We start from the raw sequence: 57087 nt of genomic DNA on the forward strand, positions 1-57087 counted from the left end.
CCGCAGCCCCGACGCTGGTGGAGCCGCTGCTCACCACAATCCCGTCCGCCTGCGCCCACAGCGGTTGCCAGAACATCGCATTGGCCAGGATCAGCGCAATACCGCGCTTGGGCATCCCCCAGAAACGCTCACGCAGTTGCACACGGGCCGACGGTTGACGGGCCAGGAAGGCGAGATGCTTGGCGTCCATGCGGAGGTTTCCTGCGGGGGGTCAGAACGGTTTGGAAAGACTTGGGAAAACAGCTCGAGGCGAAGCTGATCGGCAGATCAGACCCTGCTCACCGGAGGCGGGAGTGGGAACGGCCGGGGAAACCAGAGGAGTGGCAGCGAGAAGGACAGACAGAGCCGTCCTGGGGCGGGTGAATACACGGCTCGTCCTTGCAATATCATATTGATATCAAATTCGGCGCGATTCTAGATTGACATCATCCTGACGTCAATTTTTTGTAACGACCGTGTATCGGGATTGGTACGGGTGCCTGTGGCACCAGCTGCAAGCTGCAAGCTGCAAGCTGCAAGCTGCAAGCTGCAAGCTGCAAGCTGCAAGCTGCAAGCTGCAAGCTGCAAAAAGTATGGGGGTGTGATTCGGTTTGAAAGCGAAGAAATGACTGAATATGTATCTTTGGATGATCAATGGTGCAATTGAAAGTATGCCCTCGATAAGAGGGCATACTTTCATTCAGTTGTATTTACTATTCGCACTCTTTATCAGGCAACCCGGATAAAGCGCTGCTGTTTTTTCGCGGCTTGCCATTCATCTTTAAGGTTCTGTAACAGGCTCGCCATGAACTCCGTATCGGCGGCTGCCTTCTTGCCGACGTAGCCCTGGCCTCTGCGGAACATTTTCAGGCTGCTCAGCATTTCCGGGTGGTTTGCCTGGAATTCGCTCTCTGCCGTGCAGGGCGACATGGGGTCGATATGCACTTCGCCTGAGTTCGCAATCCAGAGAATATGGCTGTCCAGAGTATCTTTGCGTACTGCAAACAGACGAGCCAGCTCATCAATAGTTGGATGATTGTTGATATTCATGTTGATGCTCCTTCGCTCGTTAACCTGTTTAATACCAGTGATATATAAACTTGCCTGTCGGGTGACTCATGAACGAGACAATGCATCCTGTTCACGTCATACATCCCGACCCAGAGGAAATGCAGGTAGCCTTGACATAAAGCCACTACAACAGGGAGGCGTCACGGAAGGAGAGCGTAGCGAAAGCCAAAGACATGGCTGGCGACCGTTACAAGGTCTGCCACAAGTATCATGAGGACGTTTCGCCAGCCGCTCGTCCTGTCGGACGTGCCATGCCGGTTCAGCTTCATCAATCTGCCTTGTGGGCAGCCTGCATCCGGGGAACATCTCGACGGCTTGCCGAGCCTGTTCAGTACATCTTTTCCAGCGCTCCCGATCAGGGAGACAGCTGCATAATGCAAAAGGAAAAGGCAGGCGTCAACAAATATGTAGTGATTATTTTTTATCACTACATAATCTTTTGAAACCAGCGGAAGAAGCGTCAGCAGTGACTATCCGGTCACTGCTGACGTAGAGGGGCTGCCGGTTTTAGCGGGCAGTGAATGCGGTGTAGCTGTTGATCAGGTTGCGATAGTTGGGGATGCGCTGGGAAAGCAGGTTGGCCAGGCCTTCCATGTCGTTGCGCCAGTCGATCTGCAGTTCGCAGGCCACCGAGAACCAGTTGACCAGTTGCGCACCGGCAGCGGTCATGCGCGCCCATGCCGCTTGCTGGACCGTTTCATTGAAGGTACCGGAAGCATCGGTTACCACGAACACCTCGAAGCCTTCGGCCAGAGCGCACAGGGTCGGGAATGCCACGCAAACGTCAGTCACCACACCTGCGATGATCAGTTGCTTGCGACCGGTGGCCTTGACGGCCTTGACGAAATCTTCGTTGTCCCAGGCATTGATCTGCCCTGGACGCGGAATGTACGGGGCATCCGGGAACATTTCCTTGAGCTCCGGCACCAGCGGGCCATTGGGGCCTTGCTCGAAGCTGGTGGTCAGGATGGTCGGCAGGTTGAAGAACTTGGCCACATCGCCCAGGGCCAGCACATTGTTCTTGAATTCGTTGGGCGAAAAGTCCTGGACCAGAGAAATCAGGCCCGTCTGGTGATCGACCAACAGAACCGCTGCATCATCTTTGTTCAAGCGTTTGTACGGGGTGCTCATGGTTGACTCCTTGGTTTTTTATCGATATCCGGCGTTTGCATGCAAGGGTGAAACAATCAGAACGCAAAACACGAACAGCCAAACGCGCCCCAGAACCCCTGGAAGTCGCTGACCGGCACGCTGGAAAGCCTGGCGCGTTCATGGCTGTGGGAGTGCACGGCGCAAGGGCCGCTGCATTGGTGAACCTGGGCGAGTACCGGTGAAGAGGGTCGCCAGTGACCGGCGACCTTGGCCACAGGCGACCAGTCCGGCAGGACGGGCAGGCCCGGCGGTGCCAGCTTCTCGAAATCACCGGAACCGAATACGACCTTGCCATCGACCACGGTCAGCACCGACTCGATCCACTTGATGGACTCTTCCTCGACGCTGAAATAATCCGCCGACAAGGCAACAAGATCCGCCAACTGGCCGACCTTGATCTGGCCCTTCTTGCCCTGCTCGGACGAGAACCAGGCGCTGCCGTGGGTGAACAGCTCAAGGGCGGTTTCACGAGGCAGGCCTTCGGGATACAGTTCAAGCCCGCCGACGGTGCGACCGCTGACCATCCAGTACAGCGAAGTCCAGGGGTTGTAGCTGGACACCCGCGTGGCGTCAGTACCGGCACCCACCGGCACGCCTTCGGAGAGCATGCGTTTGATCGGCGGGGTCATTTCGGCGGCCTTGGCACCGTAACGGTCGACGAAGTATTCGCCCTGGAACGCCATGCGGTCCTGAATTGCAATACCGCCGCCCAGCGCCCGGACCCGCTCGATGTTCTTGGGAGTAATGGTTTCGCAGTGATCGAAGAACCACGGCAGGCCATTGAACGGAATATCGCGGTTGACCTTCTCGAAGACATCCAGCATCCGGGAAATGGATTCGTCATAGGTCGCATGCAGACGGAACGGCCAGCGATGCTCGACCAAGTGCCGAACCACGGGTTCAAGATCCTGCTCCATGCCAGGCGGCAGATCAGGACGCGGCTCAAGAAAGTCCTCGAAGTCGGCAGCCGAGAAGGTCAGCATCTCCCCTGCCCCGTTATGCCGCAGGAAGTCGTCGCCCTGATGCAGAGTGACCGTATTGGTCCAGTTCTTGAAATCGGCCAGCTCTTCCTTCGGCTTCTGGGTAAACAGGTTGTAGGAAATACGCACCGTCAGTTGTTTTTCACGTGCCAGTTGTTCGATCACCGCATAGTCGTCGGGATAGTTCTGGAAACCGCCGCCAGCATCGATGGCGCTGGTGACGCCCAGCCGGTTGAGCTCGCGCATGAACTGCCGGGTCGAGTTGACCTGATATTCCAGCGGCAGTTTCGGCCCTTTGGCCAGGGTCGAATACAGGATCATGGCATTGGGTTTGGCCACCAACATGCCGGTGGGATTGCCCTGTGAATCGCGAACGATCTCGCCACCGGGCGGGTTCGGGGTATCGCGGGTGTAGCCCGCCACACGCAACGCAGCGCGGTTGAGCAAGGCACGGTCGTAGAGGTGCAGGACGAACACCGGGGTATCGGGCGCTGCCTGATTGAGTTCTTCAAGGGTTGGCATGCGCTTTTCGGCAAACTGGAATTCATTCCAGCCACCCACTACACGCACCCATTGTGGCGTCGGCGTGCGGTCAGCCTGCTCCTTGAGCATGCGCAAGGCATCGGCCAGAGACGGCACACCCTCCCAGCGCAGTTCCAGGTTGTAATTGAGACCACCGCGAATCAGGTGCAGGTGCGAGTCATTGAGGCCGGGAATAACGGTGCGCTTTTGCAAGTCGATGACCTGAGTGGCGCTGCCGCGCAACGCCATGACTTCAGCCTCGGTGCCCACAGCGACGAAACGTCCGCCACTGATCGCCACGGCACTGGCCTTGGGCTTTTCACGATCGACTGTATGAAATTGACCGTTGAAGAGAATCAGTTCGACATTCATTGCAGCACCTTTGGCAAAAGTTTGAGAAGCACCGGCATAACCGGAGAATGGCAAGGCAGGCAGGATCGCCGCAGCGGCGCTCAGCAATGAGCCTTTGGCAATGAAACGCCTGCGCTGCAAATCGGTTTTGTCATCACTCATGGGGTCACTTTCCTTGTGAAGCCTTGGTGGAAGCTTTCAGCCAGGGAGCAAACAAGCGTGTGGCCGCAGGCATCAACAGATAAACCACCAGCAGAACGATGGTTACCGTCACCAGCGCGTTGCTGACGAGATAACCCGATAGCCATGGATTGAGTGCAAAGACCGGCTTCCATAGCAGAGGAATCAATAGACTCAGCGGCAAGATGACCAGAAAGGTCACGCACGCCTGCTTCCAGCGTGGTGGAGGCCCGACGTCATCACCCACCGGGGTGAACCAGAACTCGTTATGCGGGTTGACCTGCGTCTGGTCACCATCGGCAAGCATAGGCGCGGCCTCTTGCACCAGTTGCCGCCGCTCATCGGAGTCCAGCCAGCTCTGCATGGCTTCGGTGGAATGAAAACGCAGGACACAGGTAAACAACTGCAAGCCACCGGACTTGCTGCGGATCACATCCACGCCCAGGTGACCAGGATAGCCACCGGCAATCGTGACGATGCGCCGCAGCCAGGCTTCATAAGCCGCCTCTTGTCCGACCTTGATCCGGTGTTTGATGACCAGCGTGACAACTTCATTGAAGACCGAACTGCTCAAGACACGCGCTTGTGTGTCGAGACGAATGGGATCAGACATGGCCTGCAACTCCGTAAACACCGAATGAAAATCTTCAGGTCAGACGACATGCTTGACCGAATAGAGATAGTGCCGTTGATTACAGGCCAAAAATTGAACGTATGTGCTGTCTTGTATCTGGATTGATATCTTCGCTCTTCGCGAATGAATTCGCTCCTACGCGGGCGGCGTAGGAGCGAATTCATTCGCGAAGGCAGGCCTTAAATGATCGGCATGGCCATGTACTGGGCAATGCGCGAGCGCAGCCAGCGTTCGGCGGGATCATTGTCGTGAACGCCGCTCCAGACCATCGACAACTCGGCAGGCACGATGGGAAATGGCGGATCTTCGGCGCGCAATGTGCTGCCTTCCACCAGCGCACAGGCCGCGTAATCCGGCACAGTGGCAATCAACTCGGTGCCCGCCAGCAAGGCCCGCAAGCCATTGAACTGCGGCACCGCCAGCACCACCTTGCGGGCACGGCCGACTCTGGCCAGATCCAGATCGATATTGCCGCTCAGGTCACCGGAAAACGACACCATTGCATGCTGACGTTCGCAGTACTCGTCCAGGCTCAGGGCACCGGGACGGGCGTCGCCACGGATCACCTTACAGCCGATCTCGCGCAGCTTCTTGCGTTTGGCATTGGCGGGAAGGTCCACGGTGTAGCTGACGCCCACCGAGATTTCTCCGGAAGCCAGCAAGGCTGGAAGGAGCAGGTAATTGGCCCGACGAATGACCACGATAATGCCGGGCGCTTCCTCGCGCAGTTGCGTCAGCAGCGGCGGTAACAGGCCGAACTCGGCGTCGTCGGAAAGCCCGATACGGAAGATATCGCAACTGGTGGACGGGTCGAACTCCTTGGCACGGCTGACCGCGCCGGAAATGGTATCCAGCGCAGGCCGTATTTCCTTGAGGATATCCAGGGCCCTGGCAGTAGGTTCCATTCCCCGGCCATTGCGCAGCAGCAATTGATCGTCGAACAGATCACGCAGGCGGCCCAGCGCGGCACTCACCGCTGGCTGGCCGATAAACAGCTTTTCGGCGACGCGGGTGAGGTTTCGTTCAAACATCAATGCCTCGAAAATCACCAACAGGTTCAGGTCGACGCGGCGCAAGTCGTTGCGGTTCATGCAAGGGCTCCAGAGGCTGGATACAGTCTGGTTCAAGTAGGCATGACAGGCCTGCTCAAACCTTGTACGCCTGTGCCTTTAAATATTGAACCCCGAGTGCCCGTGCTGTTTCGACCGCTCTGCAACAGGTGTTCCAACGTTTTTTATTGACCTGCCGCAGGCCTGTGGTCGCCAAAGCGGACTATGGTATGGAATCTCCATTTGTTGCAAGCGAGCCAGATACCATGCCACCAGCCTCCTCCGGAACCCTGTCCATGCGCGCCGAGCGGCTGCATCCGGGCTTCGTCATTGCCTGGCTGTTCTGCGCCCTGTTCTACTTCATCCAGTATTCATTACGCTCCGCGCCTGGCGTGATGATGCCGGAGCTGACCCATGCGTTCGATCGGGACGTCGTGGCCATCGGCGCCCTGATCGGGCTTTATTACTACACCTACTCGATATTCTCGATTATCGCGGGGGCCGCACTGGATCGTCTGGGCGCCAAGTATGTGATTCCTCTCGGCATCCTGATGGTTGCTCTCGGGGCCGCGCTGTTCGGCCTGGGTGAATTGCAGGCCGCGCAGATCGGACGCCTGCTGCAAGGTGCCGGCTCGGCCTGTTCCTTTATCGGAGCGGTCTATCTGGCCACTCACGGTTTTCCATCGCGCTATCTGGCAACGGCTGTGGGCTTTACCCAATGCTTCGGCATGCTGGGCGGCTTTGCCGGGCAATTCGGAGTCGGGCCGTTGATCCATGGCACGATTCTCTGGGAGCAGTTCTGGTTCATCTCCGCAGCCTGCCTGTTTGTCGTTGCGATCATGGTGCTGATCGCAACGCCCAAAGGTCATGACCCAAGGCCGGTCAACAGCAGTGGCTCGGCAGGTTCGATACTCACGCCATACAGACAAGTGCTGAGCAATCCACAGTCCTACCTGTGCGGCTTCAGCGCGGGCCTGTTGTTTCTGCCAACCACCATCGGCGATATGATCTGGGGCGTCCCTTTCCTGCGAGAAGGCTTGTCCATCGACTATGCCGAGGCCGTGAATCGCAGCAGCATGGTGCCACTGGGCTGGGTGATTGGCTGCCCGTTGCTGGGCTATATCTCTGACCGTATCGGACGACGCAAACCTGTGATGATCGGCGGCGCCTTGCTGATCCTGGCGTCCTGCACTGCCATTCTGTATCTGCCCGCCGGCATCGCCCCGCCTTATCTGTTCGGCCTGCTGATGGGCATTGGCTCCGGAGCCGCGATGATTCCCTACACCGTCATCAAGGAGGTCAACCCGGACAACGTGAAAGGCAGCGCAACCGGTGCCATCAACTTTCTGGTGTTTACCTTCAGTGCCTTGCTGACACCGGTGTTCGGCCATCTGCTGAACCGGCTCGCTGCCGGTGGAAGCCTGAACCTTTCGGTCTTCCAGCAGGCAGGCGACTACCTGCTGGCGGGTATCGTGATTGCTATTGTGCTGGCCTTTTTGCTGAAGGAAACCGGCCCGCGAGGCAAGGGCAATAATCCACTGCAATAAACGCCATCACGCATGCGGAGCGCCATCAGCCTTGCTGGGCGCTGCGTATTGCGGCTTGAGCTTACCTGCGTCGTCCAGCAGCCAGGCATCGAGAACTTCCCGGACCACTGGCCCGGCCACCCGGCCTCCCGCCTCACCGTTCTCGATCATCACCGCGACAACGATTTTCGGATGTTCAGCCGGGGCAAAGCCGACGAACAAGGCGTTATCCCGGTTGCGCTCCAGAGTCTTGAGACGGTCGTAACGCTCGCCCTGCTTGATCGCAACCACCTGTGCGGTGCCGCTCTTGCCAGCGATGTGATACTGCACTCCCTTGGCAGCATCCCGAGCGATGCCACGCGGATCATGCATAACCATTTGCATGCCTTGATTGACCTGAATCCATTCATTTGGATCTTTAAGCACAATATTGGGCATCGGATGCTCATCTACAGGTGCCGTGTCGCCGACTTCAACCGCCAGATGCGGACGATGCCACACGCCTTTGCTGGCAATCAGTGAAGTCGCCTGGGCCAGTTGCAGCGGCGTGACCTGCATGTAACCCTGGCCGATGCCGAGAATCACCGTCTCACCGGGGAACCACGCCTGACGGCGCGTGGCGCGCTTCCATTCGCGCGAAGGCATCAGGCCAGCGGACTCCTCGAACATGTCCAGCGAGACTTTCTGACCCAGGCCAAACATGGCCATGTAGTCATGCAGGCGGTCGATACCCAGCTTATGTGCCAAGGTATAGAAATAGGTGTCGTTGGAACGCATGATCGCAGTGTCCATGTCTACCCAGCCATCGCCGCTGTGGTTCCAGTTGCGGTACTTGTGATCAAAATCCGGCAACTGGAAATAACCGGGGTCGAACACCTTTGTAGAAGCACTGACCACACCCGTATCAAGCCCCGCAATGGCCACCTCCGGCTTGACCGTCGAGCCGGGCGCATACAGCCCGCGCAGCACCCGATTGAACAGCGGCCGGTCGATGGAATCCCGCAATGCGGCGTACTGCTTGAAGCTGATGCCGGTCACGAACAGATTGGGATCGAAACTGGGTTTGCTGACCATCGCCAGCACTTCACCGGTAGCCGGGTCCAGCGCCACAACCGAGCCACGACGATCACCCAGAGCATTCTCGGCCGCTTCCTGCAAATGCACATCCAGGCTCAGGGTGATGTTCTTGCCCGGGGTCGGGTCGGTATGTTTAAGCACACGCAACACACGACCCTGAGCGTTGGTCTCGACTTCCTCATAACCCACATGCCCATGCAACTCTGACTCGTAGAAACGCTCGATGCCGGTCTTGCCTATCGACTGAGTGCCACGGTAATCGGTGTCCAGCTGTTTGGACTCTTTCTCGTTGATACGCCCGACATAACCGATGGAATGAGCAAAATGCGCGCCCAGCGGATAATGACGAATGAACTGTGGCGCAACATCCACGCCCGGCAGACGGAACTGATTGACTGCCAGCAAGGCGATCTGCTCTTCGGTCAACTCGTAGAGCAAGGTCGCAGGTTCAAACGGATGGCGTACCTGTTTGAGTTCCTTCTCGAAAAGGATGCGGTCCTCGTCGGGCAACGACAGGATGCTCATCAACTCGTCGATTACCTTATGCCAGTCGTTGGCACGCTCACGGGTCAAGGTCAGGTTGAAACTGGGACGGTTATCGGCGAGCACCACACCATTGCGGTCATAGATCAAACCGCGCTCAGGCGGGATCGGCAGCACATGTACGCGGTTGTTTTCGGAAATGGTCGAGTGATAGTCGAACTCGATGACTTGCAGGAAATACATGCGAGCGACAAGACAAACGCTCAGTACCGTGACCAGCAGCGCGCAGGCGACGACACGCAGATTGACCAGGCGACTCTCTTTTTCATGATCCTTCAGAGGAATGGGATTGGGCATTTCTACAGCTTCTCGGTAATGACGAACGACGCGGACGATATATGTAAGTAAATATTTCGGCGCGCACGATACCAAGAAGTGAAGGGTTGCAGGGGATTGTCTGCCGAGAGGAAGAGAGACAACCCGCGAAAGAAGCTACTCCAGCAGCGGCTCTGCCACGGCTTCACGAGCATGCATGATGCGTGGCATGTTGCCTTCTATCCAACGGGCCAGCGTCTCGACCTGCAAGGCTATCTCTTCGCCCATGGGAGTGAGGCTGTATTCGACATGAGGTGGCACCACCGGCAGCGATTTGCGATCGACAAAGCCGTCGTATTCCAGATTTTGCAGGGTCTGTGCCAGCATTTTTTCGCTTACACCGCCGATCTTGCGGCGAATCTCGCTGAAGCGATGCGTGCCGTCACGCAATACCACCAGCACCAGAACCCCCCAACGGCTGCATACATGGCTGAGCACACTGCGCGAAGGGCATTCGGCAGCCATCAGTTCACCCTGACGCCCGCAAGCGTTCAATGACCCGGAGTTTGAACCAGAATTGCCAAGGAGGTGGCTCATATACTTACCTTTTTGTTAGTACTTACGAAAGGTTAGCTTAATGTCTATGCTGATCTTTCACTTCTAATTCAATGAGCTTAAAGGACCCACTCATGATCGTCGTCACAGGTGCTACCGGCCAGCTTGGCCGTCTCGTCATTGAACAACTGCTCAAGCGCGTCCCTTCCTCACAGATCATCGCAGCCGTACGCAGCCCGGAAAAAGCTGCCGACCTCGCCGCACTGGGCATTCAGATCCGCCAAGCGGACTACTCGCAACCCTCTACGCTCGATGGCGCCCTGACAGGTGCGCAAAAGGTGTTGCTGATTTCCTCCAGTGAAATAGGTCAGCGCCTGCCACAGCATAAAGCCGTGATCGACGCTGCCAAACGCGCTGGTATCAAACTGCTAGCCTACACCAGCGTTCTCCACGCCGATACATCGGTATTGGGTCTGGCTCAGGAGCACGTCGAAACCGAAGCTGCCTTGCGCGACAGCGGTGTGCCAACCGTCATTCTGCGCAATGGCTGGTACCACGAAAACTACACCGCGGGCATTCCAGCAGCTCTGGGCCTTGGCTCGGTCTACGGCTGTGCCGGCGATGGCCGCATCAGTTCGGCAGCCCGCAACGATTACGCAGAAGCCGCCGCTGTGGTACTGACCTCAAACGAGAGTCAGGCAGGTCGAGTCTACGAACTGGCTGGCGATGAGTCCTACACCTTGGCCGACTTTGCCGCCCAGGTGTCTCAGCAGAGCGGAAAAACCCTGCCTTACGTGAACCTTCCACAAGCCGATTATCAAGGCGCACTGGAGCAAGCCGGCTTGCCACAAGCGATCGCGCATCTGCTGGCCGACTCGGACACCGGCGCATCCAAAGGCGCACTCCACGATGACAGCCACCAGCTAAGCGCACTCATCGGCCGAGCCACCACGCCGGTATCGGTGAGCATTGCTGCTGCCCTGGCTGGATAATCAAGGGCGTCATATCCAATCGAATGTTTTACGGTGACCAGGGTCCCAGTCCATGTAACCGGCATAAAGCCATGAATCAATAGACTGGGAGTCTCTGACATGAACAGCAAATCGTTGATCGCCTGCCTGACCCTGCTGGGCTGCTTCTCTGTCGTCACCCTGCCTGCTCAGGCGGAACAGAAGGTCGAAGAGTCCGCAGACAACATGCACGAACTGGAACTGGGCTCACGGGCACCGCAGCAATTCCAGCGTACTGAAGCTGCCATCACGGACTGGAAAAGCAAAGGCCTCCCCGAGCCCGCCAAAGAGAGCCAGTGGGTGCGCATCCATGACAAGTATGTCCGCGTGCAAATTACCAACGGGCAGATCGTCGATATCGTTCCGGCGTCAAAATAGCCCACCGAATGATTGCAATGCAGGAGTTCCCGGTGCATAAAACCACCATTCAATGGACCGGGAACCTGACATGAAAAGCAAATCCTTGATCGCCTGCCTGGCGCTGCTGGGCTGTGCATCAATCGCCACCCTGCCCGCTCAGGCGGCACAAACCGTAGAAGCGGCTGGCAGTACCTACCGGGAAATCGACGTCGGCTCATTCTTGCCAGAGAGATTCCTGAGCACCAAGGCAGCCATGACCGACTGGAAAACCAAAGGCCTCACTGCGCCGGGTGTCAGCAGCCAGTGGGTACGCATCCAGGACAAATACGCCCGCGTACAGGTCAGCAACGGAAAAGTCGTCGAGGTTGTTCAAGCGCCAAACTGAGAGCGTTGAAACAGGCCTTCAGATTTGAGGGCCTTTGACCGGGAAAGACACGAAAGGCTTGATTTCCTTGAGCACGAACATGCTCTGCATTTCCTTGATGCCGGGCAAGCGCCGAATGGTAGTCATGGCAAAATCAGCGAACGAATCCAGATCCCGAGCTACAACCTGCAACAGAAAATCCGCATCGCCACCAATGCTATAGCACGCCACCACATCTTCCAGTTGCATGACCTCCTGCTCGAACTTCTTCGCTTCGGCCTCGCTATGGCTGTCGATGCTGACACGTATGAACACCATGACTCCCAGCCCGATCTTGCGTCGGTCCAACACCGCCTTGTAACTCAATATATAGCGATGCTCCTCCAGTTGCCTTACCCGACGCCAACAAGGCGAAGCGGACATGCCGATATGGTCTGCAAGAGTCTGGTTGGTGATCCTGCCATCCTGCTGCAGAGCGGTAAGAATTCTGGCGTCTGCCAGACTCAGCACCTGTTCGGTCATAAATTCCACACCACAAGATAAAAAAGGTAGTTTTTACCCTTTTAAGTGCCACAAGCAATAAAAACAGACAATTTCACCCTGAGTAAGAGGTGTAGCATTTTTCAACCTCAGAACGACACGACTTCCGAGGTCTGGATACCAGGCACTATTCCTCAGGAGAGCAACATGCTGGACATGACCCAGATAGTTACCTATTCAGCCGCATTGGGCATTGCCGCTGCCGTTCCCGGCCCCGGTATGACAGTGCTGGTAGCGCGTAGCGTCAGTGGCGGCACGGTTTCGGGCTTTTGCGTGCTGTCTGGCTTGATCCTGGGGGATCTGGCCTACCTGTCTTTTGCGGTCTTTGGGCTGGCAATCATTGCCGAACACTTCAACGCGCTGTTTCAAGTCGTACGCTGGGGCGCAGCGTTGTATCTCTGCTATCTGGCGTGGCAGTTCTGGTTCGCCGATCACCAGCCCATAGAACCGGGAAAGACAGCCCAGAAGAAGGAGTTGTTTTCAGCAGCCGCTTGCGGACTGACCATTACCCTGAGCAACCCGAAAACCATCGCGTTCTACCTGGCACTTCTGCCGCTGGCGATCAATCTGGAAGCCGTCTCTCTACAGACCTGGGCGCTGGTGCTGGTACCGCTAACTGTCCTGGTGTTACTGGCTGTAGGGGCACTGTTCATTCTCGCCGCTGTACGTATTCGTCACCTGCTGTCGGGCCAGAAGGCTCAACAAAAACTGTTCCGGGGGGCAGCAACAATCATGGTAATAGCAGCAGCGTCGATGCTGATTCGCTGAAGCACCTGGCACTTTCATACTCATGCCATACAGCCATCAACGACAAGCCTCGGCATATCGCTTGGGTGTCACACCAAAATTGTCCCTGAAACGATTGGTGAAGTGACTCTGATCGAAAAAGCCGACATTGATTGCGGTCTGTGCCGGCGTCACGCCCTGTACCAGAAGGTCTTTCGCTGCACGCAGGCGTGTCTGGGTGATGTAGGCATGCACTGTCATGCCGGTCTTTTTCCGGAAGGAGCGCATGAAGTGGTATTCACTGAGCCCGACCGCTTGAGCTACCTGGGAAATCGTCAGGCGCTCGCCGAAACAGGACTGGATCAGATCCTGTGCGCGACGCACATCGGCGGGAGATTGCTCGCGCACGACCGTGCCGTTCACCGACTGGCCATAGCGCCTGATCAGTAGTGCCAGCATGTCGAGGAATGCAGCCTGACGCTCCAGCGGGTCGGGCGATGTCTCGATGATGCTGTGCGCCTTCGTCAACTGCCTCGCCAGGCCCAGGTTTTCCCTGAGAGCATCGCGGCCGAAATCGAGTTCGATCACAGGAGAGCCAAACACATCTTCTGCGACCTGCCCCATGATGTCAGCACGTGGGTAGAACGCACGGTAGGCCCACAACCCTGCTTCCTCTGCCGCTTCGCCTGTATGCACCTCACCCGGATGGATGATCATCACTGTTCCAGGCACAGCAACGCCCTTGTGCCGGGCGATGCAGTGGCGCTGTGCGCCGCGCTCGAATGCAGCAATCACGAACTCATCATGGGAGTGCGCCGAGTAGCGGTGAGAACAGCAGACTGCCCGAAGCAATTCCATGCCGCCCCCCACGTCGCTGTCGCGCCACAGCACGATTTCCTCGGACACAGGGAGAGGTTTTCCAGAATCGTGCGATGGAGTCAGTGGTGTACACATGCGCAGGATTATCCAATACGAGAGTTATTCGCCTGAGTAGCTTACCTAAAACTCATCGGGTAAGCGGAGGACAAGGCGATTGAATATCATGGAACCAGATAAGCGCCTTACATTATTCCACAACGAAAACTCCAGCTACAGGCAGCAACTCTCCAGACTGGCGTCCATTGCCCTGCAGTTGTCCGAACTTGAACTGTCCGATACGGACAGCCACGCGATTACTTCGTCCGTTATCGAAAGGGCAAACCAGGACCTGATCGCGCAATGTACACGAGACCCGGCTTCACGGTTCAAACCGCTGGAGTGCCATCTGTCCATGCACTCGGCATTTTTCGCGGTCCTGTGTTATCGCGTCGCTCACTCTCTCATCTCAGCAGTGAATGCCCCCATGGCCCATGTGGTCGCGGCCATGAAACTCGGCTTTGTGGCGCGCAGCATGACCGGCATAGACATCCACCCCGAGGCCCGGTTGGGCGAGAGATTCGTGATTGACCATGGTTATGGCACGGTCATCGGTCAGACCGTGGAGATCGGCGACGATGCCTATCTGCTCAACGGCATCATCCTCGGCGGAAGAAGCATTGGCGATGCACCGGACGGCAAGCGCCATCCGACCATAGGCCATCGGGTCCAGATCGCGGCCAACGCCAAGATACTTGGCCCGGTCCACATCGGTGACGATGTGATCATTGGCTCGGACGTAACCATTACCGAAGACGTACCAGCCCAACAACATGTCTATATCCGGCGTGAGCGCCTGAATATAAAGAGCCGGACCGAAGCCGTGCTCGGTGTCGGCAGAGCCTGACGCATGCTCCACAGACAGAAAGACAGGAGCACAGCGCACCCTGTTGCCCTTCGCAAGACAGCCCTGAAGAAATCCGGACACCGGGAATACTGAATGAACTCCAAAATGAAAGGTAATGAAACAAGAACGGCCTTCGAGCAGTTCGAATATGATGGCTGGGAGAAAGTGGCCGACGCCTATCATCAGGCATGGGGCCATACAACAAGCCCGTTCGCGGCGCCTCTTCTGGATATGGCCTGCCTGTTTCCGGGAGCCAGGGCGCTGGATGTAGCAACCGGGCCGGGTTATGCAGCCTCCATTGCGGCAAGCATCGGCGCATCCGTTGTGGGTGTGGACTTTTCAGAAGCCATGCTTGAACACGCTCGCCAGTTGCACCCCGACATTCATTTCGAGTTTGGCGATGTGCATGCCCTGCCCTTTGAACAAGGCTACTTCGACAGTGTCTTTTCAAACTTCGGCGTCCAGCATTTTTCCAACCCGGCACGGGCTTTCTCGGAAGTCGCGCGCGTCCTGCGCAAGAACGGCACCTGGGCTTTCACGCTTTGGGCACCCGATCATTTCAACAAGGCGGGAGAAGTACTGAACCGGGCTCTGGACCTGCATGCCAGCGGCGTATCTCCAGTTCCCGCCGGGCCGGCCTATCACGAACTCGACGATTTCGATTCGCTGGTAAAGCTGCTTGAAAATGCCGGTTTCGAAGCGGCATCCGTTTCTCGCGAACTGACGCAATACACCTGGCTGATGAAAAGTCCTGCCGAGTTGTTCCAGTCGGAACTCATTGGTTCGGTACGCTCCGGTGCGCGTCTGCGAGAGCAACCGGAAGCGGTATTGCATGAAATCAACCGGACCATGACGTATACCATCCGCGAAAACTGGTCGACACCCGAGGGCTTCGCACTGCCCATGGCTGCCTATGTCATATCAGCCCTGAAAAGCTAGAGGCCCGCCCATGTCCATGTCAGAGACTCTCGCATTCAAACGCTCGGCTTTTCTTGAAGGCGCCATTGCTTGTGGCCCGACGATTCTGGGCTACTGGAGCATAGGTTTCGCGGCCGGTGCCATAGGCGCCATTTCAGGGTTTTCACTGGTTGATGTAGCCCTGCTCTCGATGCTGCTTTACGCAGGGTCCGCGCAGTTTCTTTTCTATTCACTGTGGATCAGTGGTGCCGGGCCGATTGCAATCGTACTGGCGGTTCTGTTGGTGAATATCCGCTATCTACTGATGAGTTCGTACCTGGCCCGTTACTTTGCAACGCTGACCGGTTCGCAGAAGTTCATCAGTGGCATGTTGTTGACGGATGAGACATTCGGCATAGCGGCTCAACAGGCTTCCAGACACGGCAGGATTGCTTACTGGTGGATGCTCGGGCTGAACAGTGTCGCCTACGTGAACTGGATCATTGCAAATCTTGTGGGCGCCATTTTTGCCAAATCGATTCCAGCCGACATCTCGCACAGGCTGGTTTTCAGCCTGACCGCAATGTTTATCGGCCTGGTCGTGCTCAATTACTTCGGCAGCAAACAGAAGCGCCTCGAAATCGTCGCCATCGTGGCCTCGACAGCCGTGGTACTTGCATCACTGGGAACCTTCGATGTCAACGTTTCACTGCTCGTGGCAACGGCCGTCGCGGCGACATTGTGTACGGTCCTGATGCGTCTTTACCCGATGCAAGGAGGCCAGTGATGGGCTCGTCGATTCTACTGACGGTCATTGCCTGCGCGATCATCACCGTCGCCGTCCGGGCGCTCCCGATCGTTTTTCTCGCCGGCGTGAACCTCCCGCGATTCGTACTGGACTGGCTCGGTTTTGTGCCCTCCGCAATCATGGTTGCAATCATCACCCTGGAGCTTGCCAACCACTCCACCCAGGACGGCGGGCTCATGGCCCCGCTTGCCTCAGCGCTGGCGGCAACGGTTATTGCCGTTGTAACCAGAAGCCTCTTTGCCACAGTGCTCGGGGGTGTGGGTTTCTACCTCATGTGGTTCGCCATCAACTAGCCATGGATCGACAGGCTCAACCTCAGGAAGTGAATAGCATGACCACGGTCGACGAAGTGCTGCGCAACACCGAAAAGCTGTATTACAAAGACCAGTACCTGATGTCCGCGAACGCAAAAGTGATTCGCGTTCATCCAGAAGCAATCGAGCTGGACAGTACGGTGGCGTATCCGGAAGGCGGCGGTCAGGAGGCTGACCAGGGCACGATAGACCTGCCCATCGGTACTGTGCGGTTCGCATGGACCAAAAAGCTCTATGGCACGCCCATCCAGCTGGAAGGTTTCAAGGGTGGCAAGTTGGGCGGCATCATCCTGCACATGATCCACCCTGACGATTTCTTCATGCTGGAACATATCCGGGCGGGAATGGAAGCCAGGGTCACGATAGATATCCAGCGTCGTGAACGACTGACCCTGTCGCACAGCGCCAGCCACTTTCTGTATGCCGCCGCGACAGGTCTGCGTGAGGAGCTGAAACAGTGGACCATCGGCTGCCACATCAAAGAAGAATCCGCCCGTTTCGACTTTCTGGTCGAAGAGGCATTCAGTACCGATGAGGTCATTGAAATAGAACGTCGGGCAAATGAGTTGATTGTTCTGGATGAAGTCATCGAGCATCACGCGGTCCAGGGGCTGGAGGACGCCCGCATGTGGCGCTATCAAGGCATAGAAATCCCCTGTGGCGGCACGCACCTGCACACGCCGGATCGCATAGGACGCCTGAATGTGCGCCGAAAGCGCCTCGGCAAAGGCAAGGAAAGACTGGTGTGTGAGTTCCCCCAGGCACAGATCGACCTCTCCCGTTATCACCAACGCACCTCATGACAACCTCATGAGCCCGGAAAACGAATGCGCAACTTACCCGGCTGACCACAGCAGTAATGTTTCGCAACGCGAAGGACCTTTTGTCCTGCCTGTTCGAGTGAAATCAAGAGCAACTGCTGTGGCTTTCAATAGTTAGAGATAACTGCCGGTTTACTGAGCGGACAACCGATTCAGAAGTACCCCATGGAGGAAGCCAGACGTGAGCAAACTCATTAAAAGCGGTGAACGTTTCTTCACCAAAATGGAAATGAACAACCCTGGTGGCAGCCATAAATACCGGGCTGCCAGCGTCATCATCGATGCCGCCTTGCGCAGCGGTGAAATCATTCCTGGCGTGACCACTGTCATTGAGAAGACTGGCGGCAACTTCGGTTTCGGCCTGGTCGCGGCCTGCCACAAGCACGGTATTCCGATAGAGCTGGCAATCGGTCTGGGCTTCAGCCAGACCAAAAGGAACCTGCTGGAATGCTTCGGCGCCAAACTGATCGGCAAGGAGATGCTCAGAGACGGCCTGTCCCCCAAGGAAGTTGTCAACTTTCATCTGCAGAATCAGCAAGCCATGGGCAAGTCTTACTACTACACAGACCAGTTCAATAATCTGGTGGGCGTCGAAGCACACCGCTACCAGACTGCGCCCGAACTGGCCCGCCAGCTGGAAGAAGCCAAGTCAGGCAAGAAGCTGCTGTTCATTGGCTGCGCAGGTACCGGCGCCAGCTTTACCGGCATCACTCTCGGCCTGAAAGACCATGGGTTTGACGTCTCGACAATCATGGTCGACCCACAGGGTTGCGACTCCAGGGAAGGCGTATTCTCGGACCACCGGCTCGAAGGCATGGCCGTAGGGGTTTGCCCGCCGTTTCTGGACTGGTCGCTGGTCAACAGACGCTTCAATGTGGACCATGCCGAGATGCTGGCCGCCCAGCGCTGGTTCTTCATGCAGAATGGCGCATTCGTCGGTAATACCGCTGCCGCCTGCATTGCCGTGGCACGGCAAATGATGAACCAAAAGGATTATGCCGACTCGACGATTGTCACGATCGCTTACGACGCCGGCCTCTGGTATCAGGACCTGGAGAACTCGCTGGTGAGTAAAGTCGCTTAGGCGCTTGCGAAGGCAAACCTCCAGACCCGGCCCGATCAGCCACAGGAATTATCGGGCCGGGTCGATTTCACGGCTCGACAGCCACCGCGCCACCGCTTTTCAGCAGCCAGACCCATTGCTTTTTCCCGCGCTTGGCCTCCAAATGCGTGTCATCAACGTTACATCTTCACCGACCACCCATTTGCCGAGTTTCGTTCCATGTCCAGACCCCTTGCGATCATTCTTGCCTGCCTGTTCTCAACTGCCGCACAAGCCGCCTGCCCTGCCGGTACACCGGTTGACACGGCACGCTGGATCTACACCAACCACCATGATTTCTATGTCAGTGGCAAAGGTGGGCCCGAGTATCTGTCCAAGAACTTGCTGGGTTTGCTGAAGAAGGACTGGAGTTGCCAGCAGCCTGGCGACCAGTGCGCCATCAGTGCGGATCCATGGACCGGTACTCAGGATAATGAGGTGATCAAGGCTGTTGAATGGAAGCAGGTATCCAGCTCCGACAAACAGGCAGTGGTCGAGATGGTTTCTCCGCTGGGCGCAAGCACCCAGAGCACTATCCTGCTGCTGATCAAGAATCCGGGCAGCCAATGCTGGGTGCTGGACAATATCCAGAGTCCGGACGATGTGTCTCTGGTTCAAACCCTGCAAGACTTCCCCTACGAGGGTGACTGAGCAACGCCTGAGACTTGAAATAACGACCCGCTATCGGTATCACAGACATCTGCCCCCAAAGAGCGACAACCATGAATACCTTTGAGCAATCGATTATTGAAGCAGCGCAGGACGCCACGCCCAATAACACCGATGCCGAACGCGCCGAAGCAAAGGCACAAGCGATTGAAGCAGTGGCCCGAATCATGTCCACCACCAGCGGCCTTGAACGTACCCGTGCGCTGGCTGAATTGCTGGATTCTTATTCGGAATCCGACGAGCAGTGATTTTTCGACGAAATACTCTAAAGCATAATGCCATCACTGCCGACACAGCAGGTGTATGTTGATCCGCAGACAAACACAATCACACCCATGATGCGCAATTGCCGGAGTAAAGGCTGGTGCAAATAGAACCACTGAAAGACATTCAGGAGTATTTGCAGCAGACAGCGGATGATCTGGAACGTGTGTCAATGAACCTGGCAGGCCACGTCATGTACCTGCAACATACCTTTCGCCCGACCGAAATGCAGGAAGTCAGCGACAAGATCGAAGGCTTGCAGGCTTCGGTCCAGGACCTGCGCGGCGTTGTCAGGCTGATCGATCAGACGCCTCCTGCTCTCTGACCTGTGACAGGGGCCGGGCAACCTCCTCCAGCGACTTGCGCTCGGCTGCCGCGCCCCAGATGGCCTGCACCAAAGCGGCGATCATCATCAGCCCAGCCCCGATCAGATAGCCGATGAGCACATTGTCGCGATCCTGGGTTTCTATCAGTTGGCCGAACAGCGTCGGGCCGATGATGCCTCCCAGGCCAGTGCCAAAGGCATAGAACACGGCAATGGCCAAGGCACGAATCTCCAGCGGGAAAGTTTCCGACACGGTCAGGTAAGCAGAACTGGCAGCAGCCGAGGCAAAAAAGAAGATCACCATCCAGGCAATGGCCTGCTGCCTGACATCCAGCAGCCCTTGAGCAAACAGATAACCACTGATGGTCAGCAGCACACCGGCAATCGCGTAAGTGGAGCTGATCATGATGCGCCGCCCGATGACATCGAACAGTCTCCCCAGCAGCAGCGGCCCGCAGAAATTACCCAGCGCCAAAGGCAGCACATACCAGCCGACCTGTGCTGATGGGACACCATAGAACTCGGTGAGCACCAGGGCGTAGGTAAAGAAAATCGCGTTGTAGAAAAAGGCCTGGGCCGTCAACAGGGTCAGCCCGACCAGTGAGCGCTGACGGAAAGTCACCAGCAGGGTTCGGGCTATTTCCCCCAGCGGCGTGTGATCTCGTGCCTGCAAACGCAACGGTCGACCTTGTGGCTCGGGCAGTACATGCCCCTGACGACGCATATCGGCTTCGATCTGCTCCACGATACGCCTGGCTTCTTCAGGTCGATCATGGATCAGCAGCCAGCGCGGGCTTTCCGGCAGCCAGAGACGCATCAGCAGGATAAACAGGCCGAGAATGGCGCCAATGCCGAAACACAGCCGCCAACCCAATTCGCTTCCCAGCCACTGCGGGTCCAGCAGCAGGATCGAACCACCGGCGCCAAGGGCTGCGCCCAGCCAGAACGTCCCATTGATACTCAGGTCCACCCAGCCACGGTAGCGGGCGGGCGTGAACTCCTGAATGGTCGAATTGATTGCGGTGTATTCACCGCCAATGCCCATGCCGGTCAAAAAGCGAAACAGCAGGAAGCTCCACAGGTTGAATGAAAACGCTGTGGCGGCTGTGGCTCCCACATACAGCAGCAAGGTGATGAAAAACAGCTTGCGACGCCCGAGGCGGTCGGTCAGCCAACCGAAGAACAGCGCACCCAGCACCGCACCGGCGATGTACACCGCACCGGCCAGGCCGATATCACTGTTGGAGAGCTTGAGAACCGGACTGTCTTTCAGAGCGCCCGCCACAGAGCCGGCCAGGGTCACCTCCAGGCCGTCAAGCAGCCAGGTGATCCCCAGGGCTATTACCAGCAAGGTATGAAACCGGCCCCACGGCAACCGATCCAGCCGCGCAGGCAGATCCGTCTCGAAGACACGCCCCTGCCGGGATTGCGGAATGGTGGTCATGGCCGACTTCACTCAAGGAAATTCATGCATCAGGATAAGCGCATCAGGCAGGATCAAAACCCGCCCGATGCAGCAATAACGACAACTAAGCGGGCTATCAGGTTTTTACCCACTCAACATTGGTGATGCCAAAATGTTCAGCATGTGGCTTCGTTACACGGGGTACTTTCTCCAGTCGGTATTTGGGAATACGAGCCAGACCGGCGTCTACACTTGCGTGGTGCCATGCCTCGGCGTTATCCATATTATCGGCACGAATATAAAAACTTTTGAACGTCCCGTTTAATAAGTAATCAATGCGGTAGTGCTTGGGCAGTGCCATTATTAGGCTATACCTCTTGTGTTGTGTCCATGGACTATAGAGGACACAACACCGCGCAAAAAAATTCAGTCTTTTTTAATAACAGGCGACCAATGAGCAAATAGCGCCTGCAATCAAGGCTGCCTTCAGCGAACTCCCAAACGCTTTGCCAGACGACTCAAGTTGGCCCGATCCACCGATAATTCCCGCGCCACATCGACCCATTTCCCTTGATGCCGCTCCAGGGCTTCGACGATCAATGCACGTTGATAGGCGTCCACCGACTCCTTGAGCCCCTGTCCCGGCCTGATCGCCAGGTTCGCACCCGATATGGCAACTGCCGGTGTAGCTTGCGGCTGGTCATCGAGCCCCAGTGCATGAGCTTCGATTGTCAGAATGCGTGGCCTTTCCGGGTGTGCGGACAAGGCCTTGAGCACTGCACGACTGATCAGATGCTCCAGCTCACGAACATTGCCGGGCCAAGCATGAGCCAGCAGAAGTTTCTGGGCCTCGGCATTGAGCCGCAGGCTGCGCAAGCCCATACGCATGCGGTTCTCTTCCAGAAAGTAACCCGCCAGCAACAGCACATCACGCCCTCGCTCGCGCAAGGGCGGCACATTCAGCGGATAAACGCTCAGCCGATGGTAGAGATCGGCGCGAAAACGGCCTGAACGGACTTCTTCGGCCAGATCCCGGTTGGTGGCTGCGATGATGCGCACATCCACATGATGTTCCTGATCCGAGCCGACCCGCTGCAACTGGCCGCTCTGCAACACGCGCAGCAGCTTTGACTGCACCGGCAGCGGCAACTCGCCGACCTCATCCAGAAACAGCGTGCCGCCATCCGCCAGCTCGAACTTGCCGCTACGACCATTGACCGCACCAGAGAACGCACCTTTGACGTGCCCGAACAGCTCGCTCTCCACCAGCGTTTCAGGCAAGGCCGCGCAATTGAGGCTGATCAACGGCTTGTGCGCCCTGGGGGAATGCAGATGGATCGACTCGGAAACCAGCTCCTTGCCAACCCCGGTTTCGCCGGTGACCAGAACAGTCAGGGGGCTGTTGCCCACCAACTGGATTTCCTGCTGCATGCGCTTGTGTACGGCACTCTGGCCGATCAGCTCACGCGGAGCACGACCACCCGCCACACGTTTGTAGACCTCGGCCAGCTGCCGCTGCTCTTCATAGTTACGGCCTAACTGGCTGATCCGGTCACTGGCCATGACCGTCGCCGCCGCCAGGCTGGCAAAAGCCTGGAGGTTCTCCAGATCGACACTGCCAAAACTGGATGGGTCCAGGGAATCAAGGGTGATAAGCCCCCAAGGCTTGTCCTGAAAATACAGCGCGCATCCCAGGCAGTCATGCACCTCAAGCTGGCCGTGACCTTCCACCAGACCGTCATAGGGGTCGGGCAGATCGCAATCCATGGAGAAACGTACAGGCCCTTCGCTTTCCAGCAGAATCCTGAGCCGGGGATGTTCCTGCACCCGGAATCGACGCCCAAGCGTGTCAGGGCTCAGGCCATCGACAGCCAGCGGGATCAGCACATCGTCTTCAAGCCTGAGCAAGGCCACCGCATCACAAGGCAACCATTGCCGCAGGGCATGCAGTAAACGCCGATAGCGCTCCTCTTGCGGCAGCTCGCGGGTAAGGTCGGCCACCAGAGGGACCAGCGCCGACAGCAAGAGATTGGGCATTGCGACTCCTGAACGCTCGAGAAAAACGAGTCATTATGACTTCGTTCAGCGTCAATGCGACATTTATATTCTTCAAAAGGACAGGTTATATAGCTGCAATTAGAGGCCACTGATTCCGATAACTGTTAAACCAATGAAACACATAAACAGTGTTTCACGGCACCGTAACCGCTCCTGACTTTTCTGACGCCAGCACGATGACGATATAACCCCTGCCCTTTAACTTTATTGAAGTGGCAATTGTCCACTTTCGTTCCATAGTGCCCCCGACACTGGCCGGAGCGCTATCAACGCCCGCACATCAGGGTCGGTTTCAGATCGCTTCTCCCTTAGTTGCGGGCCTTAATGGCAATTCATTAAATCCGGAGTTGCTTCATTATTCCTGCGGCATTGCGCCCCTGGAAAAAATGCCCCAATGAAACGAATGCAGACGTCTCCCCAGAGAGCTCTACATGAATCAAGACAAAGACCCACGCGCTTCATCGTTACTCCCTCTCATTCCCCTTTTGATGTTGTGTGGCGCTATCGTCGCAAGCTTTATCGCCTCCAGCGGCCCGGTCCAGTGGCGGGATAACGGCATGTTTCTGGTCGATGCCAGCCAGGGTCAGTACTTCAGCCAGTCTCTCGGGCCGGTGGATCATCCGTTCTATCAATTCGTCACGACATTGTTCTTCCAGTTGTTCGGCCCGCAAGCGCTAAGCCTGCTCAACTCGATGCTCTTGCTGCCACTGGCATGGCTCATCTACCAATTGGCCGGGAGTGCAGGCGCCACGCCACGACAGGCCGTGCTCGCCGCCGTGGTGACAGTACTGTCCCATGCGGTGTTCTGGGTCTCGACCAAGGCCGATGTCTATCTGTTGCACACGCTGTTCGTCTTGTTGGCCTATTGGATGCAACTCCGTGCAGAGCCGCATCTGGGCGAACTGAAAAAGCTGCTTGTCATCGGCCTGCTGACCGGGCTTGGTGCCGCCACTCACCAACTGACGTTTGTGGTGCTGCTGCCGCTGTATATCCAGTTGTTGTACCAGCACAAGCTACTGATTCTGATGACCCTGCCCGGCTTCATCGCGGGTATCGCAGTCGCATTGCCAGCCATCGCTCACGACCTGCAGAGCGCGATGAGCCTGCCGGAGATTGGCCGCCGCTACCTCACGGGTTCGTCCGCCATCCTGACCGACGTCAACCGGGAAGGCAGCCTGCTGCGCTTCGACATCATGTGGTACGAGAAAAAGTCGGTGGGCCTGCTGTTGCTCTCTTTGCTGGGGCCGCAACTGGTGGGGTTGCTCATCTTTCCTCGCGCCCCTCGGCTGCGCCTGCTGTGGAGCGCAGCATTTCTGAACATGGTGTTTGCGGCTTCGTATAACGTGACTGATCGCTTTGTCTTCTTCCTGCCGGGCGTGGCGCTATTGAGCATCCTCGGGGTGATCCAGCTTCAGGCGATAGTGGCACGCACCCGCATGGGCAATGCCTTGCTGAGCCTTTCGGCGCTGACCTCACCCATCGCGATCCTGTCTGTCTATTCGCTCTACAACAGCGGCCTGATCCGCTTGCCGACGCACATCGAAGCGCTGCCGTTTCGCGACGACATTCATTACTTCATGGCACCTTATCTGCCGGACCGGTCCGCCGAACGCTTCGTGCAGGCTTATGAAGCGTCGGTGCCCGAAGGCGCGCTGATCATTGCCGACCCTGAGCCCATGGGTGCCATGCGCTCGGCACAGACTCTCGGGCTGCTACGCGGCCGAAAACTGGCGATGTGCAGTGAGCCCGCGCAAATCCAGACCTACCTCGACAGTGCCGGGGCGTACCTGGCACGCCTGAGCTACTGCACCCTGATCGCCGGGCAATACAGACTGGAAAGCTGGACGCCGGGGTATGCACTGCATATGAAATGAGATCGCGCCGCCAGAAACAGACCTCACCAAAAAACGCTTGCACATAAAGTATTACGGTATACCATCAGACAGAACAAGCTTTCCCACACTGCTTGATCTACATCACCCCAAAGCATTGCGGTATACCAAAAAAATATCGGCTCCGCCCTCTTGGGGCGCCACGATTGAACCGAGGTGAGTGTCATGAAATTTTCGTTGTTCGTGCACATGGAACGCTGGGATGAGCAAGTCAGTCATCATCAGCTTTTCGAGGACCTGACCGAACTGACGCTGCTGGCCGAAAAAGGCGGATTCAGCACCGTCTGGATCGGCGAACACCATGCAATGGAATACACCATATCTCCAAGCCCGATGCCGCTGCTGGCCTATCTCGCCGCCAGAACCAGCACCATCCATCTGGGTGCAGGCACCATCATTGCTCCGTTCTGGCATCCGTTGCGGGTAGCAGGCGAATGCGCGTTGCTGGATGTCATCAGCAATGGCCGCATGGAAGTGGGTCTGGCTCGCGGCGCCTATCAGGTCGAGTTCGATCGCATGGCGGGTGGCATGCCAGCCTCTGAAGGCGGCAAGGCCCTTCGTGAAATGGTCCCCGTGGTCAAGGCCCTGTGGCAAGGCGACTATGCGCACGACGGCGATATCTGGAAATTCCCCACCTCCACCTGCGTGCCGAAACCGGTCAAGACACCGCCAATGTGGATCGCCGCCCGCGACCCGGATTCCCACAACTTTGCGGTGCAGAACGGCTGCAACGTGATGGTCACGCCGCTGATGAAAGGCGATGAAGAAGTCCTGGACCTGAAGAACAAGTTCCAGGCCGCGCTGGACAACAACCCAAGCGTCCCTCGCCCGCAACTGATGGTGCTGCGCCACACTCACGTCCATACCGCCGACGAGCCCGAAGGCTGGAAAGTGGGCGCGACAGCGATCTCGAAGTTCTACCGTACCTTCGATGCCTGGTTCGGCAACAAGCAGACACCGGTCAATGGCTTTCTGGCGCCAAGCCCGGAAGAGAAATTCAAGGAACGCCCGGAGTTCGAGCTGGAAAACATCCGCAAGAACACCATGATCGGCACCCCGGAAGAAATCATCCCGCGCATCCGTTACTACCAGGAGCTTGGGGTCGACGAGTTCAGCTTCTGGTGTGACAACAGCCTGTCCCATGCCGAGAAGAAGAAATCGCTGGAACTGTTCATCAAACATGTAGTGCCAGCGTTTCGTTGATGAAGGCATCGCGGCCAAGGCCCCTCCCACAATGTGGGAGGGGCCTTGGCCGCGACAAAGTTTCACTCAATGGTTATAGGCACGCTCATTGTGCTCGGCCAGATCCAGCCCCATCTCTTCCACCGATTCATGAGCACGCAAGCCGATCAGGGCGTTGACGAGCTTGAGAATCCCCCAACTGACCACGAAGCAATAAACCGTGGTGAACAGCACGCCCTTGATCTGCGCGATGACCTGAGCGCCCATGCTCACATCCGGCACCAGCCCACCCATCGACGGCACACAGAACACACCGGTCAGTACCGCACCGATCATGCCGCCCACACCGTGCAAACCGAATACGTCCAGGCTGTCGTCATAGCCCAGGCGTTTCTTCAGGACGGTCACGCTCAGGTAGCAGAACACGCCACACAACAAGCCGATTGCCAGGGCTCCACCGACACCGACATAGGCGCAAGCCGGCGTAATCCCCACCAGACCGGCCAATGCGCCGCTGGCCAGACCCAGTGCGCTGGGCTTGCCGACCTTGAACCACTCGGTAAACATCCAGCCCAGAATACCGGCGCAAGCGCCTACCTGGGTATTGAGCATGACGATGCCCGACGTGCCGCTCAGGCCGCCGCCTGAACCGATGTTGAAACCGAACCAGCCGACCCACAGCATCGCCGCGCCCGCCATGGTGAGGCTCAGGTTGTGTGCAGGCATCGGCGTGTTCTGATAGCCCTTGCGTTTGCCCAGCACCAGACAAGCCGCCAGTGCCGCAACCCCGGCATTGATATGCACCGCGGTGCCGCCCGCGAAATCCAGCACGCCCCAGTTATGCATCAAGGCCCCCGCTCCGCCCCAGACCATATGCGCCACCGGCGCGTAGACCAGAGTGAACCAGATCGCCATGAACAGCAGCGCTGCCGAAAACTTCATGCGCTCGGCAAAGGCACCCGCAATCAGCGCCGGGGTGATGATGGCGAACGTCATCTGGAAGGTCACGAACACCCCTTCAGGAATCTCGCCCACCAGACTGTCCGGCGTCATACCCGCCAGGAAAACGCGGCTCAAGCCGCCGACAAAGCTGTTGAAGGTCACTTCACCTTCAACCATGTTGCTGGTATCGACCACCATGCTGTAGCCATAGATGATCCACAACACACCGACCACGCCAGCGATACCGAAACACTGGGTAAACAACGAAAGCATGTTCTTGGCCCGTACCAACCCGCCATAGAACAGCGCAAGGCCAGGAAGACACATGAACAACACCAGTACGGCGGCAGTGATCATCCAGGCGGTACTGCCGGTATTGAGAACAGGGGTTTCGGCCGCCTGGGCCAGAGGAGAGAAAGCGCCGACTGCAAGTAAAGCCAGAAGGGATTTGCCGATAGGACGGTTAACCATTATCAAAGCTCCTGCAAAGGAATGGAAAGTGTCTGGCAGAAAGCAGAGTGGCTTGAAACGGCGGGCCTTTGCGGCCTCTTTATAGCCTCGTAAGAGCGAATTCATTCGCGAAAATGTTCGCGAATGAATTCGCTCTTACGGGGGAGATCAGTACTGCGAGCCCGGAATCCAGCTGGTGCCCGCCAATGGCACGCGAGCCATGGCCGCCGATTCCACCGTCAGTGCCACCAGGTCCTCGGGATCAAGGTTATGCAGGTGCGATTTGCCGCAGGCGCGGGCCATGGTCTGGGCTTCCAGCACCAATACACGCAAGTAGTTTGCCAGGCGACGCCCGCCCTCGACCGGATCCAGACGCTTGGACAGCTCCGGGTCCTGAGTGGTGATGCCTGCCGGGTCGCGGCCGTTCTGCCAGTCGTCGTAGAAACCGGCTGCAGAGCCGATCTTCTTCAACTCCTCGTCCAGACGCGGATGGTTATCGCCCAGTGCAATCAGTGCCGCCGTGCCGATGGCCACCGCATCTGCGCCCAGCGCCATGGCCTTGGCCACATCGGCACCATTGCGAATGCCGCCGGAAACGATCAGTTGCACCTTGCGATGCATGCCCATTTCCTGCAAAGCCTGAACGGCCTGAGGAATGGCAGGCAGAATCGGAATCCCCACATGTTCAATGAACACTTCCTGAGTCGCTGCCGTACCACCTTGCATCCCGTCGAGCACGATCACATCGGCACCGGCCTTGACCGCCAGCTTGACGTCGTAATACGGACGGCTCGCGCCGATCTTCACGTAGATCGGTTTTTCCCAGTCTGTGATCTCGCGGATCTCGGCAATCTTGATCGCCAGGTCGTCCGGGCCGGTCCAGTCCGGGTGACGACAGGCAGAACGCTGATCGACGCCCACCGGCAAGGTACGCATGCCCGCCACACGCTCGGTGACTTTCATGCCCAGCAGCATGCCGCCACCACCCGGTTTAGCGCCCTGCCCCAGCACGATTTCGATGGCATCGGCCTTGCGCAGGTCATCGGGGTTCATGCCATAGCGCGATGGCAGGTATTGATAGACCAGGTGCTGGGACTGGCCGCGCTCTTCCGGGGTCATGCCGCCGTCACCGGTGGTGGTGCTGGTGCCCGCAATGGTCGCGCCGCGCCCCAGTGCTTCCTTGGCATTGGCCGACAAGGCACCAAAGCTCATGCCTGCGATGGTCACCGGAATCTTCAGATGAATAGGCTTCTTGGCGAAGCGGTTGCCGAGGATAACGTCAGTGCCGCACTTCTCGCGGTAGCCTTCCAGCGGATAGCGGGAAACACTGGCGCCGAGCAGCAGCAGATCATCGAAATGCGGAAGCTTGCGCTTGGTGCCGCCGCCGCGAATGTCGTAGATGCCGGTTTCCGCGGCACGCTGGATTTCCTGGATGGTCAGGCGGTCGAAGGTCGCGGACTCGCGCAGGACTGGAGTTGGCTTGTCACTCATGATGATGCTCCTGGATCAGTACGCGGAGGCGTTATCGACTTTGAAGTTGTAGAGCTGACGGGCTGACCCGTAGCGTTTGAAATCCGAGGCCTTTTCGTCGAAGCCCGCACGGTTGAGCAGTTCCTGCAGCTCTTCGAGATGCTCCGGGCGCATTTCTTTCTCGATGCAATCGGAACCCAGCGACTCCACGCTGCCTTTGACGAAAATCTTCGTTTCGTACAACGAGTCGCCCAAGGCATCGCCCGCGTCGCCGCACACCACCAGCCGACCGGCCTGACCCATGAAGCAGCTCATGTGACCAATGCTGCCACCAACCACGATGTCGATGCCCTTCATGGAAATGCCGCAGCGGGCACCCGCATCGCCTTCGATGACCAGCATGCCGCCATGCGCAGTAGCGCCCGCAGCCTGGGAAGCACTGCCTTTGACCCGCACCGAACCGGACATCATGTTCTCGGCGCACCCCACACCGACATTGCCGTGTACCGTGATAGAAGCCTTCTGGTTCATGCCTGCGCAGTAGTAACCGGCGTGCCCCTGAATATCGATGGAAACCGCTTCATTCACACCAACGGCCAGGTTGTGCGCGCCATTGGGATGGGTGACCACCCACTCGCGGTCTTCCAGTTGCTTGACCTGATCGTGCAGGGCCTGATTGAGATCACGCACGGTGGCGTTGGAAAGATCGATGGTTTTCATGTGCGTGCTCCTTAAGCCGATTCGCGTTCCCAGATGTACATGGTGGCGGGAACAGGTTCCCAGACCTTGGCCTTCTCGATCCCCGGCAGGCTCGACAGCGCCTGATATTCCGAAGCCATCGCGACGTAATCATCGGTCTCGGCGAGAATCGCCGGCTTGCAGGCAATCGGGTCGCGAATCACGGCAAAGCCGTTGCGGGTGCCGATAGCAAAGGTGAAGAAGCCATCCAGTGCTTCCAGCGAGCTGTCCAGCGCGGTCTTCAGGGAGTCGCCCTGCTGAAGGCGCCAGGCCAGATAACCGGCGGCGACTTCCGTGTCGTTCTCGGTGTCGAAGTTGATCCCTTCGCGGCGCAGTTCCTGACGCAGACGAAAGTGGTTGGAGAGCGAGCCGTTGTGTACCAGGCACAGGTCGGCGCCGGTGGAAAAAGGGTGGCTGCCTTCCATGGTCACGGCGCTTTCAGTGGCCATGCGCGTGTGGCCAATGATGTGACTGCCTTTCATGTTGCCCAGGCCAAAACGCTCGGAAATCTCTTTCGGCAAGCCCATGCCCTTGAGGATTTCGATGCTCTTGCCCGCGCTCATGATGCGCACGGTCGGTGCCAGCTCACCCAGAGCCGCACGCACAACGGCTTCTTCAGCCTGGATCTTCAGCACCACGGCGCTCGCATTCTGGAACCAGTCCAGTGACGCGCCGAGCTTGCCTTCCAGCGCCGCGATCAGCGCCTTGAAATCGTACCCTTCGGTGGTGGCCTGCAAGGTCAGCTTGACCCAGCCATCGGTCACTTCATCCCCATAAATGGCAAACCCGGCGCTGTCAGGGCCACGGTCAGTCATGGCTTCGAGCATGGGCTCGAAGAGTTTGCCAAGCTGGGATTCCAGCGCAGGGTTTTTCAGGTATAAACCAACAATTCCGCACATTGGGGCAGTCTCACTTCGCGAGGAAAGCTGCAAGCCATAAGCTGCAAGCTGTCCGGGTTAATTGAAAATCCTGTGTCCGCCGCCGACTGCTTTTACTTGCAGCTTGCAGCTAAAAACTTGCAGCTGAATTCAAAAAAATTCCGTATACCGCTTCACTTCCCAATCGCTGACGTGGCGGCTGTATTCCACCCATTCCATGCGCTTGAGCTTGATGAATTCACCGACGATTTCGTTGCCCAGCACTTCGGCGAACAATGGGTCGGCCTCCAGTGCATCGCAGGCTTCCTTGAGGGATTGCGGCAGGGTCTTGATGCCTCGTGCCGCGATTTCTTCCAGGCTCAGCTTGTAGAGGTTTTCATTGCAGACCTGGTCGACTTCCAGCTTGCGGTCGATGCCGTCCAGGCCTGCTGCGATGATTGCGGCACTGACCAGATACGGGTTGCAACCGGCGTCCGGCAGGCGGAATTCGAGGCGGCCATAAGGCACTCGCACCATGGCCGAGCGGTTGTTGGCGCCAAAGGCGATAAAAGCCGGAGCCCAGGTCGCGCCGGACAGCGAGTTCCCCACCACCAGCCGCTTGTAGGAGTTGACCGTCGGCGCCGCGAAGGCACACAAGGCCGGGCCGTGGGCCAGCAGTCCAGCGGCGAAGTGGTAAGCCATCTTCGACAGGCCCATGCCGCTCGGGTCGCTGGCGTCATGGAACATGTTCTTGTTGGTGGCGCTGCTGATCGACAGGTGGAAATGCATGCCGTTACCGGCGCGCTTGGGATCAGGCTTTGGCATGAATGAGCAGATCATGCCCATGTCATTGGCGATCTCGCCGGCCGCCATGCGGAAGAAAGTGAAGCGGTCCGCCGACTCCATCGCATCGCTGTAGGTGTAATTGATCTCGAACTGGCCGTTGGCGTCTTCGTGGTCGATCTGGTAGATGTCGAAACCCACTGGTTGCAACGCTTCGGTCAAGCGCTCAAGAAACTCCCGGGAACGTGACAGGCCTTTGTAGTCGTAGCACGGCTTGTCGAGGCTATCGCTGGTGTCCACCAGTTGCAGGCTGCCCGTGGCATCGCGCTTGAACAGGCTGAACTCGGGCTCCAGGCCAGTATTGAGGGTCCAGCCGCGCTGGCTGAGGCGCTCGACCTGTTGTTGCAGCACGTAACGACTGTCATAAGGCCACGGCTTGCCTTCGACATGACCGATGCACACCACCCGGCCATAGCCCGGCTGCCAGGGCACCGGCGTCAGCGAGGAGAGATCGCCCTTGGCCATGAAATCCGGGCCATGGGGTTCCATGCCCATGCCACAGATGGCGAAACCGGCAAAACCGGCGCCATCTTCGGCCACCATTTCCAGGCCCGACACCGGCACCGATTTGGTCTTGGAGGAGCCATGGATATCAACGAACTGAGCCAGCACGTACTTGATACCGTGCTCCTCGATCAGACGCTGTGTTTCTGTTGGCAACATGAGACTTGTCTCCTGGCGAAAGCAAAACGTTGAGGTGAGGACGTTGTTTCGCTTCCTGCCGGAATCGTTATTCCAAGCAGGAAACTTAATTTCCCAACAGGAATGCAAAGCCCTTGCCAGCTTGGTATACCAAAAGTCGAATTCAGCCAAAGGCGGAATTTCCGCTGTATATATGGGAAACTCGTTTTCCTTGAGGGAATAAACCGACGCACGCCACTGCGCGGACAGGGATCTCGCACATTCATGGTGCGAAATAAAAATTATTGAGCGGAAACCGTGCAAAGCCGATGAATATGCCGAACGAACCCCAACCCAAGCTGAAGCTTGAGCAATACCTGGGTATCCAGATCAAACGCCAGCGTCAGGCCCAGGAATTGAAACTGGCCGACGTGGCCCGTATCGCCGGGATCAGCCAAGGCATGCTGAGCAAGATCGAGAATGCTCAGGTTTCCACCAGCCTGGATAACCTCAGCCGCCTGTGCGACGTGCTGGGCATGCCCATGTCCAAGCTGTTCAGCCAGTACGACCAGCAAGGCAGCAGCGCGTTGTTGGTCAAGGCCGATGAAGGGCTGGAAGTGGTGAGGCGCGGCACCGAGAAAGGCCACACCTATCACCTGCTCAACCACACACGCGGGCCGAAGAAGAGTTTCGAGGCGTACATGGTGACCATGGACGACGCCAGCGAAGAGTTCCCGACCTTCTCCCACCCCGGCACTGAATTCCTGCATCTGCTGGAAGGCGAGTTGATCTATCGCCATGGCAACCAGCTCTATCGGATGGAAGCTGGAGACAGCCTGACCTTCGATGGCGAGATTCCTCACGGGCCGGAGCAACTGGTGCAGGTGCCGATTCGCCTGCTGTCGATCATGAATTATGGTGCGCAGGCCGAGTGAGCTAGCGGCCATGCCTTTTCGCGAATGAATTCGCTCCTGCGCAGGCCAGGTAGGAGCGAATTCATTCGCGAAAGCTCCAAGCAAAAAAATTCCCGCCAGTAAAAAAAGTTTCCAGAAATCTCTGGACGCTACAGATTCTTTCGCCTATAAAACGCCATCTGTGAATATTTAATTCCCAGCAGGAATTTTTATTCATCCGCAAAAATAATTTTCACCCCCGAATCTTTCGCTCTGCGCTGAGCTGCCGCCACTTTCCAGAGGACAAGCCATGCAACACGAAAAGAACCATTTCATCCTCAAGATCAGTTGTCCGGCGACTTCCGGGATTGTCGCGGCGGTGACCTCTTATCTGGCTGACAACAAGTGCTACATCGGTGAAATGGCCCAGTTCGATGACGAGTTCAGCGGCAAATTCTTCATGCGTGCGGTGTTTCGCTTCAACGATGGTCATCAAGGCGATATCCAGCAGCTCAAGGACGGTTTCGATGCCGTCGCCAGTGACTTTTCCATGCAATGGGAGCTGCATGACACCCGGCAGCCCATGCGCGTGCTGCTGATGGTCAGCAAGTTCGACCACTGCCTGACCGACCTTCTGTACCGCTATCACAAGGGCGAGATGGACATGACCATCACCGCCATCGTTTCCAACCATCTGGACCTGCGCCCGATGGCCGAGCGTGAAGGCATTCGTTTCATTTACCTGCCGGTCACCAAGGAAACCAAAGCCCAGCAGGAAGCGGCGCTGATGAAAGTGGTCGATGAAACCGGCACCGAACTGGTGGTGCTCGCCCGCTATATGCAGATTCTCTCCGATGACCTGTGCCAGCAACTTTCAGGCCGGGCGATCAATATCCATCACTCCTTCCTGCCCGGTTTCAAGGGCGCCAAGCCTTATCACCAGGCCTACGAGCGTGGCGTAAAGCTGATCGGCGCGACCGCGCACTACGTCACCAGCGACCTGGACGAAGGGCCGATCATCGAGCAGGAAGTGCAGCGTGTGGATCACGTCTATCTGCCTGACGATCTGGTGGCCGCTGGCCGTAACAACGAGACCATTGCGCTGTCCAGGGCGGTGAAATACCACCTGGAGCATCGTGTGTTCCTCAACACGGACAGAACGGTGATCTTCCGGTGAACACTTCAAAACTGATTGATGGCAAGGCTGCGGCCGGTCGCGTGCTGCAACAGGTAAAAGCCGATGTCCAGCGCCTCAGGGCCGAGGGTATCGAACCTGCACTGGCGGTGATTCTGGTGGGTGAAGACCCGGCCAGTCAGGTCTATGTTCGCAACAAGATCCTGCGCGCCGAGGAAGCCGGCATTCATTCGCTGGAGTACCGACTGTCTGCGGACAGCTCCCAGGCCCGCTTGCTGGCGCTGATCAGCGAATTGAATGCAGACCCGAAGGTCAACGGCATCCTGCTGCAACTGCCACTGCCGCCCCATATCGAAGAAACCCTGGCCTTGGAGGCCATCGACCCGTGCAAGGACGTGGACGGTTTTCACAGTGAAAACGTCGGCGGTCTGAGCCAGGGCCGCGATGTGCTGACACCCTGCACGCCCAGTGGCTGCATGCAATTGCTGGAGGACACCTGCGGTGATCTCACCGGCAAGCATGCGGTGGTGATCGGCCGCTCCAATATCGTCGGCAAACCCATGGCCGCCCTGCTGCTCAAGGCTCACTGCTCGGTGACTGTCGTGCATTCGCGCAGTGCCGACGCCAAGGCCCTGTGTCAACTGGCCGATATCGTGGTCGCGGCTGTCGGTCGCCCGCGCATGATCGATGCCGGTTGGCTCAAGCCCGGCGCAGTGGTGATCGATGTCGGTATCAACCGTATTCAGGACAACGACCGTAGCCGTCTGGTCGGCGATGTGGATTTCGACAGTGCGCTGTCCAGAGTCTCGGCCATCACCCCGGTACCCGGTGGCGTCGGCCCCATGACCATTGCCTTTCTCATGAAAAACACCGTGACCGCTGCCCGTCAGCAGGCCCAAGCGCAACGTAGCCAATCGGAGGCCGTATGCCTTTCAATCTATTGAAGTACGGGCTCAGCTCGGAGTATCCGGTCGAAGTGGACCTGCCCGCTCCCAAGGAACTCAAACCCTCCTATGACGTGGTGATCATCGGCGGTGGCGGCCATGCCCTGTCCACGGCCTATTACCTGTCGAAGTACCACGGCATCACCAATATCGCCGTGCTGGAAAAAGGCTACCTGGGCGGCGGCAATACCGCGCGCAATACGGCAGTGATCCGCTCCAACTACCTGACCAGCGAAGGCGTCCGGTTCTATGCCGAATCGGTGAAGATGTTCCAGAGGCTGTCCAACGAATTCGACTTCAACATCATGTATTCCGAACGTGGCCAGTTGACCCTGGCCCATACCGACGCAACGGTACGTTCGTTCCGCCAGCGGGCCGAGGTCAACAAGCACTTCGGTGGCCGTACCGAGATGATCGACCGCCAGCAGATCCGCGAACTGGTGCCTTCCCTGAACCTCGATCCGGGCCATCTGCCGGTGATCGCCGGTCTGTGGCACATCGACGGCGCCACCGCCCGGCATGACGCTGTGGCCTGGGGCTATGCCAAACAGGCCGCCAAGCGCGGTGTGGAAATCCATCAGCTCACCGAGGTTCAGGAACTGGTCATCGAAAACGGCACCATTACAGCAGTGAAGACCAACCGTGGCACCGTCAAATGTGGCTGCGCGGTGCAGGCAGTTGCGGGCATGAGTTCGCAATTGATGAAGAAAGCCGGGATTCGCTCGCCGATCCAGACCTTCCCGCTGCAAGCCATGGTGACCCAGCCGTTCAAGCCGTTTCTCGATCCGCTGGTGAGTTCCTCAGCCCTGCATTGCTATGTGCAGCAGACCAGCCGCGGCGAAGTGGTGTTTGGCGGCGGCTCCGATCCTTACCCGCTCTTCAACACCCGCTCCACGCTGGACCTGAAGGAAAGCCTGCTGGCACACGCCATCGAGATGTTCCCGTTCCTGGCCAACGCCAAGTTGATGCGCCAATGGGCCGGGATCACCGACATGACCCCGGATTACAGCCCGATCATGGGGCTTTCACCGGTGAAGAATTACTACCTGGATGCAGGCTGGGGCACCTGGGGTTTCAAGGCCACCCCCATCTGCGGCAAGACCATGGCCGAGCTGGTAGCCAGTGGCGGCAAGGTGCCGGACCTGATCAAACCCTTTGGGCTGGAGCGCTTCTCGACCTTCCGGCAAGTCAACGAAATGGGCGCGACAGCAGCCAGCCACTGACGGAGAGCGACACATGAAAGTCATGACATGCCCGCTCAACGGGCCACGCAATATCAGCGAGTTCACCTACGGCGGTGAGTTCAAGCACATGCCCGACCCTCAGACCTGCACCGATGCCGAATGGGCCGATTACGTGTTCAACAGCGAGGACACTCTGGGCGTAGTGCGCGAATGGTGGATGCATAACCCGTCCAGCTACTGGTTCCTGGCCGAACGCCATACCGCCAGCGACGAAATCATCCGCACCTTCGACCCACGGGAAATCTTTACCACCCGCGTCGATTTCACACCGGCCCCGTCCAAGGAGATCGCAGGATGAGCACCCTGACCCGCCTGCCGGCCCCCATGGGCCTGTTGATTGATCGCAATCAGCCGCTGACCTTCAGCTTTGACGGCAAGTCCTATCAGGGCCTGCAAGGCGACAGCATCGCCAGCGCCCTGCTCGCCAACGGCCGCTTTCTGCTGTCGCGCTCGTTCAAGTACCACCGCCCGCGTGGCCCGCTGACCATGGCCGGGCAAGACGCCAACACCCTGATCCAGTTGCCCAGCGAACCCAACGTGCTGGCCGATACCCATGCACTTGCAGCGGGCCTGCAAGTGACCGGGCAAAACTTCAACGGCTCGCTGGATAACGACAAGGACGCCTACCTGGGCAAGTTCTCGAAGTTCATGCCGGTGGGCTTCTATTACCGTTCGTTCTACAAACCCAAGGGCATGTGGAAGGTCTGGGAGCCGATCATCCGCAAGAAAGCCGGGCTGGGTGTGCTGGACCTTGAGTTCAAGCCCGAGTATTACGACAAGGCTTATCTGTTCACCGATCTGGCCATCATCGGCGCAGGCCCGGCCGGCTTGCAGGCGGCACTGACAGCAGCCAATGCTGGTGCCAAGGTCTTGCTGATCGAACAGCAGCCGATTCTCGGTGGCTCGCTGACCTATGCCCGCTTCGATATCGAAGGCCAGCGTGCCGAAAAACTGCGCCGCAACCTGATCGATGCCGTGGAAGATCACGCCAATATTCGCGTGCTCAAGCAAGCCACCTGCAATGGCTGGTTCACCGACAACTACCTGCCGGTGATTCAGGGCAAGCGCATGTACAAAGTGCGGGCGAGCCACTGCCTGGTGTGCAGCGGCTCGTTCGACCAGCCGGTAATTTTCCGCAATAACGACTTGCCCGGTGTGATGCTGACCAGCGCCGCACAGCGCCTGATGAAGCTGTATGCCGTCAAGCCCGGCAAACGCGCCGTGGTCCTGACCGGCAATGACGACGGCTATCTGGCCGCTCTGGATCTGCATGATCAGGGCGTAGAAGTCGTTGCCGTGGCCGACATGCGCGCCAACCCTGCCGACAGCACCCTGCTGAGCGCACTGGCAAAACGTGGCATCCCCTGCCACCCGAGCACCACCGTCTATGAAGCGTTACATGAAAAAGGCATGCGCCATGTGAGTGGCGCGGACCTGCGCAAAATCACCGGTCAGGGTCAGGTCGCCAATAACGGCCTGATACTCGACTGCGACCTGCTGTGCATGTCAGGCGGCTATATGCCGGTCTATCAGTTGCTGTGCCAGGCGGGCGGCAAGTTGAGCTATGACGATCAGCTCTCGGAGTTCACCCTGAGCGGCTTGCCGAAAAACCTCAGTGTGGCCGGTTCGGCTCATGGCTACCATGCGCTGGACAACGTACTGGCCGATGCCATCCATGCCAGCGCCGGAATCGTTGCCGCGCTGGGCCTGGAACTCAACACCAGCCCGCTGCCGCTGCGCAGCGAGGCCCGCGTCAACTTTCCCTGGCCGATCTTCCCTCATCCCAAAGGCAAGGATTTCGTCGACTTCGACGAAGACCTGCAAGTGCGCGACATCGTCAATGCCACGCGCATCGGCTATCGCGACGTGCAACTGGTCAAGCGCTATTCCACGGTCGGCATGGGGCCGTCACAAGGTCGGCATTCGGCGCTGCCGACAGCTCGTCTGGTAGCGTCTTCGACCCAGCGCAGCATCAGCGAAACCGGCGTTACCACCGCTCGCCCGCCGTTCGAGGCCGAGAAGCTCGCGCATGTGGCCGGCCGCGCCTTCGACCCGTATCGCCAGACACCCATGCACCGCCGTCATGTGGAGGCAGGAGCAAAGATGATGCCTGCCGGTATCTGGCAGCGCCCGGCGTTTTACGGCAAGCCCTCGCAGCGTGACGCCTGCATGCAGGCCGAAGCCCATCATGTGCGCACCAAGGTGGGCATCATCGATGTCTCGACACTGGGCGGCCTGGATGTACGTGGCCCGGATGCCGCCGAGCTGCTCAATCGCATGTACACCTTTGCCTTCCTCAAGCAGCCGGTGGGCCGTTCGCGCTATGCGCTGATGACCAACGAACATGGCGTGGTGATCGACGATGGCGTGTGTGCGCGCTTCGCCGACAACCATTTCTACGTCACCGCCACCACCAGCGGCGTGGATCGTATCTACCAGCAGATGCTCAAGTGGAACGCCCAATGGCGCCTGAACGTGGACATCGCCAACGTCACCGCGGCGATTTCGGCGGTCAACGTGGCCGGGCCGGACTCGCGCAAGGTATTGGAAAAAGTCTGCTCCGACCTGGATCTTTCGGCCGAAGGCTTCCCGTACCTGGCCGTACGCCAAGGCACGGTGGCCGGGATCAAGGCCCGTCTGTTGCGGGTGGGTTTCGTGGGTGAACTGGGTTATGAAATCCACGTTCCGGCGCGCCATGCCCTGCAACTCTGGGATGCACTGGTCGAGGCCGGAAAAGAGTACGACATGCGCCCGTTTGGCGTCGAAACCCAGCGCCTGCTGCGCCTGGAAAAAGGCCACGTGATCATCAGCCAGGACACCGACGGCATGACCCATCCGGCCGAGATCGATATGGGCTGGGCGGTGAGCCGCACCAAGCCGTTCTTTGTCGGTCGCCGCTCGGTGAACATCCTTGAAGCCCAACCGCAGACACGCAAGCTGGTGGGTTTCACCCTGCCCAAGGCCAGCCCACAGCCATTGGAAGGCCATCTGGTGCTCAAAGGGCCGGATATCAGCGGCAACGTAACCTCCTGCGAATACTCGCAGACCCTGGGCAAGATCATTGGCCTGGCCTACGCCGCCTTCGATCAGAGCACACCCGGCCAGCAGATCCCGATTCGGGTAGAGGACGGTGTCGTGGTCCAGGCCACAGTGGTGAAACTGCCTTTCTTCGACCCTGAAAACCAGCGCCAGGAGCTTTGATCATGTCTAGCCTCAATGCCGAAAACCCTATCGGCCTAAGCCCTGTTCAATCGTGCGCGCTGGTGGATCTGACCGATACCCCACGTGTGGGCTTTCGCGGAGTACAAAGTGCCGATTACTTGCAGGCACGTGGCTTCACGCTGCCGGATACGCCGAACCGGGCTGTAACCCAGGCCGACGGCAGCCATGTAGCGCGCCTGTCGCAGACCGAGTACCTGATCCTGGGCAGCCTCAACGATCATGGCGAACGCATCGCCGATGAAGAGGCCCGCTGGGAGCTGGACCATAGCGCCAACTACCTGCTGCCACGTCAGGACAGCCATGCCTGGCTGCAACTGAGCGGTGTCTGTATCGCCGAAGTGATGGCCAAGCTCTGTGGGGTGGACCTGCGCCCCCAGGCATTCGGCCCCGGCGCAGTGGCCCAGACTTCGGCAGCGCGTATCAATGTGATCGTGATCAATGTGGGTGCAGGTACAACGCCCTGTTTCCAGATCCTCTGCGACCGCACTTCGCTGGAGTACTTCAAAGGCGCGGTGCTGGATGCCATGACCGAGTTCAACACAAAGCAGGAGTAATGCGGATCAGTTGAGGTCAATAAATCACTTTGTGTGCCTTGACTGATCATCATGACCCAGTAGGAGCCCATTCATGAGCACTATCGAATCCCCTGACAAAGACACCGACTACAGCGTCCCGGCCCTTGCCCGGGGCCTGAGCGTGCTCGGAATGTTCAATGCCCGGACCCGCTCGCTGAGCATCAATGACATCGCCGAGCGCCTGGGTGTCAGTACCTCGGCTGTCTATCGAATCCTGTTCACCCTCACCCACATGGGCTATCTGAACAAGATCAACACCCAGTACGAACTGGGTGCCAAGGTCATCAGCGATGGTTTCAGCTACCTGGCCAGCCGCGATATCGTCGAAGTCGCCATGCCGCACCTGAACCAATTGCGCGACCGCACTTCCCTGTCATGCCATCTGAGCATTCGGGAGCAGACTGACAGCCTGTACCTGTATCGCGCATTCGCGGCGCAACGCCTGTCGGTGAATATCCCGGTGGGCACCCGCATCGCCTGCCACTGCACCGCGATGGGGCGTATGTTGCTGACAGCCTTGAACGAAGCGGAACTGGGTGCGCTCTATCAGCACATCCGGCTGGATGATTACCCATCACCGGCCCCGCGCACATTGCCCGAACTGCAAGCCCTGATTCAGAGCGATCGGGAGCGCGGCTGGGTGCTGCATCGCTCCGATTATTCAACAGCGATTGCCACTTCGATCAAGGATCACACGGGGCAAGTCACCGCTGCCATCAACCTCTCCGGCCCGGATGCAGTCATGGACCCGGAAGGTGCAAGGGAGCGTTTTCAGGCCTTGTTGCTGGAGTGCAGCGCCACGATCAGCCGTGACCTTGGTCATAAAAATGTTACTTATCATTCATAAAGGCTCGATGGCATTCAGTTTGCTAAAGATTCCATGTGGACTGCCGAAATTGTCGGTATGCCATAAGACGAAGCTTTGAGGCTCTATCCGGGTCTGAAGTCTGCTTATTGCCTGCCGTCGTCAGATAACGATATACAAAAAAATTCTGGAGCATGGATGAATATCAAACAGAAACTGACGTGGGCCTTTGCAGTCATTGCGTGCCTGCCCATAGTCGTCGTGGCCACTATCGTTATCGTAAACCTGCGCAACAACGCGACCGATAACTTCGTGAACAGCAGCAGTCGCGAAATCCGTCAGGTCGATAACGCCATGCAGCTGTTCTTCGATGGCATCAGCCAGAACGTCAACTATATTGCCTCGCATCCACTGATCGCAGGCGCCGGTGGCGACCTGAGAAACTACACAGGTGCAACCCCGACCCCACAGTCTGAAAACGACAAGCTGACCACCGAATTCCTTGTCAGCATCGCCAAGGCCCACCCGGCTTACTCCTACGTCTCCTACGGCCTGATCAACGGCAGCTACGTGATGACGCCGGAAGATCCGAAGATGAGCAATTACGACCCGCGTGTTCGTCCCTGGTACAAGACAGCCATGAATAACGTGGGCAAGACCGTGCGCAGCGATGCCTACTACTGGGCTGGCGATGACGCCGTGCTGGTCAGCACCATACGAGCGATCCCCAACACCCTGGGCAACCCTGGCGGTGTAGTAAACATCGACGTATCGCTCAAACAACTGACCGGCATCGTCAAAGACATCAAGCTGGGCGACAGCGGCTACCTGATCCTGCTGGAAAAGAACGGCAATGTGCTGGTCGATCCCAAGCAGCCGGAGCATAACTTCAAGAAGCTCGGCGATCTGGGTGATGGCTTCGCGCAACTGGCCAAGACCGACAAAGGCATGGTTGAAGTGCAGCTCAACGGCGAGCGCTACATGGCCAACGTTTATCCATCGCCAGAGCTTGGCTGGAGCTTTATCGGCCTGATCAAGCAGGATGAAGTCATGGCTTCCGCCACCCGCCTGACCTGGCTGATCGGCATCATCGCTGCCGTACTGGCCATCGTCTTCGCCATCGTCGGTGCCAGCTTCGCCAGCGTCATCGTGCGTCCGATCCATAGCGTTTCCAGCGGCCTTGAAGGGATTGCTCAAGGTGAAGGCGACCTGACACAGAACCTGACCGTGCGTGGCAAGGATGAAACTGCGCAACTGGCGGGCTGGTTCAACCAGTTCCTGACGGCGATCCGCAGCCTGATCCAGCATATCGGGCAGGCCGCGCACAAGATCCTCGACACCTCGCAAAGCTCTACCCGTGTCTCCAATGACATGGCAGAAGCGGCAGGCCGTCAGCGTGAAGCGGTGGATATGGTGTCCACGGCTTTTCATGAGATGGTCGCCACCGCCAACGAAGTCGCCCGCTCCTGCAGCCAGGCCGCTGAATCGGCCGACAACGGCCAGCAGCAGGCTCGCGAAGGCCAGCGCCAGATCGACGATGCGGTCAACAGCGTCGACAAACTGAGTTCGGAAATCGCCCGTTCGGCCAAGGACATGTCGGACCTGGAAAAAGACAGCAACGATATCCAGTCGATCCTCGACACCATTCGTTCCATCGCCGAACAGACCAACCTGCTGGCGCTCAACGCCGCCATAGAAGCGGCCCGCGCCGGTGAACAGGGCCGTGGCTTTGCGGTAGTGGCCGATGAGGTTCGCGCCCTGGCCAAACGCACCGCCGACTCGACCGCAGAGATCGACACCCTGCTGGGCAACCTGGCCAGACGCACCGCTTCCGTGGCGCAACAGATGCACGCCAGCCTGGATGTCTCGCAACAGTCTGTCACCAAGATCGGCCAGGCGCGCAGCAGCTTCGGGCAGATCCGCGAATCGGTGGACGTGATCCGCGACATGAACACCCAGATCGCCACGGCGGCCGAAGAACAGCATCAGGTGGCGGAAGATATCAACCGCCACATCAGCCAGATCCATGGCGACGCGCAACTGATTGCCGAACTCTCCGACTCGGCCCGCAGCGACTCGCATAGCCTGGCTTCGCTCTCCAGCGAGCTGGATGCGCTGGTTCGCAAGTTCAAGACCTGATGCCCTTCGCGACTGAAGCCGCTCCTTGGGATCTGCAGGAGCGGCTTCAGTCGCGAAGTTGCGGGAGCTACACTACTGCAGAGACATGAATCCGGGTCCTCTCATGAACATTGGCAAACGCTGGCTGCTTTTGGCATTGACCCTGTTGACGGGTGCCGTTCCGGCATCCGATAACCTGATGTATCGGGCAGCAGAGCCTGCCGAGCTGAGTGCAGGCTCCTACACGATTCACCTGAAAACTGTCGGAGCAGAAACGGTAAAGCCAGACCCGAGCTTACGCTGGAACCTGAAACTGTCCGGTATCTGGGCCAGCGAGCCACCCTCAAGCACTTATGCCCTCTATCTGAACCTTGCACCGAATGCTCAACCGACACCTCAAGACCCGGGTTATGTAGGTGCCTTGAGTACGTATGACATTCCCATCGTTTACGACCCGCAACGCCCCCGCAAGATCAGTTACGACCTGCAACCAGTGTTCGCTCGCCTGCAAGCCAGCGGGCAATTGAAGGCAGTGACAAGCCTCACATTCCTGCCGATAGATCCGGTACAGGCAGAACAACACTTGCGCATCGAGCACGTTGAAATCTATCGAATTCACCCATGACAAAATATTTCCTGCGTCCTTGAGATGTAGTAGCACATAGCTACACTCGGTCTGCCGTCAAACGGTACGCCATGAGGCATCCCAGGATTGTTCAGGAGTGAACTGCATGACCATTCGTCGTAGAACCCTGTTGAAACTCAGTGCATTGGCAGGCGGGGCAATGATCCTGCCTGACGTCATGCAACGGGCACTGGCAGCATCCAACACGACCAAGACCCGCTATTCGGCCAGTACGCCACAAGGCAAACTGATGCTGGCGATTTATGCTCGCGCTGTCGCCCTGATGATGAAAAAGCCCGACACCGATCCGTTGTCCTGGAAATTCCAGTGGTATACCCATGCCACTCCGATTCCCAAGCAGACCGCGCTCCAGCAGGTCTTCGGCAGTACAACAGGCCCCCACAGGCAGATGGCCGAAGCCATGTGGTACACCTGCGAACCTCACGCCAGTAACAACAGCGATGCCTTCCTGCCCTGGCACCGCATGTATGTCATGTATCTGGAACAGATCGTGCGCGACGTATCCGGTGATCAGTCGTTCACACTGCCCTACTGGGATTACGTCGGATCATCCTGTACGCCAGCCGGTCAGTGCTCGGTGATACCTGAGGAGTTCCGCCAGCCCAATCATCCGCTCTGGGGCTCACTGTACCGACCCAACCGCAATCCCGGCATCAATGGTGGTACGCCTATCGACCCCAGCCTGTTGAGCCTGGACAGTATGAAGTCCCCTCGCTACCGCGAATCGGGCAGCGACGTGGGCTTCTGTGAAAACCTGGACATGGGCCTGCACGGGACCATACATGTTCAGGTCGGAGACAACACGAACATGGGGCGCATCCCCACAGCCGCCAACGATCCGATCTTCTGGTTGCACCACTGCAACATCGATCGCGTCTGGGCAAGCTGGAACAAGGCCGGTGGCCTCAACCCACAGGACACAGCATTCACCAGCCAGAGCTGGACCTTCAGCAATGGCCAGGGCGCTCCGGTGATCAGCAAGGTGGGCGATGTCCTGGACACCACCACTCTGACTGCACCTTATGTCTACGACAGCTATCTGAGCCGTCCGGCAGGCAGCGTTCCCTTCAACAAGCCCCTCGTCAAAGCGGCCAGTGTGCATGCCCTGAGCCTGAGCAAGCTGGAGAGCGGAAAAGCCAAGGCCCAAGCCGTCGCGCTGGGCGAAAAACCGGTCAGGGTCGCTCTTGCCTCACAACTGAATACCACCGCCAAGGGAGGTTTCGGCAACAAACTGTTTTCAGCAGTCCAAAGCGACACGCTGTACCTGACCCTCTCCGATATCAGCGCCTCTGAAGAAGGTGCCAACGATTATGCGGTTTATCTCAATCTGCCCGAGGGCGTCACTCCCACACCAGAAGATCCGTCATTTGTCGGCGTCATCAGCTTTTTCAACCTTGGCATGACAATCCATGGCGGCCACCACACCATGACCCGAAACATCAGCTTCGTCGTCACAGATGTCGTGCAAAAGCTCACCGATGCCAAGCGCATGAACCAGGCACCTACCGTCACCTTCGCCCCGATTGGCAAAAACAATGTGAATGCCAAACCGGTGGTGGGCAGTATCAGCCTGCAATCGTCCTGACGCTGAAGTGGTAACGAGAGCCTCCTGAACAACAAGGAGGCTCCTCACTTCATGCTCAGAACCTGATTTCACCCAATAACCGGATCAAGCCTCCCTTGAAGAGGAAGTCTTCGGTCCAGGCCACGTTCATCGGCATGAAATGGTCTTCAAGCCCCGGAAGATAGCGCTTGCGTGACCAGTTATTGACGATATATCCCGGTTCCCCATCGCCGCCCACCGCCATACCCCGCTCCAGGGTGAGCATTTCGCCACCCACCTCCTGAACCGGCGAAGAAAGATGGCTGGAAACGTCCTGCGCAGCCCGTTTGCGGAAATCACGCAGGGCTGGCGCGAACCAGTCGAGAAAGCGTTGCGGGAAGTCACTCTGTTCATACTGATGCTGGCCATCCGGCCGGGCATAGCCACGAAGAATCGAAAGAGCACCGTTATTGGCAAAGAACAGGTAGTGCTCGCCGGGCGCTTGTGGATTCTGGATCTGATTCAGCAGGCGTGCGCCAGCCGGTGGGCTCTGCGGATCATCGATCAGTGCCAGAGGCGGTTTTAGAGGATAACGTTCAGCTCTTTTCCACATGACTCACCCCCTGGACAACGTGAACCGCACCGGCGCGCAAATAGGCGTCGAGTTCGACTTTCTTTTTGTCGAAGCTGAACAGCTCAACCACTCCGTACTGCTGCTGACTGCCTTCAATCAGGTTTTCAGTCATGCCGTCTCCGCGAAAGTATTCGTTATTGCCCACTTGCATATGCATACGTTGACGCTCCAGCAGAAGAATCCTGGTCTCGGGCTCCACGTTCTGCGCAATGAGAAAGTCATGAAACTGAGTCTCGCTGAGGCGCCACTCTTCACTCCAGTATTTTTTGGCCTGCTCGTACAGGTCGCGATAGTGAGTCTGAAACTCCGGGGTCAGGATTTCACGAGTCAACTCCGGCGGATACAGATCAGGCAATTCCTGATTGGCAAACGCGCCGATCTTTTCAAAGGTCGCACTCACACTGGTTGATTCGCAGACGGCCTGAGCCTTTTCCGAATCGATGACCAGCAGCATATATTCGCGACCTTCTACGTAGTTCAGCCCCAGCTTGTTGGCGAGCAACCTGTAATCGCTGTCAGCGTCCTCGATCTGGCCGAAACTGGTGTTCCAGTATTTGACGCCGACACCGGATGCGCCCTCAAAGGACATCCCCATGAAACTGCCCTTGCCGTTGTCGCCAAAATACTTGCGCTCCATGAAGCGCACCTTGTAACGCGCCTGGGCCACCGTATCGGTCTGGGACAGTGCGAGAAGTTCGTCGTCGCTGAACAGCGGTTGATACCCCTTCTCGTCGATACGCTGCCGGGCATCCTTGATGCGGCTTTGCACGCCTTCCACCGTCAGCGGCTCCTGATCGCGGCGGGCCTCCCAGGGACAATGCTCAATCAGGTAACTATCCATCTGCTGCATCATCATGTGCAGTTTCTGTTCAGAGAGCCGGCTTGCTTCATCCCTGGCATCGCCTCTTGAACGCTGCTGGCGTTCAAGCTCCCGGCTTTTCTGCGCCAACAACCCCAGATACCGAATCCGCAACGCCTCGGGCAACTGATCCCAGCCGACCAGAGCGATCAGTGCCAGGATGCTTTCAATGTTTTCCACACTCAGGGCTTGCTCGATCTCCACAATCAGAGCTTCGATGCGCTCCAGATCACGCTTGAATCGATCACTGCCATCGGTACGCGGATAGCTGATGACACCGCTCAAGACTCACCTCCGGCACGGTGCCTGATCAAGCCTTGCAACGGTGCTTGAGGCGCTTCGTCGAGCGGACTGTAAAGCGACTCGATATCGTCCCAGATCCCCACCGCCAGCGAAGCGGCATCGGCGCGCTGAAGCAGGTCGGGCAGCAGCTCGGCCAGTGCGGCATCGACACTGATCGCATCACGCTCAAGTTTTTGCTGAAGCAAGGCCAGGCGCGTCGAGAAGCCTTTGCTCGCCATGGCCGGATAACGCTGCTGCATGCTCTGCAAGGTCTGATAGGCACCTGCGGTCAAACGCACCTCATCGCCCTCGATGACCAGCATGCCGCCCTGCTCCATGGCTTCAAGGGTTGAACCCAGCGTCGAAGGCCGACCGATCCGCAACTGATCGAGGCTGTCCATCAACTGGCCAAACCCTGGATGGCCCGGTTCAGGCAGACGAAAATCAAGCTCGAACTCCAACTCCTTCAATGCACTCAGCAGCGCCTCATACTCGTAAGGTTGCAGATAGTGCGAGCCTTCATGGGGCAACTCATCGAGCCAGCCCTTGCGCTCCACGACCTGCACGTCGAACTCGGCCCACACCGGCAGGCGAAAATGCTTCAAATGCAGACTGGCCTTCTGCAACCGGGCATCCTCATGCTCGGCGGCACAACCGATCCGGGCAATAAGCCTCAATAAACTGGCGGCATCGCCGCGCTGCCCGATCGGGCAACTGTCCAGCCGCTGCTGGTAGAGACCGATCTGTTGTTGATCGATGGTCAGGCGAATATCGTCGTGCGCACTGTTTCCCATCAGAAGCTTCCTTCATAAAGTTTCTGCAGCAATTGCATGGTGATGCCGGGCTTTATATCCAGGGTCGTTTGCGCAAGCTTGAGAATGTCGAGGGTCGACCCACTTGGCGCAGAACGAGTGATCGCAGCGCACGACGGTTCAGCCATGATCCAGCGGGTCGAATCCCCTGCCGTCGAGTTGCTTCCATCGCTTTGCATCTTTTTCAGCAGCTTGTCTTTGAAAGAGGCCAGGCTTTCGTTCGAGTCGCCTGCAATGCGGCCGTAGAACTGCTTGCCGGCAACCGTCAGGTGAGCGTTCAAGTGCTCGCCCTCCATGGCCTGATGGCGTCGTTTGACCGCGCCGCACAGCACGTCAAGAATCCCCATGCGGACACGCCCCAAGGCCGCGCCAGACAAGGATTCTCCTCCTGGCACCAGCAACTGCGAATCCAGCATTGACTTCACCTGGGCCGATACCACATGAGCTTGTTGCGAATCGCCCTGGCACTGGGTACGCACCAGAACGTCCACCAGTTCGCGAAACAACTCGGCGCGCACTCTGGAAGTGTCGATGGCCGCACGTTGCTGACGAAAGGACGCCCGCTCGGCTTCAAGCTGCTCGGCCACATCGGCCTTGCGCTCGTTTCTCAATTGTTTGAGGCGTTTCTCATGAGCCTTTACCGCCTCCATCTGAAAGCCTTCTTCAATGGCTTCGCGAGTAATGGCGTTGAGGCGTACGCGGCTCATCCTGGCTTGTACAAGAGGCTCGTTGCGAAACTGCATGCTCAGGTGCCAGGCAATGGTTTCCCCGACATAATCGTCATCCGTCGCCAGAATGATCTCTTCAAACAAAGGCGCCTGCTGGCGGATCTTCTCGACCAGAGCATGGGCATCGGGCTTGAGTTGATAACGCAGCCTGAAACCTGAAGCGATAAGCTTCTGCAAGTCATAGCAGGAAGCCTCCACCTCCGTGATGCTCCCGCCAGTCACCCACACTTCATAGTCTGAGCCCAGATACTCGGCCAATGCTTTCTGCTTGCCACCGGCTTCAATAATCACCAGCCGTTTCGGGAACAGTCGCTCACAGCGACGCATGCCATTACTGCCCTCGAAACAGGCATGCCCGAGGTAGTAACCCATGTAGCGAGCCGAGTTCTTGCGCAACTCCTGCAAATCGACCTGAGCATGATCGGCATTGACGCCATAGGTGTGCTCGCAGATAAACGCGACAAAGCAGTCCTGCGCCCGCGAAATAGCCACATTGAGCAGATAGGGCTGGTCCTGGAAGTAAGGTTCGCCCTGGCTTTTTGAGCCGTGTACGCCACTGAAAATCACCACTGGCTTTTCAGCGCCCTGCAGGGAATCGACAGTGCCGATGGTGACGTTCTCGATATCCGCGACGGTAAAGCCCGGCGGCTGGCCAATCTTGAGTGACACTTCCAGCAATGCCTGACGCAAGGCCCCGACCTGAGGCTTGAAAGGCGTTACCACAGCAATCAACTCGGCTGCGCCACGCAGAGGCTTGTTCCTGGCCTCATCCTTCTTGCAGTAGAAACCGAAGATTTCCGACCAGCGATCAGCCAGAAAAGCCGCGATCAGATGAGCCTCATTCCTGCTCATCCGGGAGCTTTCAGACGACTCGTTGATAAAGTCCGAATGCACCCAACTGAATGACGGCAACGGTCCACGCTCAATGGCATCGTGAGGCATGAACATCAGTTTGTTGTTGTAAACCATCTCGTTGCAGCACTGAATGATGTTGGTCTGGCAACGATAATGACCACGTAACATCAACCCTTGCCCTTGGTGGGAATAGCGCGACGCCTGGCGAATCAGGGCCAGCATGCTGCCGTTGCGGGTGGTGATCCGGCGCTGAAGTGCATCGATGAACGCCTGGGAGCGATAGCCAAAGGCGTGATAGGCATGAGCCTCATCCACCATGCTGATATCGTTGATGACCGGTTTCAGTTGGTCGACATCCCCCACGACCAGTGCCTTGCGTGTCAGGCTCAGCGAAGGCAGGCTCAGCCGCTGCTGGGCCTGGCCACTTTCATCCATGATCAAAAGATCGGCCTTGGCCAGCAGAAACCGCTTGCCCGACTGAGCACTGCCTTCCAGCCCGAACAATTGCGGCAATTTGTGCAGCGTCGACACCAGGCAAGGCGTGAGCATGCATAAGCGCCTCAAGCCCTTCTCGACGTTTTTGGCTGTACGGGTGACCAACAGTTCTTCGGAACACTCCAGCAGGTAGCGCCCTTCCCAATAACGCGCCGCCATATGGAAAGCGTACGGGCGTAAGGTCAGATCCAGCAGGCGGTCGATCAGCAACACTTTCGCATCACTGGCCAACTGCTCGAAAGCCGCATCGCTCAGCTCATCGAGGTCGAGTGCCTGATCGGCAATCCGCTCGCGCAGCACTTGGCGCAACAATGCGCTGCGTTTTTCACGGGATACGCCAAACAGCTCATGCAACTGCCCGGCAGTAATGAATGACTGCTCACGTTCAAGCTCCCGGTTATCGGGGTAACCCGGCACAAGATCGGCCAGCAGCGCATGCAGGCCGGTCAGCCTGCGTGCTTGCGCCAGAGTGTTTTCGACCTTCCGGATGGTGGTAGCGATATATGCCCGGCAAAGCTCGATAGCGTCCTCAAGTTGCAGGCCTGGCTGGCCAAAAAAGCGTTCGGCATGCCCTGCATACTCTTTGATATGAGCCTGCAAGCGAGTGATATCGGATGCCGCCTTGTCCTTTTTATTGCTCCACTCAAAGATTGTCAGGTCGTTAGGGGCACTGCGCTTGCCGAGAACAAAGTTCTCCAGTTGCCCTTTGGCTTCAAGGTCTTTGTAGGCTTTGCCAGAGGGGAAATAGGTGCCATAGCTTTGCGGTGCCGAAAACCAGCGCTTGAAATACAGAAGGTGCGCAGGTGGATCGGATTCAGCGCGATACAGCACTGCCGGGAACGCCCCGATCACGTTCGTCACCGACTGGTTGGTCGAGCCTACCGCCACAGTGATCGGACAAGGCTCACCGTTCAGCGCAGCCTGCACCCATTGATGGGCAACCACAGCCTTGAGCATGGCGGTCTTGCCTGAACCAGGAGGACCATTGACCGCCAGAACATCGCCCACCTCGCAGCGCGCCAGTTTTTCCAGCACCAGCCGCTGGCTGTTATCCAGCGCAAACATTTCCCGATGCGACAGCCTGTCCAGGCTGACGGCCTTCTGCTCATCCATATGGCCCAGCAGATAACGGGTGTTGCTTTCGATGTCACTCGCCAGCCGGTCTTCCTCACTCGCCGTCACGCCTGGCAGGCCGTCATGAATGGCCATGACATGCGCCAGCGGCGTCTCGACCAGCATGTCATCGGGAATCTCTTGCAGCGCGTTGTAAAGATCCAGAATCCCGCTGATCGCCTTATTGTCTGCTTCGTTGTAGGTCGCCAGTTGCGCACTCAGGGTAAATGAGCGCTTGTAGCGAGCTTTCAACAAAGCGGGCAGCTTGCTCAGTTCACAACCTGTAGTGGCCAGACAAAGCTCAAGGGCGTATTCGTGCCAGACCGACCAGGCATCGGTAATGGGCGGCAGATTCTGTTGCTTGAAATCGACGCAATCCTGTTCCTGTCCCAGCGCGATATCGGGTTCGGCCTTGCTGTCGTGCTCAAGCAATTGGGTATTGAACAGCACCGGCCATTCCAGCGCGGGCCTGAGCGTGTAGAACTCCGTGCTCGCTGAAAAAGGCCCGCTGCCAATGATCCCCGGCACCGCCAGAAAGGGTAATGACGGCTGCCCGGCGCTTTCAAGCTGATAAATCAGATACACCGGCTGAAAAACCATGCCTTGGGTATCGGTTTTCCTGGTGGGCTTTGTTACCGCCGTGACGAACCGGTCATAAAGATCGGGTTCGGTCGGGATCTCGAAAATGGCCTGCGACAATTGATCGGAGCGTTCGATATCGCGGATGCGTGTACCGGTAACCGGCACAATCTTGTCAAACCCGGGCAATGCGCACAGGTACTTGAGCAGATTCAGATAACGGCGTGAATCAGACATCGACACTTAACTCCACATTCAACACCTTGCTGACCTGATGCCCAGCCTTGAAACGTTTGAGGCGCACAACGAACACAGCACCCTCAAGATCCGGGATACTTTTCAACGGGTGTTGCCCCGGATATTCCCGGTAATTGACTCGCGTACCCGGCGCAAGGCCCGGTGGTGCTGGCTTCAGCAGCTCCAGTTCATACTCGCCGCTGGCATTCTGGCCAACGTATCGAGCGCGGCACTCTTCACCCTGTTGACCGGCAGGCCGCTCGTACAAGGTGGTACACACCAAGGCAAAGCCAATTGGGTCATCGGACTGACGTACAACGTAATCGAGCGTCAGGCTGCCGCCTTCATTCAAGGCCAGATAGCCTGCCTTGCTCAACAGGCCAGGCGACAGAAAAAGCGCCAGGGAGACCTGCGATGTGGGTTGGGCAACGACAATCGCACCTTTGCGGTAGAAGTCAGGCAAGACGTCGGCATAGGGGGGTGTTTCAAAACAGGACCAGTTCCAGAGAGCCTTGAGCTCCATCTCAAACCCTTGGTGCATCATGATCTGGCCTGTCAGGTCAGTGTTGATTGCCTGTAAATGCCAGCGCGAAGATGGCTTCTTGCTCATGCTGCCTTGGTTTTCGATAACGCATTCCAGGCTGAAACCTTCGCGCAAACCGGCAATCCCGAAACGCAGCCACTCCTTGAGTTCAACCCGGTAATACAGATCGCTGACTGCCTTGCTACCCGCAAACAGTTGCAGATACAGCGCCTGGGAATCATCACCGACGCGGACCTTGAAAACGCCTTCAAGCGTGGTGCCAGGCTCGTCTACAGCATATTCGAAAGCACATGCCCTGGTGCTGAATACCAGCGGCACACGCTGAGGCTCCGTGCCTTTGTACGCGACGTGATACATGGACTGTTTCTGCTTGAGGCTCTGCTCGATAATCAGCTTCCCCCGCCCCCTGACCTCGATACGGACCTTCTGCTCCTGAGCCGCCGCGTCATCGTCAGAGCAAGCGTCCTCGACAAGCGACACATCCGCCCAGTACGGTCCCTCGGTATCGGGCTCGAAAACCCTGGCCTTGAACCGGGACTTTCCATCACCTTCACTGACTTCGACCCTGACCCTGAACGGCCTCAGCGGTGAAGGCTCGAACTCGATGAAATTCACCCAGACCTGGCAACTGAACACCAGGCCATGACAGCCCGGTAACGGGCTTTCCAGCAACAACAAGGGTTTCGATTCGACGCGCGTTTTCAATGCCAGCAGTTGCAAACACTGCTCACCCGCAGGCAGCAAAGGGTCAATGCCCGTCACTTCGTAACGTTGCTGCTTGGGCGACCATTGCGCCATCACCGGCAGGCTGACCTGCCCGATTGCAGAGAAATGATCGATGCACCGGGTCCATAGCTGCTTGCGTGGCAGCAGGCAGGGCAACGAGTAGCTGCGCCCCGTATTGGCATCGAGGTACTTGAGCGTGCCCTGATAATTCCCGCCGTCTTCAGTCAAGTCACTGAGCACTGCGCCAGGCATCGTGAAGCGGGTGAAATCGCCAGGCTTGATCTCGAACTCGCTCTTGCCTTTACTCAGGCTCACGGTTTGCAGCAAGTCCTGATCCAGAGCCCAGGCAAACTCGGTGGCAAAGTCAGAATCCTTGAGGAATTGCAAAGTGCGTTGCTGTCCCTCGAAGGCCAGCCTGATCAGCAGCCAGGAATCCTTGTACGTGCTGCTGATGACACGTAAAGGTTTATCAAGTGGCAAACAGGCGGGCAACAGATCGGTAACCTTGTATTGCTCGCCCTGACGATTGCGTAGCGCCAACAGTGGTTCCTGATAATCGTCCTTCACCAGCTTTGCTCCACGCAATGTCTGCTCGTCGAGCTTTTCAGTGGATTGCCGGTCTTTGTAACGCCATTTGAATACCGCTCCCGTTGCATCGACATGCAAACGGGCTTCATCCTGAATCAGCATAATGTTCCTGTTCGTACCAACCCTGCCATGAATGACGCGCGACAGGCTGAATAAGCAATATCAATAAGCCATGCAGGATAAAGCCTTTGCCCGACAAAAACGAATTCATGGCGACAGGCAACGCTCGACAGAAGGCTGTGCCACCTATGGCCAGAAGCACTCGTGAATGGCTATGCTGCGCCGATGAACACCTCGCCCCCGATCCGCAACCCCTGTCCGCCCGGTGCTTGTATCTGCGAGCGCGAACGGCTGGACGCTCCCGATGCCGATCGGCGCATTCTGCGTCTTACCCGCGAAGAAGAAAAACGCCTGCTTGAGCGCCTGGAGCGTATCGAAAGCCTCGGCGACCTTGAGCGCATGCAGGGCAAGATTCACGAGCAACTGGGTATCAGCGTGGAGATCGCGCCGGGGTTCAATGAGGTTCGCACCATGCGCGGGATAAGCATCTTCATTCCCGAAAAGACCGGCCTGTGCCGCAAGACCCGCCAGTCGATTCCAGCGGCGATTCGCCGTGGTCTGGAAAAACGCCCGGAGATTGCCTGGGAACTGCTCAACGCCCATGACTTGTTGCGTGATGCCTGAGCTATGATGTCGGCTCATACCAATAAGGAAGAATTGTTGTGCCCCTCGAAATTCGCCCTGCCCGCCCCGACGACGCCAGCCAGATCCTTGCCTTCATCACTGAACTGGCCATCTATGAACGCGCACGCCATGAAGTGATTGCCACTGTCGAAGACATTCATCGCTCCTTGTTCGCCGAGAATGCACCTGCCAAGGCCCTGATCTGTCTGCATGACGACAAGCCGGTAGGTTTTGCCGTCTATTTCTACAGTTACTCCACCTGGCTGGGCCGCAACGGTATCTACCTTGAAGACCTGTACGTGTCGCCGGAAAACCGCAGCATCGGTGCCGGGCGCGCCTTGTTGCGTCATATAGCCCGTGAAGCCGTTGCCAATCAGTGCGGCCGTTTCGAGTGGAGCGTGCTGGACTGGAATGAGCCGGCCATCAAGTTCTACAAGGCATTGGGCGCAGCACCTCAGGACGAGTGGGTGCGCTATCGCATGGAAGGCGACGCGCTGCTGAGCTTTGCCAAGGGTGACGAATAACCTCGTTATCAAGCTGGAACCAGGCCCGACGCAATGTCGGGCTCTTCAATTGAATACCTGCCCGTTTCAGCAAGCGCTAGCAGTTTGTTGCAATCAATGCGGCGAATCGGCATCATTTGATAATAATTTTCATTAACTTTAGTGACATGACACCCTCCTCTCCCGATGCCCGGCGCCTGAGCGTGCGTAACCGTGTTCTGCAACAGTTGTTCGGCGACCATCATGGCTGGTTGCAGGAGCGACTGCGTGCGCGCCTGGGTTGTCATCACGATGCGGCGGACATGGCAGCCGAAACCTTCGCCCAGGTGGTCGCCCTGCCAGAGCCGCAAACCATTCGTGAACCACGGGCGCTGCTGACAACGATTGCCAAACGGCTGATCTTTGCCTCATGGCGACGGCGCGATCTGGAGCGGGCTTATCTGGAAGTATTCGCGCAGCAGCCTCAGGGCCATGAACCCTCCGCCGAGGAGCAGGCACAGGCGCTGGAAGCCTTGAGCACTCTCGATCAGATACTCGATGGCCTGTCGCCCATAGGCCGCAGTGCCTTTCTGTATAGCCAGCTCGACGGCATGACCTATGCCGAAATCGGCCGAACTCTGGGTATCTCCGCGCCACGGGTTCATCAATACGTCGTCAAGGCATTGGGGCTTTGCTACCTGGCGCTGGAGCAACGATGAACAGCCAGCGACTGTCGCCTTCTGTCGCCGAAGCCATCGAGTGGCTGGCCCTGCAACGCTCCGGCAGCATCAGCAACACCCAACGTCAGCGCTTTCAGCAATGGCTACAGAGCAGCCAGGAAAACCGCGATGCCTGGGCTCAGCTTGAGCAGCGTGTCGGACAAGCATTCTCCGGGCTTCCACCATTGTCGCGCCAGGTCTTGAACCAGTCCGGGCAAACCCGTCGTCAATGGCTGCGCGGCGCATTGGGGCTGACCGGTTTGGGCATCGGCGGCTGGTGGCTGCAACGCAACGGGCTGCTGCCATGGAGTCGAGGGGATCTCTACACCGGGCTGGCAGAGCGTCGTCCTTTCTCTCTGGACGATGGCAGTCAGGTGCTGCTCAATGCCCGAAGTCGGGTCGACATGGCCTTCGATGACAGGCAGCGCACCCTCACTCTGCATGAAGGCGCACTCAGCATTCAGGTTGCCTCAGACCCGCAACGTCCCTTGGCCATTCGCACCGCCTTTGGCGAAGCCAGAGCATTGGGCACACGCTTCACGGTCAGCCTGCATGAGCACGGGACGCATGTCTGGGTGCAGGAGTCCCGCGTGCAACTCACGGCACCGGGCGGCGCGACTCACGTGCTGGGAGCGGGCCAGGGCGCGCGGCTGCATGGCGGACGCATTCACATTCTGGACCCTGGCCTGGCAAGCGAAAACGCCTGGAGAGATGGCTTGCTGGAAGTTCATGACCAGTCACTGGCCGATGTCATCGAAGCCTTGCGAGACTATCACCCCGGCCTGCTGCGCATCGAGCCGGATGCCGCAGCGCTGCGGGTCACAGGCGTCTTCACTCTGGACGACAGTGGCCAGACCTTGCGCTCGTTGCAGGAAGTGCTGCCGGTAAAAGTCGAGAAACACTTCGGCTGGTGGACGCAAATCAGCCTGCGCTGAAAAATATTTTCCACCCCCCCTTAATTTCAGAGCCGCTCGCGTCACATAGCTGGCATCGACTACCCAAACGGGAAATGCTGCCATGCACCGACCACTGCGCTTGACTCTGACACCGCTGGCATTTGCCCTGGCGTTCACCACCCTGGACAGCGCGGCCGATGGCTCGGCCCAGCCCTCGACCGCCCGCCAGCAACTCATGGAACTGGACCTGCCCGCCGGCCCTCTGGATGCAACCCTGACCAGTATCGCTCGCCAGAGCGGGCGCAACATTGCGTTTAACGCAACGCTGACTCGCGGCCTGACAGCCGCGCCATTACGCGGTCACTACAGTGTCGAACAGGCCGTGAGCGAGGTTCTGCGCGGTTTGCCCCTGCAATTGAGCATCACGCCCAGCGG

56 protein-coding genes and 1 pseudogene (1 of these 57 only partly in view) are annotated in these 57087 nt (G+C 57.9%); 34 read left to right on the plus strand and 23 right to left on the minus strand.

The features are described 5' to 3' along the window. Together Q6A51_RS14210 and Q6A51_RS14215 are read right to left on the minus strand one after the other, a co-directional pair. A partial coding sequence (locus Q6A51_RS14210) for a hypothetical protein (protein ID WP_304575055.1) occupies window positions 1–190 on the minus strand: 190 nt, incomplete at its 3' end. 518 nt (window positions 191–708) lie between these two features. Continuing rightward, window positions 709–1029 (minus strand): hypothetical protein, encoded by a 321-nt coding sequence (locus Q6A51_RS14215; RefSeq protein ID WP_304575056.1) that lies wholly within the window; start codon window positions 1027–1029, stop codon window positions 709–711. A 194-nt stretch (window positions 1030–1223) separates the two neighbouring features. Here Q6A51_RS14215 and Q6A51_RS14220 point away from each other — a divergent pair, with 194 nt between their 5' ends. After that, window positions 1224–1493 carry a hypothetical protein gene (locus Q6A51_RS14220; RefSeq protein WP_201019222.1) on the plus strand — a complete coding sequence of 90 codons (270 nt, stop codon included), beginning with the start codon at window positions 1224–1226 and terminating at the stop codon, window positions 1491–1493. Between the two features lie 64 nt (window positions 1494–1557). Here Q6A51_RS14220 and ycaC read toward each other — a convergent pair whose 3' ends face one another. From ycaC to Q6A51_RS14240, 4 genes are all read right to left on the minus strand, one after another. Further along, on the minus strand, window positions 1558–2181 hold the full coding sequence (ycaC, locus tag Q6A51_RS14225; RefSeq protein ID WP_025259968.1) for an isochorismate family cysteine hydrolase YcaC: 624 nt from the start codon (window positions 2179–2181) through the stop codon (window positions 1558–1560). A gap of 56 nt (window positions 2182–2237) precedes the next feature. Continuing rightward, complete coding sequence (locus Q6A51_RS14230; protein WP_201005435.1) at window positions 2238–4076, minus strand: amidohydrolase; 1839 nt, start codon at window positions 4074–4076, stop codon at window positions 2238–2240. Window positions 4077–4221: 145 nt separating this feature from the next. After that, the gene (locus Q6A51_RS14235; RefSeq protein WP_304575057.1) at window positions 4222–4848 is read right to left on the minus strand and encodes an antibiotic biosynthesis monooxygenase; all 627 of its coding nucleotides are present in this window, start codon (window positions 4846–4848) and stop codon (window positions 4222–4224) included. Between the two features lie 200 nt (window positions 4849–5048). Next, complete coding sequence (locus tag Q6A51_RS14240; protein WP_201005214.1) at window positions 5049–5960, minus strand: LysR substrate-binding domain-containing protein; 912 nt, start codon at window positions 5958–5960, stop codon at window positions 5049–5051. A gap of 224 nt (window positions 5961–6184) precedes the next feature. On the opposite strand from Q6A51_RS14240, the gene Q6A51_RS14245 reads away from it, so the two are divergent. Further along, a complete protein-coding gene (locus Q6A51_RS14245) occupies window positions 6185–7465 on the plus strand; it encodes an MFS transporter (protein ID WP_304575058.1) in 1281 nt (426 codons plus the stop codon). Window positions 7466–7471: 6 nt separating this feature from the next. Here the strand turns inward: Q6A51_RS14245 and mrdA are convergent, their stop codons facing one another. Together mrdA and Q6A51_RS14255 are read right to left on the minus strand one after the other, a co-directional pair. Further along, the gene (mrdA, locus tag Q6A51_RS14250) at window positions 7472–9361 is read right to left on the minus strand and encodes a penicillin-binding protein 2 (protein WP_201019219.1); all 1890 of its coding nucleotides are present in this window, start codon (window positions 9359–9361) and stop codon (window positions 7472–7474) included. Between the two features lie 135 nt (window positions 9362–9496). Beyond that, a complete protein-coding gene (locus Q6A51_RS14255) occupies window positions 9497–9916 on the minus strand; it encodes a winged helix-turn-helix transcriptional regulator (protein ID WP_201019218.1) in 420 nt (139 codons plus the stop codon). A 92-nt stretch (window positions 9917–10008) separates the two neighbouring features. Between Q6A51_RS14255 and Q6A51_RS14260 the strand changes: the two genes are divergently transcribed. The 3 genes from Q6A51_RS14260 (at window position 10009) to Q6A51_RS14270 (ending at window position 11629) form a co-directional block, all read left to right on the plus strand. Further along, a complete protein-coding gene (locus Q6A51_RS14260) occupies window positions 10009–10866 on the plus strand; it encodes an SDR family oxidoreductase (protein WP_304575059.1) in 858 nt (285 codons plus the stop codon). Window positions 10867–10965: 99 nt separating this feature from the next. Further along, window positions 10966–11262, plus strand: coding sequence for an RcnB family protein (locus Q6A51_RS14265; protein ID WP_304575060.1), 297 nt, complete (start codon window positions 10966–10968; stop codon window positions 11260–11262). Between the two features lie 70 nt (window positions 11263–11332). Next, window positions 11333–11629, plus strand: a complete 297-nt coding sequence (locus Q6A51_RS14270; RefSeq protein WP_201019215.1) for an RcnB family protein — start codon at window positions 11333–11335, stop codon at window positions 11627–11629. Between the two features lie 18 nt (window positions 11630–11647). Here Q6A51_RS14270 and Q6A51_RS14275 read toward each other — a convergent pair whose 3' ends face one another. Then, complete coding sequence (locus Q6A51_RS14275) at window positions 11648–12130, minus strand: Lrp/AsnC family transcriptional regulator (RefSeq protein WP_201019214.1); 483 nt, start codon at window positions 12128–12130, stop codon at window positions 11648–11650. Between the two features lie 165 nt (window positions 12131–12295). Between Q6A51_RS14275 and Q6A51_RS14280 the strand changes: the two genes are divergently transcribed. Then, the gene (locus tag Q6A51_RS14280; protein WP_304575061.1) at window positions 12296–12916 is read left to right on the plus strand and encodes a LysE family translocator; all 621 of its coding nucleotides are present in this window, start codon (window positions 12296–12298) and stop codon (window positions 12914–12916) included. A 36-nt stretch (window positions 12917–12952) separates the two neighbouring features. Here the strand turns inward: Q6A51_RS14280 and Q6A51_RS14285 are convergent, their stop codons facing one another. Further along, window positions 12953–13780, minus strand: coding sequence for a helix-turn-helix transcriptional regulator (locus Q6A51_RS14285; protein WP_304575062.1), 828 nt, complete (start codon window positions 13778–13780; stop codon window positions 12953–12955). 136 nt (window positions 13781–13916) lie between these two features. Between Q6A51_RS14285 and Q6A51_RS14290 the strand changes: the two genes are divergently transcribed. The 9 genes from Q6A51_RS14290 to Q6A51_RS14330 all read left to right on the plus strand — a co-directional run bounded on the left by Q6A51_RS14290 (window position 13917) and on the right by Q6A51_RS14330 (window position 19836). Beyond that, window positions 13917–14636: a serine O-acetyltransferase gene (locus Q6A51_RS14290; protein ID WP_201019211.1), complete on the plus strand. Its 720-nt coding sequence runs from the start codon at window positions 13917–13919 to the stop codon at window positions 14634–14636. Between the two features lie 93 nt (window positions 14637–14729). After that, window positions 14730–15575 carry a class I SAM-dependent methyltransferase gene (locus Q6A51_RS14295; RefSeq protein WP_304575063.1) on the plus strand — a complete coding sequence of 282 codons (846 nt, stop codon included), beginning with the start codon at window positions 14730–14732 and terminating at the stop codon, window positions 15573–15575. 10 nt (window positions 15576–15585) lie between these two features. Next, the gene (locus tag Q6A51_RS14300; protein ID WP_201005233.1) at window positions 15586–16320 is read left to right on the plus strand and encodes an AzlC family ABC transporter permease; all 735 of its coding nucleotides are present in this window, start codon (window positions 15586–15588) and stop codon (window positions 16318–16320) included. Next, a complete protein-coding gene (locus tag Q6A51_RS14305; RefSeq protein ID WP_304575064.1) occupies window positions 16320–16634 on the plus strand; it encodes an AzlD domain-containing protein in 315 nt (104 codons plus the stop codon). Before Q6A51_RS14300 ends, Q6A51_RS14305 begins: the two co-directional genes overlap by 1 nt. Window positions 16635–16672: 38 nt before the next feature. After that, window positions 16673–17458, plus strand: coding sequence for an alanyl-tRNA editing protein (locus tag Q6A51_RS14310; RefSeq protein ID WP_201019207.1), 786 nt, complete (start codon window positions 16673–16675; stop codon window positions 17456–17458). A gap of 199 nt (window positions 17459–17657) precedes the next feature. Further along, window positions 17658–18560: a pyridoxal-phosphate dependent enzyme gene (locus tag Q6A51_RS14315; RefSeq protein ID WP_304575065.1), complete on the plus strand. Its 903-nt coding sequence runs from the start codon at window positions 17658–17660 to the stop codon at window positions 18558–18560. 198 nt (window positions 18561–18758) lie between these two features. Beyond that, on the plus strand, window positions 18759–19229 hold the full coding sequence (locus Q6A51_RS14320; protein ID WP_201019205.1) for a YqhG/Tai3 family protein: 471 nt from the start codon (window positions 18759–18761) through the stop codon (window positions 19227–19229). Window positions 19230–19300: 71 nt separating this feature from the next. Beyond that, entirely contained in the window at window positions 19301–19495 is a 195-nt protein-coding gene (locus Q6A51_RS14325; RefSeq protein ID WP_201005243.1) for a hypothetical protein, read from the plus strand. A gap of 116 nt (window positions 19496–19611) precedes the next feature. Next, window positions 19612–19836 carry a hypothetical protein gene (locus Q6A51_RS14330; protein WP_201019204.1) on the plus strand — a complete coding sequence of 75 codons (225 nt, stop codon included), beginning with the start codon at window positions 19612–19614 and terminating at the stop codon, window positions 19834–19836. Here the strand turns inward: Q6A51_RS14330 and Q6A51_RS14335 are convergent. From Q6A51_RS14335 to norR, 3 genes are all read right to left on the minus strand, one after another. Then, complete coding sequence (locus tag Q6A51_RS14335; protein WP_201019203.1) at window positions 19802–21280, minus strand: MFS transporter; 1479 nt, start codon at window positions 21278–21280, stop codon at window positions 19802–19804. The genes Q6A51_RS14330 and Q6A51_RS14335 overlap by 35 nt on opposite strands. Window positions 21281–21377: 97 nt before the next feature. Further along, window positions 21378–21602 (minus strand): DUF6555 family protein, encoded by a 225-nt coding sequence (locus tag Q6A51_RS14340; RefSeq protein WP_038399834.1) that lies wholly within the window; start codon window positions 21600–21602, stop codon window positions 21378–21380. Between the two features lie 125 nt (window positions 21603–21727). Beyond that, complete coding sequence (norR, locus tag Q6A51_RS14345) at window positions 21728–23278, minus strand: nitric oxide reductase transcriptional regulator NorR (RefSeq protein WP_201019202.1); 1551 nt, start codon at window positions 23276–23278, stop codon at window positions 21728–21730. A 452-nt stretch (window positions 23279–23730) separates the two neighbouring features. Between norR and Q6A51_RS14350 the strand changes: the two genes are divergently transcribed. Together Q6A51_RS14350 and Q6A51_RS14355 are read left to right on the plus strand one after the other, a co-directional pair. After that, window positions 23731–25173 carry a protein O-mannosyl-transferase family gene (locus tag Q6A51_RS14350; RefSeq protein ID WP_304575066.1) on the plus strand — a complete coding sequence of 481 codons (1443 nt, stop codon included), beginning with the start codon at window positions 23731–23733 and terminating at the stop codon, window positions 25171–25173. Between the two features lie 183 nt (window positions 25174–25356). Continuing rightward, window positions 25357–26394: an LLM class flavin-dependent oxidoreductase gene (locus Q6A51_RS14355; RefSeq protein WP_304575067.1), complete on the plus strand. Its 1038-nt coding sequence runs from the start codon at window positions 25357–25359 to the stop codon at window positions 26392–26394. A 66-nt stretch (window positions 26395–26460) separates the two neighbouring features. On the opposite strand, the gene Q6A51_RS14360 is transcribed toward Q6A51_RS14355, so the two are convergent. From Q6A51_RS14360 to glnT, 5 genes are all read right to left on the minus strand, one after another. Then, the gene (locus Q6A51_RS14360; protein WP_304575068.1) at window positions 26461–27786 is read right to left on the minus strand and encodes an ammonium transporter; all 1326 of its coding nucleotides are present in this window, start codon (window positions 27784–27786) and stop codon (window positions 26461–26463) included. 147 nt (window positions 27787–27933) lie between these two features. Then, window positions 27934–29256: an FMN-binding glutamate synthase family protein gene (locus Q6A51_RS14365; RefSeq protein WP_201019198.1), complete on the minus strand. Its 1323-nt coding sequence runs from the start codon at window positions 29254–29256 to the stop codon at window positions 27934–27936. 15 nt (window positions 29257–29271) lie between these two features. Beyond that, window positions 29272–29955, minus strand: a complete 684-nt coding sequence (locus Q6A51_RS14370) for a GltB/FmdC/FwdC-like GXGXG domain-containing protein (protein WP_304575069.1) — start codon at window positions 29953–29955, stop codon at window positions 29272–29274. A gap of 11 nt (window positions 29956–29966) precedes the next feature. Then, complete coding sequence (locus Q6A51_RS14375; RefSeq protein ID WP_198723726.1) at window positions 29967–30872, minus strand: class II glutamine amidotransferase; 906 nt, start codon at window positions 30870–30872, stop codon at window positions 29967–29969. 129 nt (window positions 30873–31001) lie between these two features. After that, a complete protein-coding gene (gene glnT / locus Q6A51_RS14380) occupies window positions 31002–32336 on the minus strand; it encodes a type III glutamate--ammonia ligase (RefSeq protein ID WP_201019196.1) in 1335 nt (444 codons plus the stop codon). 287 nt (window positions 32337–32623) lie between these two features. On the opposite strand from glnT, the gene Q6A51_RS14385 reads away from it, so the two are divergent. From Q6A51_RS14385 to Q6A51_RS14435, 12 genes and pseudogenes are all read left to right on the plus strand, one after another. Further along, window positions 32624–33229 (plus strand): helix-turn-helix domain-containing protein, encoded by a 606-nt coding sequence (locus Q6A51_RS14385; RefSeq protein ID WP_304575070.1) that lies wholly within the window; start codon window positions 32624–32626, stop codon window positions 33227–33229. A 268-nt stretch (window positions 33230–33497) separates the two neighbouring features. After that, on the plus strand, window positions 33498–34364 hold the full coding sequence (purU, locus tag Q6A51_RS14390; RefSeq protein WP_201005257.1) for a formyltetrahydrofolate deformylase: 867 nt from the start codon (window positions 33498–33500) through the stop codon (window positions 34362–34364). Continuing rightward, window positions 34361–35266, plus strand: coding sequence for a bifunctional methylenetetrahydrofolate dehydrogenase/methenyltetrahydrofolate cyclohydrolase FolD (gene folD, locus Q6A51_RS14395; RefSeq protein ID WP_304575071.1), 906 nt, complete (start codon window positions 34361–34363; stop codon window positions 35264–35266). The genes purU and folD overlap by 4 nt, the downstream gene beginning before the upstream one ends. Then, window positions 35248–36489, plus strand: coding sequence for an FAD-dependent oxidoreductase (locus Q6A51_RS14400; protein ID WP_304575072.1), 1242 nt, complete (start codon window positions 35248–35250; stop codon window positions 36487–36489). The genes folD and Q6A51_RS14400 overlap by 19 nt, the downstream gene beginning before the upstream one ends. A 13-nt stretch (window positions 36490–36502) precedes the next feature. After that, window positions 36503–36808, plus strand: a complete 306-nt coding sequence (locus Q6A51_RS14405) for a sarcosine oxidase subunit delta (RefSeq protein ID WP_304575073.1) — start codon at window positions 36503–36505, stop codon at window positions 36806–36808. After that, on the plus strand, window positions 36805–39711 hold the full coding sequence (locus Q6A51_RS14410) for a 2Fe-2S iron-sulfur cluster-binding protein (RefSeq protein WP_304575074.1): 2907 nt from the start codon (window positions 36805–36807) through the stop codon (window positions 39709–39711). The genes Q6A51_RS14405 and Q6A51_RS14410 overlap by 4 nt, the downstream gene beginning before the upstream one ends. Before the next feature lie 2 nt (window positions 39712–39713). Next, window positions 39714–40286, plus strand: a complete 573-nt coding sequence (locus Q6A51_RS14415; protein ID WP_201019189.1) for a sarcosine oxidase subunit gamma — start codon at window positions 39714–39716, stop codon at window positions 40284–40286. 73 nt (window positions 40287–40359) lie between these two features. After that, complete coding sequence (locus tag Q6A51_RS14420) at window positions 40360–41154, plus strand: IclR family transcriptional regulator (protein WP_304575075.1); 795 nt, start codon at window positions 40360–40362, stop codon at window positions 41152–41154. Between the two features lie 312 nt (window positions 41155–41466). Continuing rightward, window positions 41467–42393, plus strand: a pseudogene (locus Q6A51_RS27520) (HAMP domain-containing protein); the annotation flags it as partial. Window positions 42394–42522: 129 nt separating this feature from the next. Further along, window positions 42523–43251: a methyl-accepting chemotaxis protein gene (locus Q6A51_RS27525; protein WP_374005035.1), complete on the plus strand. Its 729-nt coding sequence runs from the start codon at window positions 42523–42525 to the stop codon at window positions 43249–43251. Between the two features lie 103 nt (window positions 43252–43354). Further along, on the plus strand, window positions 43355–43855 hold the full coding sequence (locus Q6A51_RS14430; RefSeq protein ID WP_304575076.1) for a hypothetical protein: 501 nt from the start codon (window positions 43355–43357) through the stop codon (window positions 43853–43855). Between the two features lie 106 nt (window positions 43856–43961). Further along, window positions 43962–45461, plus strand: coding sequence for a tyrosinase family protein (locus tag Q6A51_RS14435; RefSeq protein WP_304575077.1), 1500 nt, complete (start codon window positions 43962–43964; stop codon window positions 45459–45461). A 55-nt stretch (window positions 45462–45516) separates the two neighbouring features. Here the strand turns inward: Q6A51_RS14435 and Q6A51_RS14440 are convergent, their stop codons facing one another. Genes Q6A51_RS14440 through Q6A51_RS14460 form a run of 5 tightly spaced genes read right to left on the minus strand, consistent with a single transcriptional unit; the run spans window position 45517 to window position 53973 of the window. Continuing rightward, window positions 45517–46032 (minus strand): hypothetical protein, encoded by a 516-nt coding sequence (locus Q6A51_RS14440; RefSeq protein WP_304575078.1) that lies wholly within the window; start codon window positions 46030–46032, stop codon window positions 45517–45519. Then, window positions 46016–47197, minus strand: coding sequence for a hypothetical protein (locus Q6A51_RS14445; RefSeq protein WP_304575079.1), 1182 nt, complete (start codon window positions 47195–47197; stop codon window positions 46016–46018). Before Q6A51_RS14445 ends, Q6A51_RS14440 begins: the two co-directional genes overlap by 17 nt. Beyond that, window positions 47194–47988 (minus strand): hypothetical protein, encoded by a 795-nt coding sequence (locus Q6A51_RS14450; protein ID WP_304575080.1) that lies wholly within the window; start codon window positions 47986–47988, stop codon window positions 47194–47196. Before Q6A51_RS14450 ends, Q6A51_RS14445 begins: the two co-directional genes overlap by 4 nt. Beyond that, the gene (locus tag Q6A51_RS14455; protein WP_304575081.1) at window positions 47988–52013 is read right to left on the minus strand and encodes an AAA domain-containing protein; all 4026 of its coding nucleotides are present in this window, start codon (window positions 52011–52013) and stop codon (window positions 47988–47990) included. Before Q6A51_RS14455 ends, Q6A51_RS14450 begins: the two co-directional genes overlap by 1 nt. Next, the gene (locus Q6A51_RS14460) at window positions 52006–53973 is read right to left on the minus strand and encodes a hypothetical protein (protein WP_304575082.1); all 1968 of its coding nucleotides are present in this window, start codon (window positions 53971–53973) and stop codon (window positions 52006–52008) included. The genes Q6A51_RS14455 and Q6A51_RS14460 overlap by 8 nt, the downstream gene beginning before the upstream one ends. Before the next feature lie 183 nt (window positions 53974–54156). Here Q6A51_RS14460 and Q6A51_RS14465 point away from each other — a divergent pair, with 183 nt between their 5' ends. From Q6A51_RS14465 to Q6A51_RS14485, 5 genes are all read left to right on the plus strand, one after another. Further along, window positions 54157–54555: a hypothetical protein gene (locus tag Q6A51_RS14465; RefSeq protein WP_201005436.1), complete on the plus strand. Its 399-nt coding sequence runs from the start codon at window positions 54157–54159 to the stop codon at window positions 54553–54555. Window positions 54556–54593: 38 nt separating this feature from the next. Further along, window positions 54594–55079, plus strand: coding sequence for a GNAT family N-acetyltransferase (locus Q6A51_RS14470; RefSeq protein ID WP_201005271.1), 486 nt, complete (start codon window positions 54594–54596; stop codon window positions 55077–55079). A gap of 146 nt (window positions 55080–55225) precedes the next feature. After that, entirely contained in the window at window positions 55226–55756 is a 531-nt protein-coding gene (locus Q6A51_RS14475; RefSeq protein ID WP_304575083.1) for a sigma-70 family RNA polymerase sigma factor, read from the plus strand. Continuing rightward, window positions 55753–56691 (plus strand): FecR family protein, encoded by a 939-nt coding sequence (locus Q6A51_RS14480; protein WP_304575084.1) that lies wholly within the window; start codon window positions 55753–55755, stop codon window positions 56689–56691. The genes Q6A51_RS14475 and Q6A51_RS14480 overlap by 4 nt, the downstream gene beginning before the upstream one ends. Before the next feature lie 82 nt (window positions 56692–56773). Beyond that, window positions 56774–57087, plus strand: the 5' end (the start) of a protein-coding gene (locus Q6A51_RS14485; RefSeq protein ID WP_304575085.1) for a TonB-dependent siderophore receptor. The gene runs 2092 nt beyond the window's last position; 314 of the gene's 2406 nt are visible here — the first part of the coding sequence; it begins with the start codon at window positions 56774–56776; its stop codon lies off the right edge, out of view.

Origin of the sequence: Pseudomonas serbiensis (assembly GCF_030580745.1) — a bacterium.
GTDB classification, from domain to species: Bacteria; Pseudomonadota; Gammaproteobacteria; order Pseudomonadales; family Pseudomonadaceae; genus Aquipseudomonas; species Aquipseudomonas serbiensis.

Excerpts from the sequence above, each read along its gene's own strand:
- Q6A51_RS14215 (WP_304575056.1), bottom strand. The coding sequence starts at position 1,029 with ATGAATATCAACAATCATCCAACTATTGATGAGCTGGCTCGTCTGTTT.
- Q6A51_RS14220 (WP_201019222.1), top strand. The coding sequence starts at position 1,224 with ATGGCTGGCGACCGTTACAAGGTCTGCCACAAGTATCATGAGGACGTT.
- ycaC (WP_025259968.1), bottom strand. The coding sequence starts at position 2,181 with ATGAGCACCCCGTACAAACGCTTGAACAAAGATGATGCAGCGGTTCTG.
- Q6A51_RS14230 (WP_201005435.1), bottom strand. The coding sequence starts at position 4,076 with ATGAATGTCGAACTGATTCTCTTCAACGGTCAATTTCATACAGTCGAT.
- Q6A51_RS14235 (WP_304575057.1), bottom strand. The coding sequence starts at position 4,848 with ATGTCTGATCCCATTCGTCTCGACACACAAGCGCGTGTCTTGAGCAGT.
- Q6A51_RS14240 (WP_201005214.1), bottom strand. The coding sequence starts at position 5,960 with ATGAACCGCAACGACTTGCGCCGCGTCGACCTGAACCTGTTGGTGATT.
- Q6A51_RS14245 (WP_304575058.1), top strand. The coding sequence starts at position 6,185 with ATGCCACCAGCCTCCTCCGGAACCCTGTCCATGCGCGCCGAGCGGCTG.
- mrdA (WP_201019219.1), bottom strand. The coding sequence starts at position 9,361 with ATGCCCAATCCCATTCCTCTGAAGGATCATGAAAAAGAGAGTCGCCTG.
- Q6A51_RS14255 (WP_201019218.1), bottom strand. The coding sequence starts at position 9,916 with ATGAGCCACCTCCTTGGCAATTCTGGTTCAAACTCCGGGTCATTGAAC.
- Q6A51_RS14260 (WP_304575059.1), top strand. The coding sequence starts at position 10,009 with ATGATCGTCGTCACAGGTGCTACCGGCCAGCTTGGCCGTCTCGTCATT.
- Q6A51_RS14265 (WP_304575060.1), top strand. The coding sequence starts at position 10,966 with ATGAACAGCAAATCGTTGATCGCCTGCCTGACCCTGCTGGGCTGCTTC.
- Q6A51_RS14270 (WP_201019215.1), top strand. The coding sequence starts at position 11,333 with ATGAAAAGCAAATCCTTGATCGCCTGCCTGGCGCTGCTGGGCTGTGCA.
- Q6A51_RS14275 (WP_201019214.1), bottom strand. The coding sequence starts at position 12,130 with ATGACCGAACAGGTGCTGAGTCTGGCAGACGCCAGAATTCTTACCGCT.
- Q6A51_RS14280 (WP_304575061.1), top strand. The coding sequence starts at position 12,296 with ATGCTGGACATGACCCAGATAGTTACCTATTCAGCCGCATTGGGCATT.
- Q6A51_RS14290 (WP_201019211.1), top strand. The coding sequence starts at position 13,917 with ATGGAACCAGATAAGCGCCTTACATTATTCCACAACGAAAACTCCAGC.
- Q6A51_RS14295 (WP_304575063.1), top strand. The coding sequence starts at position 14,730 with ATGAACTCCAAAATGAAAGGTAATGAAACAAGAACGGCCTTCGAGCAG.
- Q6A51_RS14300 (WP_201005233.1), top strand. The coding sequence starts at position 15,586 with ATGTCCATGTCAGAGACTCTCGCATTCAAACGCTCGGCTTTTCTTGAA.
- Q6A51_RS14305 (WP_304575064.1), top strand. The coding sequence starts at position 16,320 with ATGGGCTCGTCGATTCTACTGACGGTCATTGCCTGCGCGATCATCACC.
- Q6A51_RS14310 (WP_201019207.1), top strand. The coding sequence starts at position 16,673 with ATGACCACGGTCGACGAAGTGCTGCGCAACACCGAAAAGCTGTATTAC.
- Q6A51_RS14320 (WP_201019205.1), top strand. The coding sequence starts at position 18,759 with ATGTCCAGACCCCTTGCGATCATTCTTGCCTGCCTGTTCTCAACTGCC.
- Q6A51_RS14325 (WP_201005243.1), top strand. The coding sequence starts at position 19,301 with ATGAATACCTTTGAGCAATCGATTATTGAAGCAGCGCAGGACGCCACG.
- Q6A51_RS14335 (WP_201019203.1), bottom strand. The coding sequence starts at position 21,280 with ATGACCACCATTCCGCAATCCCGGCAGGGGCGTGTCTTCGAGACGGAT.
- Q6A51_RS14340 (WP_038399834.1), bottom strand. The coding sequence starts at position 21,602 with ATGGCACTGCCCAAGCACTACCGCATTGATTACTTATTAAACGGGACG.
- norR (WP_201019202.1), bottom strand. The coding sequence starts at position 23,278 with ATGCCCAATCTCTTGCTGTCGGCGCTGGTCCCTCTGGTGGCCGACCTT.
- Q6A51_RS14350 (WP_304575066.1), top strand. The coding sequence starts at position 23,731 with ATGAATCAAGACAAAGACCCACGCGCTTCATCGTTACTCCCTCTCATT.
- Q6A51_RS14355 (WP_304575067.1), top strand. The coding sequence starts at position 25,357 with ATGAAATTTTCGTTGTTCGTGCACATGGAACGCTGGGATGAGCAAGTC.
- Q6A51_RS14360 (WP_304575068.1), bottom strand. The coding sequence starts at position 27,786 with ATGGTTAACCGTCCTATCGGCAAATCCCTTCTGGCTTTACTTGCAGTC.
- Q6A51_RS14365 (WP_201019198.1), bottom strand. The coding sequence starts at position 29,256 with ATGAGTGACAAGCCAACTCCAGTCCTGCGCGAGTCCGCGACCTTCGAC.
- Q6A51_RS14370 (WP_304575069.1), bottom strand. The coding sequence starts at position 29,955 with ATGAAAACCATCGATCTTTCCAACGCCACCGTGCGTGATCTCAATCAG.
- Q6A51_RS14375 (WP_198723726.1), bottom strand. The coding sequence starts at position 30,872 with ATGTGCGGAATTGTTGGTTTATACCTGAAAAACCCTGCGCTGGAATCC.
- glnT (WP_201019196.1), bottom strand. The coding sequence starts at position 32,336 with ATGTTGCCAACAGAAACACAGCGTCTGATCGAGGAGCACGGTATCAAG.
- Q6A51_RS14385 (WP_304575070.1), top strand. The coding sequence starts at position 32,624 with ATGAATATGCCGAACGAACCCCAACCCAAGCTGAAGCTTGAGCAATAC.
- purU (WP_201005257.1), top strand. The coding sequence starts at position 33,498 with ATGCAACACGAAAAGAACCATTTCATCCTCAAGATCAGTTGTCCGGCG.
- Q6A51_RS14400 (WP_304575072.1), top strand. The coding sequence starts at position 35,248 with ATGCCTTTCAATCTATTGAAGTACGGGCTCAGCTCGGAGTATCCGGTC.
- Q6A51_RS14405 (WP_304575073.1), top strand. The coding sequence starts at position 36,503 with ATGAAAGTCATGACATGCCCGCTCAACGGGCCACGCAATATCAGCGAG.
- Q6A51_RS14410 (WP_304575074.1), top strand. The coding sequence starts at position 36,805 with ATGAGCACCCTGACCCGCCTGCCGGCCCCCATGGGCCTGTTGATTGAT.
- Q6A51_RS14415 (WP_201019189.1), top strand. The coding sequence starts at position 39,714 with ATGTCTAGCCTCAATGCCGAAAACCCTATCGGCCTAAGCCCTGTTCAA.
- Q6A51_RS14420 (WP_304575075.1), top strand. The coding sequence starts at position 40,360 with ATGAGCACTATCGAATCCCCTGACAAAGACACCGACTACAGCGTCCCG.
- Q6A51_RS27525 (WP_374005035.1), top strand. The coding sequence starts at position 42,523 with ATGGTGTCCACGGCTTTTCATGAGATGGTCGCCACCGCCAACGAAGTC.
- Q6A51_RS14430 (WP_304575076.1), top strand. The coding sequence starts at position 43,355 with ATGAACATTGGCAAACGCTGGCTGCTTTTGGCATTGACCCTGTTGACG.
- Q6A51_RS14435 (WP_304575077.1), top strand. The coding sequence starts at position 43,962 with ATGACCATTCGTCGTAGAACCCTGTTGAAACTCAGTGCATTGGCAGGC.
- Q6A51_RS14440 (WP_304575078.1), bottom strand. The coding sequence starts at position 46,032 with ATGTGGAAAAGAGCTGAACGTTATCCTCTAAAACCGCCTCTGGCACTG.
- Q6A51_RS14450 (WP_304575080.1), bottom strand. The coding sequence starts at position 47,988 with ATGGGAAACAGTGCGCACGACGATATTCGCCTGACCATCGATCAACAA.
- Q6A51_RS14455 (WP_304575081.1), bottom strand. The coding sequence starts at position 52,013 with ATGTCTGATTCACGCCGTTATCTGAATCTGCTCAAGTACCTGTGCGCA.
- Q6A51_RS14460 (WP_304575082.1), bottom strand. The coding sequence starts at position 53,973 with ATGCTGATTCAGGATGAAGCCCGTTTGCATGTCGATGCAACGGGAGCG.
- Q6A51_RS14465 (WP_201005436.1), top strand. The coding sequence starts at position 54,157 with ATGAACACCTCGCCCCCGATCCGCAACCCCTGTCCGCCCGGTGCTTGT.
- Q6A51_RS14475 (WP_304575083.1), top strand. The coding sequence starts at position 55,226 with ATGACACCCTCCTCTCCCGATGCCCGGCGCCTGAGCGTGCGTAACCGT.
- Q6A51_RS14480 (WP_304575084.1), top strand. The coding sequence starts at position 55,753 with ATGAACAGCCAGCGACTGTCGCCTTCTGTCGCCGAAGCCATCGAGTGG.